Origin of the sequence: Aureimonas sp. ME7 (genome assembly GCF_903970965.1) — a bacterium.
Lineage (GTDB): Bacteria > Pseudomonadota > Alphaproteobacteria > Rhizobiales > Rhizobiaceae > Aureimonas.
The window spans coordinates 57,672-111,280 of sequence record NZ_CAJCKW010000002.1 but is presented as its reverse complement, the minus strand read 5'-3'; the positions used below and the strand labels follow the sequence as shown (position 1 = coordinate 111,280).

Below are 53,609 nucleotides of genomic sequence, written 5' to 3'. Positions count from 1 at the left end.
GATCGCCTATTCCAACGATCCGATCGCGGCACCGAAGGTGGCCAACGACTTCGCCAAGGGCAACGACAAGCTCGTGATCCTCGGCGGCGCCATGGGCACCACCGCTCTCGATGCGGAAGGGGTGAAGGCTTTGGCCGCCCTTCCGTCGCTCGACGAACTGCGCGGAAAGCTGCTGGGCATGATCCAGACCCCGGCTACCCGCATCGCAGGCGTCGTGGCGGCACCTGCGGCTCAGCTCGCACGTGTGTTCGCGGCATATGCCAAGAAGGACGAAGCGGCGTGAGGCTCGTTCCTCAGCTTATTCAGAACATTCGAACCTTAAGGGAATACTACCATGGCTGATCTCGCTAAGATCGTTGATGACCTGTCGAGCCTGACCGTCCTCGAGGCGGCCGAGCTTTCGAAGCTGCTCGAAGAGAAGTGGGGCGTTTCCGCCGCTGCTCCGGTTGCCGTTGCGGCTGCCGGCGGTGCGGGTGCCGCGGCTCCGGCCGAGGAAGAGAAGACCGAGTTCGACGTGATCCTCGCCGAAGCCGGCGCGAACAAGATCAACGTCATCAAGGAAGTCCGTGCGATCACGGGCCTCGGCCTCAAGGAAGCCAAGGACCTCGTCGACGGCGCTCCGAAGCCGGTCAAGGAAGCCGTGTCGAAGGACGAGGCCGCCAAGATCAAGGACCAGCTCGAGAAGGCTGGCGCGAAGGTCGACGTCAAGTAAGACGGCCTTCGGGCGTCTTGCAGTCAAGTCTGGTGGGCGGGACGGCAGTTTGCCGTTCCGCCTTCCGTGCTCGGATCGAAGGCCGCATATCATGCGGTGCCGATCCGGGGTCCTTGTCTCCCGATATCCCGTGCGTGTGGGGACATCGGGAGACGTGGGCAGGCCGCTCCGGCGGCCCCCTGGCGGACCCGCCTCCGTTCGCGGCGGACGCGGATTGTCCTCGCCCGAGGACATGAAATTCGAGCCCTCCGGTCAAGGGCAGTACGAGAGCAAGGAGCGACGATGTCTCAGACGACGACGTTTAGCGGTCGCAGGCGGGTGCGCAAGTTCTTCGGGTCGATTCCCGAAGTCGCCGAAATGCCGAACCTCATCGAGGTTCAGAAGGCTTCCTACGATCAGTTCCTGATGGTGGACGAGCCGGAAGGCGGGCGCCCGGACGAGGGCCTCCAGTCGGTTTTCCGCTCCGTGTTCCCGATCTCCGACTTCTCCGGCCATTCCATGCTGGAGTTCGTGAAGTACGAGTTCGAACAGCCGAAGTTCGACGTGGACGAGTGCCGGCAGCGCGACATGACCTTCGCCGCGCCGCTCAAGGTCACGTTGCGCCTCATCGTGTTCGATGTCGACGAGGATACCGGCTCGAAGTCCATCAAGGACATCAAGGAGCAGGATGTCTACATGGGCGACATGCCGCTCATGACGTCCAACGGCACGTTCATCGTGAACGGCACCGAGCGCGTGATCGTCTCGCAGATGCACCGTTCGCCGGGCGTGTTCTTCGATCACGACAAGGGCAAGTCGCATTCGTCGGGCAAGCTTCTGTTCGCCGCGCGCGTGATCCCGTATCGCGGCTCGTGGCTCGACATCGAGTTCGACGCCAAGGACGTCGTCTTCGCGCGCATCGACCGCCGCCGCAAGCTGCCGGTGACCTCGCTTCTGATGGCGCTCGGCATGGACGGCGAGGAAATCCTCTCGACGTTCTACAACATCATTTCCTTCGCTAAGGACAAGAACGGCTGGCGCGTACCGTTCTCGGTGGAGCGCGTTCGCGGCCAGAAGGCCCTGACCGACCTCATCGACGCGGACTCGGGCGAAGTGCTGGTGGAAGCCGGCAAGAAGATCACGGCGCGTCAGGCTCGCCAGATCAAGGAGAAGGGCGTCGTTGCCCTTCGCGCCACCGAGGAAGATCTCTACGGCAACTACCTCGCCGAGGATATCGTCAACTACCAGACGGGCGAGGTTTATCTCGAGGCCGGTGACGAGATCGACGAGAAGACGCTGAAGGTCCTGCTCGACGCCGGGCACGAGGAGTTCTCGGTTCTCGACATCGACCACGTGACGGTCGGTGCCTATATCCGCAACACGCTGGCGGCCGACAAGAACGAGAACCGCCAGGACGCGCTGTTCGACATCTACCGCGTGATGCGGCCCGGTGAGCCGCCGACCATGGAAACCGCGGAAGCGATGTTCCAGTCGCTGTTCTTCGATGCGGAGCGCTACGATCTGTCGGCCGTCGGCCGCGTCAAGATGAATATGCGTCTCGACGTGTCCGCCGAGGACACCGTGCGCGTTCTGCGCAAGGAGGACATCCTCGCCGTCGTCAAGACGCTGGTGGATCTGCGCGACGGCAAGGGCGAGATCGACGACATCGACAATCTCGGCAACCGCCGGGTGCGCTCGGTCGGCGAACTCATGGAGAACCAGTACCGCGTCGGTCTGCTCCGCATGGAGCGGGCGATCAAGGAGCGCATGTCGTCGGTCGAGATCGACACCGTCATGCCGCAGGATCTGATCAACGCCAAGCCGGCGGCCGCCGCCGTGCGCGAGTTCTTCGGCTCCTCGCAGCTGTCGCAGTTCATGGACCAGACCAACCCGCTCTCCGAGATCACGCACAAGCGTCGCCTTTCGGCGCTCGGCCCCGGTGGTTTGACGCGTGAGCGCGCCGGCTTCGAAGTGCGCGACGTGCATCCGACGCACTACGGCCGCATCTGTCCGATCGAGACGCCGGAAGGCCCGAACATCGGTCTGATCAACTCGCTTGCGACCTTCGCGCGCGTCAACAAGTACGGGTTCATCGAGAGCCCTTACCGTCGCATCATCGACGGTAAGGTGACGAACGACGTCGTCTACCTGTCGGCCATGGAAGAGGCCAAGCACCACGTCGCGCAGGCGAACGCGGTGCTGACGGACGACGGCAGCTTCGCCGAAGACCTCGTGATCTGCCGCCACTCGGGCGACGTCATCATGACGCCGCGCGAGAACGTCGATCTCATGGACGTTTCGCCCAAGCAGCTCGTGTCGGTCGCGGCCGCGCTCATCCCTTTCCTCGAGAACGACGACGCGAACCGCGCTCTCATGGGCTCGAACATGCAGCGTCAGGCCGTGCCGCTGGTGCGCGCCGAGGCTCCGTTCGTCGGCACCGGCATGGAACCGGTGGTAGCGCGCGACTCGGGCGCGGCGATCGGCGCCCGCCGCACGGGCATCGTCGACCAAGTGGACGCGACGCGTATCGTCATCCGCGCGACCGAGGATCTGGAAACGGGTCGTTCGGGCGTCGACATCTACCGCCTGATGAAGTTCCAGCGCTCCAACCAGAACACCTGCATCAACCAGCGCCCGCTGGTCGCCGTGGGTGACCGGGTGCGCAAGGGGGACATCATCGCTGATGGTCCGTCGACGGACTTGGGCGATCTGGCTCTCGGCCGCAACGTTCTCGTCGCGTTCATGCCGTGGAACGGCTACAACTACGAGGACTCTATCCTCCTGTCCGAGCGCATCGTCGCCGATGATGTCTTCACCTCGATCCACATCGAGGAGTTCGAGGTCATGGCGCGCGATACCAAGCTCGGTCCCGAGGAAATCACGCGCGACATTCCGAACGTTTCGGAAGAAGCGCTGAAGAACCTCGACGAAGCCGGCATCGTCTATATCGGCGCGGAAGTGCAGCCGGGCGACATCCTGGTCGGCAAGATCACGCCGAAGGGCGAGTCGCCGATGACGCCGGAGGAGAAACTCCTTCGCGCCATCTTCGGCGAAAAGGCTTCGGACGTTCGCGATACGTCGAACCGTATGCCTCCGGGCACCTACGGTACGGTCGTCGAAGTGCGCGTGTTCAATCGACATGGCGTCGAGAAGGACGAGCGCGCGATGGCGATCGAGCGCGAGGAGATCGAGCGCCTCGCCAAGGACCGAGACGACGAGCAGGCGATCCTCGATCGCAACGTTTACGGACGTCTGGTCGAACTCCTGTCCGGCAAGCCGGCGATAGCGGGGCCGAAGGGCTTCCGCAAGGGCTCCGAGCTTTCGGCCGAAGCGATGAACGAGTATCCCCGCTCGCAGTGGTGGATGTTCGCCGTCGAGGACGAGAAGCTGCAGGGCGAGCTCGAAGGGCTGCGTCAGGTCTACGACGACTCCAAGAAGCTCTTGGAAGCGCGCTTCATGGACAAGGTCGAGAAGGTCCAGCGCGGCGACGAACTGCCTCCGGGCGTCATGAAGCAGGTCAAGGTCTTCGTCGCCGTCAAGCGCAAGATCCAGCCGGGCGATAAGATGGCCGGTCGTCACGGCAATAAGGGCGTCGTTTCGCGCATCGTGCCCGTCGAGGACATGCCGTTCAACGAGGACGGCACGCACGTCGACATCGTGCTCAATCCGCTCGGCGTGCCTTCGCGCATGAATGTCGGGCAGATCCTCGAGACGCATCTTGGCTGGGCCTGCGCCGGCATGGGCCGAAAGATCGGCGACATGCTGGAAGCCTATCAGCAGAGCCGCGACGTGCAGCCGCTGCGCCAGGAGATCGCAGGTCTCTTGGGAGACAGCGACCGGAACGAGCGCGTCGCGAATTATGACGACGATTCGGTTCTGACGCTGGCCAAGCAGATGAAGCGCGGTGTCTCGATCGCGACGCCGGTCTTCGACGGCGCAGTCGAGCATGACATCGTCGAGATGCTGGAGAAGGCCGGTCTCAACGGTTCGGGTCAGGTGACGCTCTACGACGGGCGCACCGGTGAGGCGTTCGATCGTCAGGTGACCGTCGGCTACATCTACATGTTGAAGCTGCACCATCTGGTGGACGACAAGATCCACGCCCGTTCGATCGGCCCCTACTCGCTGGTCACCCAGCAGCCGCTCGGCGGCAAGGCGCAGTTCGGCGGACAGCGCTTCGGCGAGATGGAGGTCTGGGCGCTGGAAGCGTACGGTGCCGCCTACACGTTGCAGGAAATGCTGACGGTGAAGTCGGACGACGTCGCGGGCCGCACCAAGGTCTACGAGTCGATCGTTCGCGGCGACGACGCGTTCGAGTCGGGCATCCCGGAGAGCTTCAATGTTCTCGTCAAGGAAATGCGCTCGCTCGGCCTCGACGTCGATCTGTCGCAGTCCGTGCCCGACCAGCTTCCCTCGAGCGCCGGCCCGCTGCAGGGTCTGCCCGACGCGGCCGAATAGGCCGCCACGCAAACGCCGCCTTGCGCGGCCATGGTAGGCGCTCCATCTGAGGGCGCCGATCGGACTTTGCGGATGATCTTGGCACCGGCTCCGCCCGGCGCGTTGAGGGGCATGCGGCCCCAAAAGGAGACAGCACCATGAATCAAGAGGTCATGAATCTCTTCAATCCTCAGGTGCAGGCACAGACGTTCGATTCGATCCGGATCTCGTTGGCGAGCCCGGAGAAGATTCTTTCGTGGTCGTTCGGCGAGATCAAGAAGCCGGAGACGATCAACTATCGTACCTTCAAGCCGGAGCGCGACGGCCTGTTCTGCGCGCGGATCTTCGGCCCGATCAAGGACTACGAATGCTTGTGCGGCAAGTACAAGCGCATGAAGTACAAGGGCATCATCTGCGAGAAGTGCGGCGTCGAGGTTACGCTTTCACGCGTTCGGCGCGAGCGCATGGGCCATATCGAGCTGGCAGCGCCTGTCGCTCACATCTGGTTCCTGAAGTCGCTGCCGAGCCGCATCGGCACGCTGCTCGACATGACGCTGAAGGATATCGAGCGCGTCCTCTACTTCGAGAACTACATCGTCACCGAGCCCGGCCTCACCGCGCTGAAGGAGCACCAGCTCCTGTCGGAAGAGGAGTACATGATCGCCATCGACGAGTATGGCGAGGACAGCTTCACGGCGCTGATCGGCGCCGAGGCGATCCAGGAGCTCCTCGGTTCGATGGAGCTTGAGCGGATCGCGGGCGACCTGCGCGAGGAACTGGCGACCACGACGTCGGATCTGAAGCAGAAGAAGCTGATGAAGCGGCTTAAGATCGTCGAGAACTTCCTTGAGTCGGGCAACCGACCCGAGTGGATGATCATGAGCGTCATCCCGGTCATCCCGCCGGACCTGCGCCCGCTCGTCCCGCTGGACGGCGGCCGCTTCGCGACGTCGGATCTGAACGATCTGTATCGCCGCGTGATCAACCGCAACAACCGCCTGAAGCGCCTGATCGAGCTTCGCGCGCCCGGCATCATCATCCGCAACGAGAAGCGCATGCTTCAGGAAGCGGTGGATGCGCTGTTCGACAACGGCCGTCGCGGCCGCGTCATCACGGGCGCCAATAAGCGCCCGCTGAAGTCGCTGTCCGATATGCTGAAGGGCAAGCAGGGCCGCTTCCGGCAGAACCTCTTGGGCAAGCGCGTCGACTATTCCGGTCGTTCGGTGATCGTGACGGGGCCCGAGCTGAAGCTGCACCAGTGCGGCTTGCCGAAGAAGATGGCGCTCGAACTCTTCAAGCCGTTCATCTACGCGCGCCTCGACGCCAAGGGCTTCTCCTCCACGGTGAAGCAGGCGAAGAAGCTCGTCGAGAAGGAGCGTCCGGAGGTTTGGGACATCCTCGACGAGGTGATCCGCGAGCATCCGGTGCTCTTGAACCGCGCGCCGACGCTGCACCGCCTGGGCATCCAGGCGTTCGAGCCGACGCTGATCGAAGGCAAGGCGATCCAGCTTCATCCGCTGGTCTGCACGGCCTTCAACGCGGACTTCGACGGCGATCAGATGGCGGTGCACGTGCCGCTGTCGATCGAGGCGCAGCTCGAAGCACGCGTCCTGATGATGTCGACCAACAACATCCTGCATCCCGCGAACGGCCAGCCGATCATCGTGCCGTCGCAGGATATGGTGCTCGGGCTCTACTACCTCTCGATCATGAACGAGAACGAGCCGGGGCAGGGGATGGCGTTCTCCGACATAGGCGAGATGGAGCAGGCGCTGTTCACCAAGGCGGTGACGCTGCATACGAAGATCAAGGGCCGCTTCAAGACGGTGGACGCCGACGGCAACCCCGTGTCGAAGATCTACGAGACGACGCCGGGACGCATGCTGATCGCGCAGCTTCTGCCGAAGACGCACAAGATCCCGTTCGACATCGCCAACGACCTGATGACGAAGAAGAATATCTCGCGTCTGATCGACCAAGTGTATCGTCACTGCGGCCAGAAGGACACGGTGATCTTCTGCGACCGCATCATGCAGCTGGGCTTCAAGCACGCTTGCATCGCCGGCATTTCCTTCGGCAAGGATGACATGGTCATCCCGGAGACGAAGCCGAAGATGATCGGCGAGACGCAGGCGCTCGCGAAGGAATACGAGCAGCAGTACAACGACGGCCTCATCACGCAGGGCGAGAAGTACAACAAGGTGGTCGACGCCTGGGCCAAGTGCACGGACAAGATCGCCGAAGAGATGATGGGCCGCATCAAGGCGGTCGAGTTCAATCCGGAAACGGGTCGGCAGAAGCCGATGAACTCGATCTACATGATGTCGCACTCCGGTGCGCGCGGCTCGCCCACGCAGATGCGTCAGCTTGGCGCCATGCGCGGCCTGATGACCAAGCCGTCCGGCGAGATCATCGAGACGCCGATCATCTCGAACTTCAAGGAAGGCCTGACGGTTCTTGAGTACTTCAACTCGACCCACGGCGCCCGGAAGGGCCTCGCGGACACGGCGCTGAAGACCGCGAACTCGGGCTACCTGACGCGTCGTCTCGTCGACGTGGCGCAGGACTGCATCATCACGCAGCCCGATTGCGGCACCGAGAACGGCCTGACGATGCAGCCCATCGTCGATGCTGGTCAGATCGTGGCGACGCTCGGACAGCGCATTCTCGGCCGTACGGCACTGGAGGACATTCTCCACCCGGCGACCGGCGACGTCCTGGTGAAGGGCGGCGTAACGGTCGAGGAGAAGGACGTCGAGGTGATCGAGAAGGCGGGCGTCCAGTCCGTCAAGATCCGCTCGGCCCTGACCTGCGAGATCCGCACCGGTATCTGCGCCGTCTGCTACGGCCGGGATCTGGCGCGCGGCACGCCCGTCAACATGGGCGAAGCCGTCGGCGTCATCGCGGCTCAGTCGATCGGCGAGCCGGGCACGCAGCTCACCATGCGCACGTTCCACATGGGCGGCACGGCGCAGGTGGTCGATCAGTCGTTCCTGGAAGCGTCCTATGAGGGCACGGTCCAGATCCGCAACCGCAACGTGGTGCGCGATTCCGAAGGGCGTCTCGTCGCGATGGGTCGCAACATGGCGGTGCTGATCCTCGACCCGTCCGGCAAGGAGCGCGCGTCGCACCGCGTCACCTACGGCAGCCGCATCTTCGTGGACGACGGCGATCAGGTTCGTCGTGGCCAGCGTATCGCGGAATGGGATCCGTACACCCGTCCGGTTCTCACCGAGCTCGACGGCACGATCGAGTTCGAGGATCTGGTCGAGGGTCTTTCGGTCTCCGAGCAGGCCGACGAGTCGACCGGCATCACCAAGCGGCAGGTCATCGACTGGCGTGCGAACCCGCGTGGTTCCGACCTGAAGCCCGCGATCGTCATTCGTGCGGCGGACGGCTCGGTGGCCAAGCTGGCTCGCGGTACGGACGCTCGCTACTTCCTGTCGGTAGACGCGATCCTTTCGGTCGAGCCGGGCGCGAAGATCCGGGCTGGCGACGTCCTTTCGCGTATTCCGATGGAGTCCGCGAAGACCAAGGACATCACGGGCGGTCTGCCGCGCGTGGCCGAACTGTTCGAGGCTCGCAAGCCGAAGGACAATGCGGTCATCGCGGAGATCGACGGCACGGTGAAGTTCGGCCGCGACTACAAGAACAAGCGCCGCATCATCATCGAGCCGCATGAGGATGGCGTCGAGGCCGTGGAATACCTGATCCCGAAGGGCAAGCCGTTCCATCTCCAGGAAGGCGACGTCATCGAGAAGGGCGACCACATCCTCGACGGCAATCCGGCACCGCACGACATCCTGGCCATCCGGGGCGTCGAGGCGCTGGCGAGCTACCTCGTGAACGAGATCCAGGAAGTCTATCGTCTCCAGGGCGTTCTCATCAACGACAAGCACATCGAGGTGATCGTTCGCCAGATGCTGCAGAAGGTCGAGATCGTCGAGTCGGGTGATAGCGGCTACATTCCCGGCGACCATGTCGATCGGATCGAGCTGGCCGAGATCAACGAGCGTCTGGAAGAAGAGGGCAAGAAGCCGGCCTCCGGCAACCCGGTCCTCCTCGGCATCACCAAGGCCTCGCTGCAGACGCCGAGCTTCATCTCGGCGGCGTCCTTCCAGGAAACCACGCGCGTCCTCACCGAGGCGGCGGTGGCCGGCAAGATGGATACGCTGCAGGGCCTCAAGGAAAACGTCATCGTCGGTCGCCTCATCCCGGCCGGTACGGGCGGCATGATGACCCAGGTTCGCCGTATCGCGACCTCGCGCGACGACCTGATCCTCGATGATCGCCGCAAGACGTCCAACGTCGCCGCGGCCGATCGGATGCTGACGGATCTGTCCAGCGCCGCCGAGTAAGCGCTGGATACGAAATAGGGGAGGGCCGCTTTCGGGCGGCCCTTTTCATTTGCGCATACTGCTCCATAGCCGACAGGCTGGGGTTGACCTGCGAGGACAGAATCGTTAAACACCCGCCAACAGAGCCGATGTGAGGCATCGCTTTTTCGTCGCCACGATGAGAACCAGCGCTTCAAACAAGGCTTCGTTCAACGAGACGTACATCGCTAGTCGCATGATCGCGGTTTTGCCCGTGATCCTCTGCCTCGTCCCGGCCAGATCTCTCACAGAATGAGATCGATGGCCGGTTTCTTGTATGAGCCGATGGCTTGTCGGGTCGATGTGCCGAGCGTTTCGAACCGAGATTTGAAGAGAAGGAAGGTTGGAATGCCGACCATCAACCAGTTGATCCGGAAGCCCCGCGTCCGCCCGAGCGAACGCAACACCGTTCCGGCGCTCCAGGCCAATCCGCAGAAGCGCGGCGTTTGCACCCGTGTCTACACCACGACCCCGAAGAAGCCGAACTCGGCTCTTCGTAAGGTCGCCAAGGTGCGCCTCGTCAATGGCTTCGAGGTCATCGGCTACATTCCGGGCGAGGGGCATAACCTTCAGGAACACTCCGTGGTGATGATCCGCGGCGGCCGCGTGAAGGATCTTCCGGGCGTTCGCTACCACATCATCCGCGGCGTTCTCGATACGCAGGGCGTGAAGGATCGTCGCCAGCGTCGTTCGAAGTACGGCGCGAAGCGTCCGAAGTAATTCGCAGACCGTTCGAGATTGAGAGACTAAAAAATGTCCCGTCGTCACTCTGCAGAAAAGCGCGAGATCAACCCGGATCCGAAGTTCGGTGATCTTGTCGTCACGAAGTTCATGAACGCCGTCATGTACGACGGCAAGAAGTCCGTCGCCGAGCGCATCGTTTACGGCGCCTTCGACGTCATGAACGAGAAGACCCGTCAGGACGCGATCGCGATCTTCCATCAGGCGCTCGACAACGTCGCGCCGCATGTCGAAGTCCGTTCGCGCCGCGTCGGCGGCGCCACCTATCAGGTGCCGGTCGACGTCCGCCCCGAGCGCCGTCAGGCTCTCGCCATCCGTTGGCTCATCACGGCCGCCCGCAACCGCAACGAGACCACCATGGTGGACCGTCTGTCGGGCGAGCTTATGGATGCCGCCAACAACCGCGGCACCGCGGTGAAGAAGCGCGAAGACACGCACCGCATGGCGGAAGCGAACCGCGCGTTCTCGCACTACCGCTGGTAAGCCCACTCGTTCGAAAGGCGACGCCCCATGGCCCGCGAATATAAGATCGAAGACTACCGCAATTTCGGCATCATGGCCCACATCGATGCCGGCAAGACCACCACGACCGAGCGTATCCTCTACTACACCGGCAAGTCCCACAAGATCGGCGAAGTCCACGACGGCGCCGCGACCATGGACTGGATGGAGCAGGAGCAGGAGCGCGGCATTACGATCACGTCCGCTGCGACCACCACCTTCTGGGAAGGTCGCGACGGTAAGAAGCGTCGTTTCAATATCATCGACACCCCGGGACACGTCGACTTCACGATCGAGGTCGAGCGCAGCTTGCGCGTGCTCGACGGTGCGATCGCGCTTCTCGACGCGAATGCTGGCGTGGAGCCGCAGACGGAGACCGTCTGGCGCCAGGCCGACAAGTATCACGTGCCGCGCATGATGTTCGTCAACAAGATGGACAAGACCGGCGCCGACTTCTACCGCTGTGTCGAGATGGTGAAGACGCGTCTCGGTGCGAAGCCGATCGTCGTCCAGCTGCCGATCGGCGCCGAGAACGAGTTCAAGGGCGTCGTCGATCTCATCGAGATGAACGCGCTCGTGTGGCGTGACGAAAGCCTCGGCGCGAAGTGGGACGTGGTCGAGATCCCCGCCGATCTCGTGGACCGCGCCAACGAATACCGCGAGCAAATGATCGAGACGGCCGTCGAGGTCGACGAGGCGGCGATGGAAGCCTACCTCGAGGGCAACATGCCCGACAACGATCAGCTTCGTGCGCTGATCCGCAAGGGCACCTGCGAGGTGACCTTCACGCCGATCTTCTGCGGCTCGGCCTTCAAGAACAAGGGCGTGCAGCCACTTCTTGACGGCGTCGTCGAGTTCCTGCCGTCGCCCGTCGATGTCCCCGCCATCAAGGGTATCGATCCGAAGACCGAGGGTGAGACCACCCGCGTGTCGTCGGACGAAGAGCCTCTGTCGATGCTCGCGTTCAAGATCATGAACGATCCGTTCGTCGGTTCGCTCACCTTCTGCCGCATCTACTCCGGCAAGCTCTCCAAGGGTACCGGCGTCCAGAACACGGTAAAGGAGAAGAAGGAGCGCATCGGGCGTATGCTGCAGATGCACTCCAACTCGCGCGAGGACATCGAAGAGGCCTATGCCGGCGACATCGTCGCTCTGGCTGGCCTCAAGGAAGTCACCACGGGTGACACGCTCTGCGATCCGCTGAAGCCGGTCATCCTCGAGCGCATGGAATTCCCCGATCCGGTCATCGAGATCGCGATCGAGCCGAAGACCAAGGGCGACCAGGAAAAGATGGGCCTCGCGCTCAATCGCCTCGCTGCCGAAGATCCTTCGTTTCGCGTTAAGACGGACGAGGAGTCGGGGCAGACGATCATCGCCGGCATGGGCGAGCTTCACCTCGACATTCTTGTCGATCGCATGAAGCGCGAGTTCAAGGTCGAGGCGAACATCGGCGCTCCGCAGGTGGCCTACCGCGAGACGATCACGCGTGGTGCCGACGTCGACTACACGCACAAGAAGCAGACCGGTGGTACGGGCCAGTTCGCCCGCATCAAGATCCATATCGAGCCGGGCGAGGCCACGACGGGCTTCGTGTTCGAGTCGAAGATCATCGGCGGCGCGGTTCCGAAGGAATACATCCCGGGTGTCCAGAAGGGCATCCAGTCGGTGATGACTTCTGGTCCTCTGGCGGGCTTCCCGATGGTGGACATCAAGGCCGAGCTCCTCGACGGCGCCTACCACGATGTCGACTCGTCGGTTCTTGCCTTCGAAATCGCCTCGCGCGCCGGTTTCCGCGAAGCCATCCAGAAGGCCGGTCCGAAGCTCCTCGAGCCGATCATGAAGGTCGAGGTCGTGACACCGGAAGATTACGTCGGTGACGTGATCGGCGATCTGAACTCGCGTCGCGGTCAGATCCAGGGCACGGAAGCTCGCGGTATCGCGACGGTCGTGAACGCGATGGTGCCTCTGGCGAACATGTTCGGCTACGTGAACACGCTTCGCTCGATGAGCCAGGGCCGCGCGCAGTACACGATGCAGTTCGACCACTACGAGCAGGTTCCGAACCAGGTCGCGGAAGAAATCCAGAAGAAGTACGCCTGAGGCCTTCCGGCCTCGGCACACCCCTCTGAAGCCCGTTTGGGCGAATTGAATTGGAGAGCCTATCATGGCGAAATCGAAATTCGAGCGTACGAAGCCGCATGTGAACATCGGGACGATTGGTCACGTTGATCACGGGAAGACGTCGCTGACGGCGGCGATCACGAAGTACTTCGGCGAGTTCCGTGCGTACGACCAGATCGACGCGGCGCCGGAGGAGAAGGCGCGCGGCATCACGATCTCGACGGCGCATGTGGAGTACGAGACGGAAGCGCGTCACTACGCCCACGTCGACTGCCCCGGGCACGCCGACTACGTGAAGAACATGATCACGGGCGCAGCGCAGATGGACGGGGCGATTCTCGTTTGTTCGGCGGCCGACGGCCCGATGCCGCAGACGCGCGAGCACATCCTTCTGGCCCGTCAGGTCGGCGTTCCCGCGATCGTGGTGTTCCTGAACAAGGTGGACCAGGTCGACGACGCCGAGCTTCTGGAGCTCGTCGAGCTCGAGGTTCGCGAGCTTCTGTCCTCCTACGACTTCCCGGGCGACGACATTCCGATCGTCAAGGGTTCGGCGCTGGCCGCGCTCGAGGATTCGGACAAGACGATCGGCGAGGACGCGGTGCGTCAGCTGATGAAGGAAGTGGACGCCTACATCCCGACGCCGGAGCGTCCGATCGACCAGCCGTTCCTGATGCCGATCGAGGACGTGTTCTCGATCTCGGGCCGCGGCACGGTGGTGACGGGCCGTGTGGAGCGCGGCATCGTGAAGGTGGGCGAGGAAGTCGAGATCGTCGGCATCCGCGACAACAAGAAGACGACGGTGACGGGCGTCGAGATGTTCCGCAAGCTTCTGGACCAGGGCCAGGCGGGCGACAACATCGGGGCTCTCGTTCGCGGCGTGGACCGTGAAGGCGTGGAGCGCGGTCAGGTTCTGTGCAAGCCGGGTTCGGTGAAGCCGCACACGCGCTTCATGGCGGAAGCCTACATCCTGACGAAGGAAGAGGGTGGCCGTCATACGCCGTTCTTCACGAACTACCGTCCGCAGTTCTACTTCCGCACGACGGACGTGACGGGCGTGGTCACGCTTCCCGAGGGCACCGAGATGGTGATGCCGGGCGACAACGTGACGATGGACGTCAAGCTGATCGTTCCGATCGCGATGGAAGAGAAGCTGCGCTTCGCCATCCGCGAGGGCGGCCGCACCGTCGGCGCCGGCATCGTGGCGTCCATCGTCGAGTAAATATCGACTTCGGAGCGCGACGGGACTAGCCGTCGCGCTCCGATGGCCTTATAGGCCGGTTCAAGCGCCCTTCCATGGGCGTTTTGTTTCAAGTGGATGAAGACTGTTTAGCGCTCGGAAAGCGCCGGATCTCCGGCATGGCTCCGACGAGAGGACGAATGCAATGAACGGCCAGAATATCCGCATCCGCCTGAAGGCGTTCGACCACCGAGTCCTCGATGCCTCCACCCGCGAGATCGTATCGACGGCAAAGCGTACTGGCGCGAATGTGCGCGGGCCGATCCCGCTGCCGACGCGCATCGAGAAGTTTACGGTGAACCGCTCGCCGCACGTGGACAAGAAGTCCCGGGAGCAGTTCGAGATGCGCACCCACAAGCGCCTCCTGGATATCGTGGATCCCACCCCGCAGACGGTGGATGCACTGATGAAGCTCGACCTCGCCGCAGGCGTCGACGTCGAGATCAAGCTCTAACGAGCGACCATGAGCCGACCGGGTGGATAAGCCCCTAAGGCTCCTCTGAAGGAAGAACGACATATGCGTTCAGGTGTCATTGCACAGAAAGTCGGCATGACCCGCATCTACAACGATGCCGGGGAACATGTGCCGGTGACGGTTTTGAAGATCGAGAACCTCCAGGTCGTCGGTCAGCGGACCCAGGAAAAGAACGGCTACACAGCCGTGCAGCTCGGCGTCGGGCTTGCCAAGGTGAAGAACACGTCGAAGGCCCTTCGCGGTGTCTTCGCACAGGCCTCCGTCGAGCCCAAGCGCAAGGTCGCCGAGTTCCGTGTTTCCGAGGACAACCTCGTGGACGTCGGCGCCGAGATCACCGCCGAGCACTTCGTCGCCGGTCAGCTGGTGGACGTCACCGGCACCTCGATTGGTAAGGGCTTCGCGGGCGTCATGAAGCGCCATAACTTCGGCGGTCTTCGCGCCACGCACGGTGTTTCGGTTTCGCACCGCTCGCACGGTTCGACCGGTCAGCGCCAGGATCCGGGCAAGGTCTTCAAGAACAAGAAGATGGCTGGCCACATGGGTCAGACCCGCGTGACCACGCAGAATCTCGAAGTCGTCCGCACGGACGCCGAGAAGGGTCTCCTCCTGATCCGCGGCGCGGTTCCGGGTTCCAAGGGCGGCTGGATCTACGTGCGCGACGCCGTGAAGGCGAAGCTGCCCGAGAACGCGCCCAAGCCGGCGGCACTTCGCCAGGCTGCCAACAACGGCGCTTCGGCCGCTTCCGAGGGAGCTGAGTAATGGATATCGCAATCAAGACCCTTGCCGGCGGCGACGCCGGGTCGGTCACCCTCGCCGACGAGATCTTCGGCCTCGAGCCGCGCGAAGACATTCTGCAGCGCATGGTTCGCTACCAGCTTGCCAAGCGTCAGCAGGGCACGCACCAGACACTTGGCCGCGCCGAGATCGCTCGCACGGGTGCCAAGCTCTACAAGCAGAAGGGCACCGGTCGCGCCCGTCACGGTTCGGCTCGCGCTCCGCAGTTCCGCGGCGGTGGCAAGGCCCACGGCCCGGTGTCGCGTAGCCATGCTCACGATCTGCCGAAGAAGCTCCGCGCGCTGGCTCTGCGTCACGCTCTTTCGTCCAAGGCGAAGTCCGGCGGCCTGATCGTCGTCGACGACCTGGTGTCGGAAGGCAAGACCAAGGCTGTGGTGGCACAGTTCGCGGGCCTCGGCCTGACGAACGCGCTGATCATCGGCGGTGCGCAGCTCAACGAGAACTTCGCTCGTTCGGCTCGCAACATTCCGAACATCGACGTTCTGCCCATTCAGGGCATCAACGTTTACGACATCCTGCGCCGTCAGACGCTTGTCCTGTCGAAGGCTGCCGTCGAGGCTCTCGAGGAGCGCTTCAAATGAGCGACCTGCGCCATTACGACGTCATCACCAGCCCGGTCATCACCGAGAAGTCGACGCTGGTTTCCGAGTTCAATCAAGTGATCTTCAACGTAGCGAAGACCGCCACAAAGCCGCAGATCAAGGCGGCCGTGGAGTCCTTGTTCGGCGTCAAGGTCACGGCCGTCAACACCCTCGTCCGCAAGGGCAAGGTGCGGCGGTTCCGCGGTCGTCCGGGCCGTCAAAGCGATCAGAAGAAGGCGATCGTGACGCTGGCCGAAGGCCAGTCCATCGACGTCTCGACCGGTCTCTGACGGCTGGCTGCGAGGATAGAAGATCATGGCACTGAAAAACTTCAAGCCGGTCACCCCAAGCACCCGTCAGCTGGTGCTCGTCGACCGCTCCGCACTCTGGAAGGGCAAGCCGGTCAAGCAGTTGACCGAAGGCCTGACGCAGAAGGGCGGCCGCAACAACACCGGTCGCATCACAGCCCGCTACCAGGGCGGTGGTCACAAGCGCACCTACCGCATCATCGACTTCAAGCGTCGCAAGCTGGACGTCGTCGGAACGGTTGAGCGTCTCGAGTACGATCCGAACCGTACCGCCTTCATCGCGCTGATCCGCTACGAGGACGGCGAGGTTGCCTACATCCTGGCGCCGCAGCGTCTGGCCGCCGGCGACAAGATCGTCGCGGGCCTCAGCGGCGTCGATGTCAAGCCGGGCAACGCGATGCCGCTTTCGGCGATGCCGGTCGGCACCATCATCCACAATGTGGAGATGAAGCCGATGAAGGGCGGCCAGATCGCTCGTTCGGCTGGCGCCTACGCGCAGCTCGTCGGTCGCGATCAGGGCATGGCGATCCTTCGCCTGAACTCGGGCGAGCAGCGCCTCGTTTCGGGTTCGTGCTTTGCGACGGTCGGTGCCGTGTCCAACCCGGACCACGGCAACATCAACCTCGGCAAGGCCGGTCGCTCGGTCTGGCTCGGGCGTCGCCCGCACGTTCGCGGCGTCGCGATGAACCCGGTCGATCACCCGCACGGTGGTGGTGAAGGTCGCACCTCGGGTGGCCGTCATCCGGTCACGCCCTGGGGCAAGCCGACGAAGGGCAAGCGCACGCGCCAGAACAAGGCGACCGACAAGTTCATTGCGCGCTCGCGCCATCAGCGCAAGAAGTAAGGGAAACACTCCATGACACGTTCAGTCTGGAAAGGTCCGTTCGTTGATGGCTACCTGCTGAAGAAGGCCGAAAAGGTCCGCTCCGGCGGTCGCAACGAAGTCATCAAGATCTGGAGCCGTCGTTCCACGATCCTGCCGCAGTTCGTCGGTCTGACGTTCGGCGTCTACAACGGCAACAAGCACATCCCGGTCTCGGTCAACGAGGACATGGTCGGACATAAGTTCGGCGAATTCTCCCCGACCCGCACCTATTACGGCCACGGCGCCGACAAGAAGGCGAAGAGGAAGTAACAATGGGCAAGGCCAAGGCCGAGCGCGCGCTGAAGGACAACGAGGCGAAAGCAGTCGCCCGTACGATCCGCGTCAGCCCGCAGAAACTGAACCTCGTCGCTCAGCTGATCCGCGGCAAGAAGGTCGATCGCGCGCTTGCCGATCTGACGTTCTCGCGCAAGCGGATCGCCGAGACGGTGAAGAAGACGCTGGAAAGTGCCATCGCGAACGCCGAGAACAATCACGATCTCGACGTCGACGCCCTGGTCGTCGCCGAGGCGTTCGTCGGCAAGTCGATCACCATGAAGCGTTTCCACGCTCGTGGTCGTGGTCGTGCAAGCCGCGTGGAGAAGCCGTTCTCGCACCTCACGATCATCGTGCGCGAGAAGGCCGAAGAGGAGGCTGCATAATGGGTCAGAAAGTCAATCCGATCGGTTTGCGCCTCGGCATCAACCGCACCTGGGATTCGCGTTGGTTCGCGAATACCGGTGAGTACGGTCAGCTGCTCCACGAGGATCTTGCGATCCGCAAGTACCTCCTGAACGAGCTGAAGCAGGCGGCGGTCTCCAAGATCGTCATCGAGCGTCCGCACAAGAAGTGCCGGATCTCGATCCACTCGGCGCGCCCGGGTATCGTGATCGGCAAGAAGGGTGCGGACATCGAGAAGCTTCGCAAGAAGCTCTCCGCGATGACCAACGCCGAGACGCACATCAACATCGTCGAGGTCCGCAAGCCCGAGACGGACGCCACGCTGGTCGCTCAGTCGATCGCGCAGCAGCTGGAGCGTCGTATCGCGTTCCGTCGCGCCATGAAGCGTGCCGTTCAGTCGGCGATGCGCCTCGGCGCGGAAGGCATCCGCATCAATTGCGGCGGTCGTCTGGGCGGTGCGGAAATTGCCCGTATGGAATGGTACCGCGAGGGCCGCGTTCCCCTGCATACGCTGCGTGCGGATGTTGACTATGGAACGGCGGAAGCCCATACGGCGTACGGCGTTTGCGGCGTGAAGGTCTGGATCTTCAAGGGCGAGATCCTTGAGCACGATCCGATGGCTTCGGAGCGTCGTGCGGTCGAGGGTGACGCGTCGGGCAGCGGTAGCGGCAATCGGCGTCGCGAGCGCGATCGCGAGCACGCCTGATAGGCGAAGTTCTGGAGTAGATTGAGATGTTGCAACCAAAGCGAACCAAATTCCGGAAGGCGTTCAAGGGACGCATTCACGGAAACGCTAAGGGCGGCTCGTTGCTCAGCTTCGGGACCTTCGGCCTCAAGGCCCTGGAACCCGAGCGGGTGACGGCTCGCCAGATCGAGGCGGCTCGCCGCGCGATCACGCGTCAGATGAAGCGCCAGGGGCGTGTCTGGATCCGGATCTTCCCGGATCTTCCGGTCACGGCCAAGCCGACCGAAGTGCGTATGGGTAAGGGTAAGGGCGCGATCGAGTACTGGGCGGCCCGCGTCGCTCCGGGCCGCATCATGTTCGAGATCGACGGTGTGGCCGAGGACGTCGCCCGCGAGGCGCTTCGTCTGGGTGCTGCCAAGCTGCCGATCCGTACCCGTTTCATCCAGCGCATCGCTGAGTAAGGGGAAGTTTCCATGAAAGCCTCCGATCTCACCACGAAGACGCAGGACGAGCTCACGAGCGAGCTTGGCAAGCTGAAGAAGGAGCAGTTCAACCTGCGCTTCCAGCGCGCCACCGGCCAGCTCGAGAACACGTCGCGCGTCAAGGAAGTCCGCCGCGACATCGCCCGGATCAAGACCATTGCCCGCCAGAAGGCCGGCACGGCCAAGGCCTGAAGGTAGTCAACTATGCCGAAACGCGTTTTGCAGGGGACCGTGGTCTCCGATAAGAATGACAAGACGGTCGTCGTGCTCGTGGAGCGTCGCTTCACGCATCCGCTCTTCAAGAAGACCGTTCGTCGGTCCAAGAAGTACAAGGCGCACGACGAGTCCAACCAGTACAAGGTCGGCGACACCGTCTCCATCGAGGAGACCAAGCCGATCTCGAAGGACAAGACTTGGATCGTCGTCGCCTCCACGGCTTCGGCTCAGTGAATAACAGGTCGGGTGCAGCGCATGATCCTGCGCTCCCCGACTGCTCGTGATTTGAAGGCGGCCTGACATGATTCAGATGCAAACAAACCTCGACGTGGCGGACAATTCCGGCGCACGTCGTGTCATGTGCATCAAGGTGCTGGGCGGCTCGAAGCGGAAGTATGCCTCGGTGGGCGACATCATCGTCGTTTCCATCAAGGAGGCCATTCCGCGCGGCCGCGTGAAGAAGGGTGACGTGATGAAGGCGGTCGTGGTTCGCACGGCCAAGGACATTCGTCGCGCGGACGGCTCCGTGATCCGCTTCGACCGCAACGCTGCGGTCCTGATCGACAACAAGAAGGAGCCGGTGGGTACGCGTATCTTCGGTCCCGTGCCGCGCGAGCTGCGTGGTCGGAACCACATGAAGATCATTTCCCTGGCGCCGGAAGTTCTGTAAGGAGCCGGATCGATGCAGAAGATCAAGAAAGGCGACAACGTCGTCGTGTTGGCCGGCAAGGACAAGGGGCGTACCGGCAAGGTGCTCCAGGTCATCCCGAAGGAAGAGCGCGCGCTCGTCCAGGGCGTCAATCTGGTGAAGCGTCACCAGAAGCAGACGGCCAGCCAGGAAGCCGGAATCGTTTCGAAGGAAGCGACCATCCACCTCTCGAACCTCTCGGTCGCCGACCCGAAGGATGGCAAGCCGACCCGCGTCGGTTTCAAGGTTGTCGGCGAAGGCGAGAGCGCGAAGAAGGTGCGTTTCGCCAAGCGTTCCGGAGAACAGATCGATGGCTGAGACCAGCTATACGCCTCGGCTGAAAGGCGTCTACAACAGTGAGATCCGCAAGGCGCTCCTCGAGCAGTTCAACTACTCGAACGAGATGCAGGTCCCGCGCCTCGATAAGATCGTGATCAACATGGGCGTTGGTGAAGCCACCGGCGACTCGAAGAAGCCCACGGTTGCGGCGGAAGATCTGGCGAAGATCGCCGGTCAGAAGCCTGTCATCACCCGCGCCCGCAACTCGATCGCCGGGTTCAAGGTGCGCGAGAACATGCCGATCGGCGCGAAGGTCACCCTTCGCAAGGACCGGATGTACGAGTTCGTGGATCGCCTGGTGCAGATCGCTCTGCCCCGCGTGCGCGACTTCCGCGGCCTCAACCCCAAGAGCTTCGACGGCCGTGGCAATTTCGCCATGGGTCTGAAGGAGCACATCGTGTTCCCCGAAATCAACTACGACAAGGTTGATCAGATGTGGGGCATGGACATCATCGTGTGTACGACGGCGAAGACCGACGACGAAGCTCGGGCCCTTTTGAAGGCGCTCAACTTCCCGTTCCGCCAGTAACGGCAGGCGAAAGGATAGATTATGGCCAAGAAGAGCGCCATCGAGAAGAACAAGCGCCGGCAGAAGCTGGTTGCGAAGTATGCGGCCAAGCGCGAAGCGCTGAAGGCTGTGACGACCAATCAGGAAGCCACGATGGAGGAGCGCTTCCGCGCTCAGCTCCAGCTCGCCGAGCTTCCCCGCAACTCCGCGAAGGTGCGCGTGCGCAACCGTTGCGAGGTGACCGGTCGTCCGCGCGCCTACTATCGCAAGCTCAAGATGAGCCGTATCGCGCTTCGTGACCTCGGCAACTCGGGGCAGGTCCCCGGCGTCGTCAAGTCGAGCTGGTAAGGAGGCTGAATCATGGCACTTTCCGATCCCCTCGGCGATATGCTGACCCGCATCCGCAACGCTACGATGCGGAGCAAGTCCACCGTCGCGACTCCGGCCTCCAAGCTGCGTGCCCGCGTGCTCGACGTCCTGAAGGACGAGGGCTACATCCGCGGGTACACGGAGACAAAGTTCGAGAACGGCACGGCCGAGTTCAACATCGAGCTCAAGTACTACGAGGGCGCTCCGGTCATCCGCGAGATCGCCCGCGTTTCCAAGCCGGGCCGCCGCGTCTACGTGTCGGCGAAGACCATTCCTCATGTCGCCAACGGGCTGGGCATCTCGGTGCTCTCCACTCCTAAGGGTGTCATGGCGGATCACGCCGCTCGCGAACAGAACGTCGGTGGCGAGATTCTCTGCCGCGTCTTCTGACGCGGCATCGAGAAGTCTCGAACGACAAACGGACAGGGTCTACGATGTCACGTATTGGCAAGAAGCCCGTCGCCGTTCCGAGCGGTGTCACCGCCTCGGTCGACGGTCAGACGGTCCGGGCTAAGGGCCCGAAGGGCGAGCTTTCCTTCGTCGTCAACGACGAAGTGCTGGTCAAGCTGGAAGACGGATCGATCAAGGTCGATCCGCGAGACGAATCGAAGGCTGCGCGCTCGAAGTGGGGCATGTCCCGCACGATGATCGTGAACATCCTTTCAGGCGTGAAGGACGGTTTCGAGAAGCGTCTCGAAATCAGCGGCGTCGGCTACCGTGCGGCCATGCAGGGGAAGAACCTCCAGCTGGCTCTCGGTTTCAGCCACGACGTCGTTTATCAGGTGCCGGAAGGTATCCAGATTGCAGTCCCGCGTCCGACGGAAATCGTGGTGACCGGGATCGACAAGCAGCAGGTCGGCCAGGTTGCGGCGGAGATCCGCGAGTATCGCGGTCCCGAGCCCTACAAGGGCAAGGGCGTGAAGTACGCGGGCGAGAAGATCGTCCGTAAGGAAGGCAAGAAGAAGTAAGGTCCGGGATATGGCTACGCAGAAGGAACTCCTCCGGCGCCGCGCATCCCGCGTTCGCCGCACTCTCAAGGCGGTTGCGAACGGGCGTCCGCGCCTGTCCGTTCACCGCTCTTCCAAGAACATCTACGCTCAGGTCATCGACGACGTCGCAGGCCGCACGCTGGCCGCCGCTTCGACGCTTGAGGCCGATCTGCGCGACAGCCTGAAGACGGGCGCCGACACGGCGGCCGCCGCTGCCGTCGGCAAGCTCGTTGCCGAGCGCGCCAAGGAAGCGGGTGTGACCGATGTCGTGTTCGATCGCGGCTCGTTCATCTACCACGGCCGCGTCAAGGCGCTCGCCGACTCCGCCCGCGAGGGTGGCCTGAACTTCTGATCGATCTGGCTTCGAGCCCGTCGGTCTCCAGCACGTTTCGCGGTCCGGCGGGTTTTCTCGCCGGCCGTGTCGTGCTTTAAGCCGCGTGCGCTCAGCGCACGCATTCTCAGACGCCTCCGGAAAAAAACAAGGAACAGGATATGGCGCCTCGTAACGAACGGAACGACCGCGAAGAGCGGGATGACGGTTTCGTCGACAAGCTGGTTCACATCAATCGTGTCGCCAAGGTGGTGAAGGGTGGTCGTCGCTTCGGCTTCGCCGCTCTCGTCGTCGTCGGTGATCTGAAGGGCCGCGTCGGCTTCGGCCACGGCAAGGCGCGCGAAGTGCCGGAGGCAATCCGCAAGGCGACGGAAGCCGCCAAGCGCGACCTGATCTTCGTGCCGCTGCGCGACGGCCGTACGCTTCACCACGACGTGCATGGTCGCCACGGCGCCGGCAAGGTTATCCTTCGCACGGCGGAAGCTGGTACCGGCATCATCGCCGGCGGTCCGATGCGCGCCGTGTTCGAAGCGGTCGGCATGCATGACGTCGTCGCCAAGTCGCTGGGTTCCTCGAACCCGTACAACATGGTCCGCGCGACGTTCGACGCGCTGAAGGGTCAGATGCATCCCAAGGACGTGGCAGCGCGTCGTGGGCTGAAGTATTCGACGCTTCAGGCTCGCCGTCGCGACCTGGTGGGTGCGGAGGACTGATCGGATCGGCGAACTTGCTTCTCGAGCGAGCTTGCAGTCCATCGTCCCAGATCGAAGGAGCCGACATATGGCTGAGAACAACCAGGGCAAGACGGTCACCGTCGAGCAGATCGGAAGCCCTATCCGCCGTCCGGGCGATCAGCGCGCGACGCTGATCGGGCTGGGCCTCAACAAGTTGCACCGCGTACGGACGCTGGAGGATACGCCTTCGGTTCGTGGCATGATCGCCAAGGTCAGCCACCTCGTCCGCGTCGTCGACGGCCAGTAAGCCGGGAGTCATCGAGATGAAACTCAACGAGATCGCCGACAAGGACGGCGCCACGCATTCGCGCAAGCGTCTGGGTCGCGGCATCGGCTCGGGCTCCGGCAAGACCGGCGGGCGAGGCGTCAAAGGTCAGAAGGCCCGTTCGGGCGTCGCCATCAACGGCTTCGAGGGCGGTCAGATGCCGCTCTACCGGCGCCTGCCGAAGCGCGGCTTCGTCAACATCTTCGCCAAGGACTACAACGTCGTCTCGCTGGATCGCATCAGCAAGGCGATTGAGGCCGGCAAGCTGGACGGCTCCGCCACGATCGACGTGACGGCGCTGAAGTCGGCTGGGCTCGTCCGCCGCGTTCTGGACGGTGTTCGTGTTCTTGGTGACGGCGAAGTCTCCGCCAAGCTGACCATCGTTGCCGCCGGTGCTTCGCGCTCGGCTATCGAGAAGGTCGAAAAGGCCGGTGGAACGCTGAGCGTGCCGCAGAAGGCCGAAGCGGAAGCCTGATTCGAACAGGCCTTCGTCGAAACGAACGAAAGCCGCTCCCTTACAGGGGCGGCTTTTTCCGTATCCGGGGCATGCCTTGATGCCGATTTGTCTTGTATTTCGTCGCCATAGGTCGTTCTAGATAATCATTCGTGCGGAACGGAATCGTCGACGCGACCCTCGCGGCCGTCGGATTGCGCCGCAACGGTTCACCCGAAGAGAGTGCAGATATGGCATCGGCCGCGGAACAACTTGCCGCAAATCTGAACTTCGCCGCCTTTTCCAAGGCCGAAGATCTGAAGAAGCGGATCTGGTTCACGCTGGGCGCGCTTCTCGTGTATCGGCTGGGCACGTACATTCCCATGCCCGGTATCGATCCAGACGCGCTAGCGCAGGCGTTTCATCAGCAGTCCACCGGCATCCTCGGACTGTTCAACATGTTCGCCGGCGGTGCCGTGGGACGTATGGCGATCTTCGCGCTCGGGATCATGCCGTATATCTCCGCATCCATCATCATTCAGCTGATGACGTCGGTGATCCCTTCGCTCGAGACCTTGAAGAAGGAAGGCGAGGCGGGCCGGAAGGTCATCAACCAGTACACCCGCTACGGCACGGTGCTGCTGGCGACCGTGCAGGCCTACGGTATCGCGGCGGGCCTTCAGTCCACGAGCAACATCGTCACCAATCCCGGCACGTTCTTCATCCTGTCGAGCGTCATCACGCTGGTGGGCGGGACGATGTTCATGATGTGGCTCGGTGAGCAGATCACCGCCCGTGGCATCGGCAACGGCATTTCGCTGATCATCTTCGCCGGTATCGCCGCCAACCTGCCCTCGGCGCTCGCCAACCTTCTGGAGCTCGGACGGACGGGCGCGCTTTCCACGACGATCATTGCGCTCGTTGCGATCGTCGTCGCGCTTTGCATCGCCGGCGTCGTGTTCTTCGAGCGGGCGCAGCGGAGGCTGCTCATCCAGTATCCCAAGCGTCAGGTCGGGAACCGGATGTTCCAGGGCGACACGTCGCATCTGCCGCTGAAGCTCAACACGGCGGGCGTCATTCCGCCGATCTTTGCCTCGTCGCTCCTGCTGCTGCCCGTGACGATCGCGAACTTCGCCGACACGAGCACACTGCCGTCCTGGGCGACGACCATCATCGCGTCGCTGGGGCACGGCCGTCCGCTCTACATGGCGCTGTACGCCGGTATGATCGCGTTCTTCGCTTTCTTCTATACGGCGATCGTCTTCAATCCGAAGGACACCGCCGACAATTTGAAGAAGCATGGCGGCTTCATTCCGGGCATTCGCCCGGGCGAGCGGACCGCGGACTATATCGACTACGTTCTGACCCGGATCACGGTTGTCGGAGCGATCTATCTCGTGTTGATCTGCCTGCTTCCCGAAATTCTGATTTCGGCGGCCGGCATTCCGTTCTACCTCGGCGGCACCTCGCTGCTGATCGTGGTCTCGGTCACGATGGATACGGTTGCGCAAGTGCAGGGGCATCTGCTGGCACATCAATACGAAGGGCTCGTCAAGAAGGCGAAGCTGCGCGGAGGAAGGCGAGGAACTCGATGAGGGTCATTCTGCTGGGACCCCCGGGGGCGGGGAAGGGGACTCAGGCGCAACGTCTGGTCGAGCATCACGGAATTCCGCAGCTGTCCACCGGCGACATGTTGCGGGAGGCGGTGGCCAACAGGACGGAGATCGGGTTGAAGGCCCAAGCCGTCATGGACGCCGGTCAGCTCGTTTCGGACGAGATCGTGATCGGCATCGTCGCCGATCGCATCGACCGGGACGACGCTCGCAAGGGATTCATTCTGGACGGCTTCCCGAGGACCGTGGCCCAAGCGGCCGCGCTGGACACGATGCTGGCCGAGCGCTCGCTGCGGATCGACGCGGTTCTCGAATTCCAGGTCGATGAGGGGCGTCTGGTCGAACGTATCGAAAAGCGGGCGCGAGAAACGGCGGAAGCCGGCCTTCCGGTTCGCAAGGACGATACGCCGGAAGTCTTCAAGCGTCGGCTCGGCGAGTTCCGGCAGCTGACCGCAGCGGTGTCCCCGTTCTACCGCGCCAAAGGCCTGCTTCGCGAGATCGACGGTATGGCCTCCGTGGAAGCCGTCACCGCGCAGATCGAGAGTGTGCTCGGCGAACGCGTCGGTGCCTGATCCTCGATCGGGTGGTTGACGTGCCGGACCGGAATCTTATAAGGACCGGTCCAAATCGACAATGATCATGCGATCGACACCGCTCCGCTTGGAGGGCACGGTGGTCGGTCGCTCCATGTTTCGGTTTTGCCTTTCCATAAGGCTACCGTTTTCATCGTGGCGGATCCACGATCTAAGGAGGCTTATCTTGGCCCGTATTGCTGGCGTCAACATTCCCACCAACAAGCGCGTCGTCGTTGCGCTTCAGTACATCCACGGCATCGGCCCGCGTTTCGCGCAGGAGATCATGGAGAAGGTCAACCTTGCGGCCGAGCGCCGCGTGAACGATCTCTCCGACGCTGAAGTCCTGCAGATCCGCGAGATCATCGACCGCGACTACCGCGTCGAGGGCGACCTTCGCCGCGAGACGTCGATGAACATCAAGCGTCTGATGGACCTCGGCTGCTACCGCGGCCTGCGTCATCGTCGCGGTCTGCCTGTCCGTGGCCAGCGCACGCACACCAACGCCCGCACCCGCAAGGGTCCGGCGAAGGCGATCGCCGGCAAGAAGAAGTAAGCGAGCGGCTTCCGAGGGTTCGGAAGCGTTCGATCGGTTTTCGACGGTAGCTGATGCTGCCGTCGGGTGGAGCCGCCGGAACTACGGCGGTGTCGAGATCCAAGGAAGAAGAGAATGGCCAAGGAAGCACAGCGCGTTCGTCGCCGCGAGCGCAAGAACATCACCTCGGGCGTCGCCCACGTGAACTCGTCCTTCAACAACACGCTGATCACCATCACCGACGCGCAGGGCAACACGATCGCCTGGTCGTCGGCCGGTGCTCAAGGGTTCAAGGGTTCGCGCAAGTCGACGCCGTTCGCCGCGCAGATCGCCGCCGAGGACGCCGCCAAGAAGGCGCAGGAGCACGGCATGCGGACCCTCGAGGTCGAAGTGTCGGGCCCCGGTTCCGGCCGCGAGTCTGCCCTTCGCGCTCTCCAGGCTGCGGGCTTCACGATCACGTCGATCCGCGACGTGACGCCGATCCCGCACAACGGCGTTCGCCCGCGCAAGAAGCGCCGCGTCTGAGCCTCAGGCCGCTCCAGAACTTGCCGCGCAGCCCCTCCGGGTTGCGCGGCTTTCGCCGTATTCGGGAAGCCGATCCTTCCCTTGCAGACCTATCGCCACGATTGGATGGTGGCGAGGTAGCTGAAAGGCAAACGACATGATCGCCAGCAACTGGCAGAACCTGACGAAGCCCAATCAGGTCGTCTTCAAGAGCGGCGGCAGCCGCACGAAGGCGTCGCTGGTGGCAGAACCGTTGGAGCGCGGCTTCGGCCTGACGCTCGGTAACGCGCTGCGCCGCGTGCTTCTTTCCTCGCTGCAGGGCGCGGCCGTCACCGCGATGCAGATCGACGGCGTGCTGCACGAGTTCTCCTCGATCGCAGGCGTGCGCGAAGACGTGACGGACATCGTCCTGAACGTGAAGGAAATCTCGATCGGCATGCAGGGCGACGGCCCGAAGCGCATGGTGCTTCGCAAGTCCGGCCCGGGTGTCGTGACGGCCGGCGATATCCAGACGGTCGGCGATATCGAGATCCTGAACCCCGAGCACGAAATCTGCACCCTCGATGAGGGCGCGGAGATTCGCATCGAGTTCACGGTCGATACCGGCAAGGGTTACGTCCCCGCCGATCAGAACCGCGCCGAAGACGCGCCGATCGGCTTGATTCCGATCGACGCGCTGTTCTCGCCGGTGAAGAAGGTGTCCTACAAGGTCGAGAACACCCGCGAGGGGCAGGACCTGAACAAGGACAAGCTGACCATGGACATCGTCACCGACGGGTCCATCAGCGGCGAGGACGCCGTGGCTTATGCCGCGCGTATCCTGCAGGATCAGCTTTCGGTGTTCGTCAACTTCGAGGAGCCGCAGCGCGAAGTGCGCGGCGCCGAAGAGCAGATCGCCGAGCTCGCGTTCAACCCGGCGCTTCTCAAGAAGGTCGACGAGCTCGAGCTATCGGTGCGTTCGGCGAACTGCCTGAAGAACGACAACATCGTCTATATCGGCGACCTGATCCAGAAGACGGAAGCGGAGATGCTTCGCACGCCGAACTTTGGGCGCAAGTCGCTGAACGAGATCAAGGAAGTGCTGGCCTCGATGGGCCTACACCTTGGTATGGAAGTCAGCGCCTGGCCGCCAGAGAACATCGACGATCTGGCCAAGCGTTACGAGGATCAGTACTGATCTCCGCGTGAATTTCGCCCGCCGTTCCGACGGCGGGCGATCTGGACCACCCCAACGATTCAAAGGCACATGCACCGGGCTTCGTCCGGGATGCGAGGATGCCGACCCCAGGCCTTGAGGCCGGAACTGACTGAGGACAAGAACGATGCGTCACGGAAACAGCGGCCGTAAGCTCAACCGCACCCACGAGCACCGCAAGGCGATGTTCGCGAACATGTCGGCCTCGCTCATCGAGCATGAGCAGATCGTCACCACCCTGCCGAAGGCCAAGGACTTGCGTCCGATCGTCGAGAAGCTGATCACGCTCGGCAAGCGCGGCGATCTGCACGCTCGCCGGCAGGCCATCAGCCAGATCCGCGACGAGGCGGCTGTTCGCAAGCTCTTCGACACGCTGGCTTCGCGCTACGCCGATCGCAACGGCGGCTATTGCCGCGTGCTGAAGGCCGGTTTCCGCCGCGGCGACAACGCGCCGTTGGCCGTCATCGAGTTCGTCGATCGCGATCCTGAAGCCCGCGGCGCGGCCGATCGCGCTCGCGTCGAGGCGGAAGGCGCGGACGAGGCGGCCTGATCGCTCTTCGATGGATTGAAAAGGGGCCCTCCGGGGCCCTTTTTTATTGGCTTGATGTGTGAAGCGGAGGGTTCGGCGATGGATGATCTCGTTCTGGTGACCGGAGCCTCGGGCTTTATCGCCAAACACATCGTACTGCGTCTCCTGCAGGAGGGCTGGCGGGTTCGTGGCACGGTGCGCGGCCAGGAACGGGCCGACGAGGTGCGGAGCGTCGTCGAAGTTCACGGAGGCGATTCGTCCCGTCTCGAATTCGCCTTTGCCGATCTGTCTTCGGGCGAGGGCTGGTTCCAGGCCGCAGGCGGGTGCCGCTACCTCGTTCACACCGCCTCGCCCTTTCCCTTGATTCCGCCGTGCGATGCGGACGGGTTGGTCAGCCTCGCCAAGCGGGGAACGGAGTATGTCCTGCGAGCAGCGGCAAGGGCGGGAACGGAGAGGGCAGTGGTCACGTCGTCGGTCGCCGCAGTTCTTTACGGGCACCCCGCCGGTCGCGCCTCCTCGTTCGCGGAAGCGGACTGGACGAACACTAAAGCGCGCGCCGTGTCGAGCTATGCGCGGTCGAAAACCTTGGCGGAAAAAGCTGCCTGGGATGTCGCGCGGGAGACGGGGCTTTCGTTATCGACGATCAACCCGGGGCTCGTGTTCGGACCGGTCCTCGACAAACGCTTGGGGACCTCGGCAGAGCTGGTGGCCCTATTGTTGCGGGGTAGGGTTCCGGCCTTGCCGGACATCGCGTTTCCAACGGTCGACGTCCGCGACGTGGCGACGGCGCATGTTCGGGCGTTGACCGTGCCGGTAACAGGACGTCGTTTCCTGCTTGCGGCGCCGGACGAACTGACCCTGCCGGGTGTGGCGGCTGCCTTGTCGGAAGCATATCCCGATCGCCGCGCGAAGCTCCCTCGCCATCGCATCCCCGCGTCGTTGCTGCGGATGGTCGGCCGGTTTTCACCGGGCGTCGCCATGCTGGCGGACGATATCGGTCGGGCAAAAACCGTCGACACGACCCCCGCCCGCGAGCTTCTCGGTCTCGATTTCATTCCGGCCCGAACCGCCGCGCTCGACCTCGCCGAAAGTTTGTTGCGGAACGGTTGCGTTTGACGACATCGATGCGAAACGCCCCGCTTCTACACAGTCCTTCATATCCTGTGGGATGTTGCAGCGAAGCGATAGCGGACGCTCGGACCCCATGCGATAGGTGGTGCAACGGCAGCTCCGCACAAGCTTGAAAGATCGACCGCAACCTTTTTCGGTTCGTGGCATTTTCTTGTCAAATGGGGCTTTCGCCGGACGGGGCAGCGCGGCGAGTTTAGACGGATTAAACGGATATCATGGAAAATCGAACCGCTTTCACTCCTACGAGCGAGTTCTCGATGCGTCGTACTGTGCTGACACTTCTGGGTGCGGTGTTCGCCTTCGGAATTCTGACCGCGAGCTACGCCACCGCCGAACTTCCCGCTACGGCCGCAGTCGTCAGCGAAGAAACGACTGTCGCTCGCTGAGCGTCGAAAAGCTTGAATATGGAGAAAAGGGCCGCAAGGCCCTTTTTTCGTTGCAGAGCGCCAGCATATCAGACGGCGCACAAGTCCAACGTCCGAAAGATGAAGCTGATGATCGCATCGCGCCGCGTGCTGGGTCTCGGGTTGCTCGCGTCCATTCAGATCGCCTCGCCGGGTTTCGCCCAAGGGACACCGGCTCCGGCACCCATCGCGCCGGCCGCGCCAGCCGAGCAGGTTCCCGGATCGAAAGCGGAGGTGCGGCTGACCTTTGCACCACTGGTGCGAAAGACGGCGCCGGCGGTGGTGAACGTGTATGCGGCACGACGCGTGCCCGTGCGCAGCCCGTTCGCGGGTGATCCCTTCTTCGAGCAATTTTTTGGGCGTGGCGAGAACCGGGTCCGACGCGAATCGTCGCTCGGCTCAGGCGTGATCGTGGATTCGTCCGGTTTGGTGGTGACGAACCAGCATGTGATCGCGGACGCCGACGAAGTCCGTGTCGCGCTCGCCGATGGGCGGGAGTTCGACGCGCAAATTCTTCTGAAGGACGAGCAGGCCGATCTGGCGGTTCTGAAGATCGAGAGTGACGAAGCGTTCCCGAGCGTTGTGATCGCGGATTCGGATACGGCAGAGATCGGCGATCTCGTTCTGGCGATCGGCAATCCGTTCGGCATCGGCCAGACCGTGACCAACGGCATCGTGTCGGCGCTGGCGAGAACGCATGTCGGCGTCAACGACGTCGGCTATTTCATTCAGACGGATGCCGCGATCAATCCCGGCAACTCGGGCGGCGCGCTGATCGACATGCGCGGCGAACTGGTCGGGGTCAACACCGCGATCTTTTCCCGCTCCGGCGGCTCGAACGGGATCGGGTTCGCGATCCCCGCCAACATGGTTCGCGCCTTTGCGGCCGCGGCCAAGGAAGGGCGCGCGTTCGAGCGGCCCTATATCGGCGCGAGCTTCGTGCCGGTGACGGCGGATATCGCGGAAGCGCTGGGGCTCGAGCGCCCGACCGGCGCTCTGGTTCAGGCGGTGCGGTCCGACACACCGGCCGACGCCGCGGGGCTGCGGGAGGGCGACGTGATTCTCTCGATGAACGGCTTCCCGGTCGAAAACCCCGATACACTGGGATACCGACTGGCGACGGCTGGGCTCGGCGGCGAGGCGGACCTCGAAGTCCTGGCCAGTGGCGGGAAGAGGGAGGATGTTCGGATCGCGCTGGCGTCCGCACCGGAGAAGCCGGCACGCGACGAACGCACTCTGGATGGCGAAACGCCTTTCGCGGGTGCCACTATCGCCAACCTGTCGCCGCGGCTCGCGGGCGAACTCGACATGGCGCAGACGGCGACGGGCGTCGTGGTCACCGGTGTGGTGCGCAATTCGCCGGCGGCCCGGCTGGGGCTTCGTCCCAAGGATATCATCGTGTCCTTGAACGGGCAGGACCTCGCTTCGACGCAGGAACTCGAAGACGATGCGGCGAGCAGCCGTCGCGGCTGGCGGATCGAGGTCGATCGCGCTGGGCAGCGGCTGGTTCAATCGGTGCGCTGAGCGGGCGAAGGACCATGTCGGACCTGTTCGGCTCCCCGCCGCCTCCCCAAAGGGAGACGTCGCGCCCGCGCGCGAAAGACGCGACCGGTCCGTTGGCGGAGCGCCTACGGCCGACGAGCCTCGGTGAGGTCGTCGGGCAGGAGCATCTGACGGGGGCGGACGGCGTGCTGACGCGCATGCTCGGCAGCGGAAGCCTCGGCTCGGTGATCTTCTGGGGGCCGCCGGGAACAGGAAAGACGACCGTTGCGCGGCTTCTGGCCGACGACGTCGGCTATGCGTTCGAGCAGATTTCGGCGATCTTTTCCGGGGTCGCCGATCTCAAGAAGGTGTTCGAGGCGGCGCGTTTGCGTCGCTCCAATGGCCGACAGACACTTCTCTTCGTGGACGAGATCCACCGCTTCAACCGGGCACAACAGGACTCGTTCCTTCCTGTCATGGAGGATGGGACGATCGTCCTGGTCGGAGCGACGACGGAAAATCCGTCCTTCGAACTGAACGCCGCGCTCCTGTCTCGCGCCCGCGTGCTGACCTTTCGATCGCACGATGCGGAAAGCCTCGCGCGCCTTCTGGAGCGGGCCGAGGCGGCGATGGCTCGCCCGCTACCGCTGGAGCCCGGCGCAAGGGACGCGCTGATCCGCATGGCGGACGGGGACGGGCGCGCCGTGCTGACGCTGGCGGAAGAGGTCTGGCGTGCGACGCGCGAAGGCGAGACGCTGGACGGCGAGGGGCTGCAGCGCGTGGTGCAGCGCCGCGCTCCGATCTACGACAAGGGGCAGGACGGGCACTACAACCTGATCTCGGCCCTGCACAAATCGGTGCGCGGCTCCGATCCGGACGCGGCGCTCTACTACCTCTGCCGCATGCTGGATGCCGGCGAGGACCCGCTTTATCTCGGCCGGCGGCTGGTTCGCATGGCGTCCGAGAATATCGGTCTGGCCGATCCGCGCGCGCTTCTCGTGGCGAGCGCGGCGAAGGATGCGTTCGACTACCTCGGCTCGCCGGAGGGCGAGCTCGCGCTCGCGCAGGCGACGGTCTATCTGGCGACGGCGCCCAAATCCAACGCCGTCTATACGGCCTACAAGGCGGCGATGCGGGCGGCCAAGGAGCATGGTTCGCTTCTGCCACCGCGCCACATCCTCAACGCTCCGACCAAGCTGATGAAGGAGGATGGGTACGGCGATGGATATGCCTACGACCACGACACGCCGGACGCCTTTTCCGGCCAAGACTACTTTCCCGAAGCGATGGGTCGCTTGAGTTTCTACCAGCCGACGGGTCGTGGCGAGGAGGCTCGGATCGCAGACCGGATGGAGCGTTGGGCGCACCTTCGAAAGGATCGCTCGCGGTGATCTGCTTCGACGATGAGGAGAAGAAGGGGGACTTCCATGCTGAATCTGGCGCTCGTGGCGCTCGGCGGAGCCTTGGGTTCGACGGCCCGATATGCGGTGGGCTTGGGTGCCACACGATGGTTCGGGTTGGCGGTTCCCTACGGGACGATGTTCGTCAACATCACCGGATCGGCGATGATGGGGTTTCTCGTGGCTCTCTTCGCCCGCAAGATCGACGCCTCGCCGGAATTGAGGGTGTTTTTGATGGTCGGGATTCTTGGCGGCTACACCACGTTCTCGTCCTTCACGCTGGATGCGATGGCGCTTTGGACGAAGGGGGCGGAGGTTTCGTCCGTGCTCTACACGCTGCTTTCGGTCAGCGGTGGGCTTCTGGCTTTCTTCCTCGGTGCTTCGCTCGCGCGGCAGATCGTCTAGCTGCGAAGGCTTCGAGGTTTCCGCTTCGGCCGCGATGCTGTATCGCCTGACAGGAACGGCGCGAGGTGAGTGGTGATGTCGGCAGTCGAGCAGATCAGGGTCGATCCGGACGAGACGGGACTGCGTCTCGATCGCTGGTTCAAGCTGCATTATCCCGGCCTCGGCTTCGGCCACCTGCAGAAGCTTTTGCGCTCGGGTCAGGTCCGTGTCGATGGCGGGCGAGCGAAGACGGATACGCGCATCGAAGCCGGGCAACTCATTCGCGTGCCGCCGATGGGCGCGGACGCCGCGCGGCTGAAGACGCCGGTGCTGACGGCCAACACGATCCGCGACAAGCACGACGGCGACGTTCTCGGGCAGATGCTGATCTACGAAGACGAGAAGGTCTTCGTCTTCAACAAGCCCGCCGGGCTCGCGGTGCAGGGCGGCTCGGGCGTTTCGCGCCACGTCGACGGCATGCTGGAAGCCTGGCGCAGCAAGAAGGGTGAGAAGCCTCGGCTCGTCCACCGTATCGACCGCGACACGTCCGGCATCCTCGTCGTCGCTCGCACGCGCGGAGCGGCCGTGTCGCTCACCAAGGCGTTTCGTGAGCGCGACACGACGAAAAAGTACTGGGCCTTGGTGAAGGGTGCGCCAAGCCCACGCGAAGGGCGGATCTCGACTTACCTCGTCAGGGAACCGACGCTCGATGGTGACCGGATGCGCGTGGCCAAGCACGGGGAGGACGGCGCCGATCATGCGCTGTCGCACTATCGCATCATCGACCAGGTGGCGCAGCAGTTCGCCTGGATCGAGATGGAGCCTTGGACCGGGCGCACGCACCAGCTCCGCGTCCATGCCGCCCATATCGGCCACCCGATTCTTGGGGATCCGAAATATTTCGAGCACGACACCAACTGGGAGTTTCCCGGCGGCGTGCAGAACCGGCTGCACCTGCATGCCCGGCGCATCATCATTCCCCACCCGAACGGCGGGCGCATGATCGACCAGATCGCCCCGCTGCCGCCGCATATGGTCCAGACCTGGAACCTCTTCGGCTTCGACGAGACGGCCGAGAACGACTGAACGATGAAGGCCATCCTCTTCGACTGCGATGGAACGCTGGCTGACAGCTTCGGTCTGATCATCGGCACGATGCGGCAATGTTTTGCCGCTGCCGGTCTACCGGTGCCGGACGACGCCGCGACGAGCGGCGTGATCGGCCTTTCGCTGGATCTCGCCATCCACCAATTGGCACCGACCCTGCAGGCGGAAGAGCTTCCCCGAATGGTGGCGCTCTACAAGTCGGAATTCCAACGAGTTCGTGCGGCAGGAACGTTTCCGGAAGCCTTGTTTCCCGGTGCTGAAGACCTCCTACGCCGCCTAGCGCGCCGAGAGGACGTGCTTCTCGGCATGGTCACCGGCAAGTCGCGACGCGGCGTACGGTCCGTGATCGAGACGCATGCGCTGGACGGCGTCTTCGCCGCCATCCGCACGGCGGACGATTGCCAGTCGAAGCCGCATCCCGCCATGGTTCTCGAATGCTGCGCCGAGCTTGGTATCGAGCCCGCCGATTGCGTCGTCGTCGGGGACGCGATCTTCGACATGCAGATGGCCGTCTCAGCCAAGGCATCGGCGATCGGCGTATCCTGGGGCGCCCAGCCGGTCGGGGCGCTGACGGCCGCTGGCGCAGGTCGCGTGGCGGCCACGATGGGCGAGCTTTCCGAACTGCTGGAGGAATGGCTCGAGCTCCGGCCGGCGTTCACGCTGGAAACGCAGGTTTGAAACCGAACCCCACGAACACGTAGACCGAGCCCATGTCCGACACGATCCAGAAGCCTGAACTGCCGAAGCGATTCTACAAGGAGGTCGCCGTCGAAGAGACGGAGGCTGGCTTCGAGATCAGGCTGGACGGGCGCGGGGTGCGTACACCCGCGCGCGCGCTTCTCGCCGTGCGCAAGCGCGAGGCGGCAGAGGCGATCGCGGCCGAGTGGCAGGCGCAGGGAACGCATATCGACCCCGCCACGATGCCTGTGACCCGCTTGGTCAACACGGTTCTCGACGGCGTTTCCCAAAACCTCGACCTGACGCGGCAGGACCTGGGACGCTACGCCGAGACAGATCTCCTGGCCTACCGGGCCGATGGCCCGGACCGGCTGGTCGCGCGTCAGCGGGAAATCTGGGACCCGGTCCTGCGTTGGGCGGAAGAGCGGTTCGGAATCAAGGTCGCGGTCGCCAGCGGCGTGATGCACGTCGCACAGTCGCCTGAAATGCTGGATGCGCTTCGCGCCTGGCTCCGTTCCGAAGCGGACCCGTTCCGCCTCGCCGCCATCCATCAGATCACGACGCTGACCGGATCGCTTCTCCTTGCCCTGGCTGTGTCGGAAGGTCATCTCGGCGAAGCGGAGGCTTGGCACGCCGCCCATGTCGACGAAGACTGGAACATCGAGCTTTGGGGCGACGACGAGGAGGCCAAGGCTCGGCGGACATCGCGCTTCGAAGACATGCGGGCCGCCGCGCTTCTGCTACGAAGCTAGTCAGATCCCTGCAAACCAGTCGTAGCCGCGATCTTCCCAAAAGCCGCCGCCGCCTTCGCCATAGGGAGCGAGATTGTCGGTGACGACGATGGCGCGGATGTATTTGGCCATCTTGTAGCCGAGCTGCCGCTCGACGCGAACGCGCAGCGGCGCGCCGTTGGAGACGGGCAGGGCGGTGCCGTTCATGCCGTAGGCAAGGATCGTCTGCGGATGGCGCGCGTCCTGCAGGTCGATCGATTCGTAGTAGCGGACAGGGCCGGTGAAGCTGTTGGCCAGCGTATCGAAGCACAGGAACACGACATAGCGCGCGGACGGAAGGACTTCCGCACGATCCAGGACGGCACCGAGCGGCGTGCCGGTCCATTCCGCGATGCAACTCCATCCTTCGACGCAGTCGTGGCGCGTGATCTGCGTTCGCGCGGGCATGGCGTGGATATCGTCGAGGCTGAGTGAGAGCGTGCGCTTGACGGCACCCGAAACCGAAAGGCGGTAGCCGGAAAACGCATTTCGCGCGAGCGCGAGATAGGGCTCGTCCTGAGGATTGGTGGAGCCGTTCGGCCGCATCGGCTGGCGGATGTCCGACTTCGCGAACTCCGGCGCGAGCGTGTCGCTGCCCAACAGCAGGCGCTGCGCCCGGTAGGTCAGATCGTTCGCCTTCGCCAGAACGTCGCGTACCTGCGAATCGCCGCCGACGAGCGGATCGAAGCATCCCGATATAGGAAGGGTAGAGGCGGCGGCCGCAGCGCCCATGAGAAAGCGACGACGATCGGTTCGAAGGGTCATCGTTCGCTCTCCACCTCGTCCACGCGCATCCAGCCGGTGATCATCGATCGAAGCTCGTTGAACGGGCCGGCGAGCACGACCATGGCGATATGAACGACGAAGAAGGCGAGGAGCAGCAGCATCACGCCGAAATGGATCGTGCGCGCCGTCTGTCGTCCGCCGAAGAGATCCAGCATCCAAGGGGCGAAGGCGTTGACGCCGGGAGACATGGTCAGGCCCGTGGCGACCATCAACGGCAGCAGGACGACGAGGACGGCAAAGTAGGAAAGCTTCTGCAGCGGGCCGTAGCGCCGCTCATGGCGAAGGCGAAGCCGGGCGTGGTCCGTCACATCCTGCGGAAGCGCTCGAAGGTCGCCGGGCCTTGGCACGATATCGCGCGTCAGGTGTCGGTTGAGAAGGCTGGAGACGAGCCAGACGAGGAGCGTTCCGGTAAGCGCCCAAGCGAAGAAGAAATGCACCACGCGACCGGTCGCAAGATCGCGGTAGGAGGGGACGGTGGCCCAACCGGGGAAGGTCTGCTGCTGGAGGTTGCCGTTCGCGTCCTCGATGGCGCCCAGATGCCCCGTCGTGTCGAAGGTGCGACCAAGGATCGTCGTGTAGCCGCGAAGCCGCGACCCCTCGAAACCCGCACCGATGCTGAGGACGGAATTGTCGAAGGCGAAGCCGGACTGGCGACCGACATAAAGATCGGGCCTCGCGGTGAAGATCTGCAGGCCGGACAGGAGGAGAAAGAAAAGGCAGATCGCCCAGGCCCAATGCGTTATCCGCGTCATGAAGGCCTGACGATGGACCAGGGGGCCGTCGCGCCGTGCGAAGAGTTTCATCGACGATGATCCCGGGAGTTGTCGTCCTGGAGATACGGTCTCTACGTCGGTTCAGACGCAGCCGGCTCGGAGGTCAGTCGGCGCAGCAAGCGATCCAATTCCTGCCGGAACCGCGATCGATCGGCCGGACCGAAGGGCTTGTTGTACCCGGAGGAGGCGCCGGTTTCCCGCAGATGCTGGTTGAAGGACCGGAAGGACAGGGCTGCCCCGATGTTTTCCGGCGAGAACGGCCGGCCGTCGGGACCCAGAACGCTCGCCCCTTTCTCCAGCGCGCGGGAAGCCAGCGGAATATCGGCTGATATCACGACGTCGCGACGTGTGGCGTCCTCGACGATCCAGTCGTCCGCCGCATCGGCGCCGCTCGGCACATTGACGATGCGCGCGCCGGGATAGCGCGAGGGGCGCATTCCGCCGTTCGATACGAGGACCACCGCCGCACCGAACCGGCCGGCGACGTCCAGCACCTCGTCCTTCACCGGACAGGCGTCGGCGTCCACAAGAACACGGATCGGGGCGGACACGGCATCAGCCATTGAGGACGTCCGCCGCTGGTCCTGAAAGCTGTCCGGTCACGGGAACCGTCGCGCCGAACACTTCCTCGAAGCGCGCGCGCAGAAAACTATCGACTTCCAGCATCGTGACCGGAATGCCAAGATCGGTCAGGCTGGTGACGCCATGTCCGCGAATGCCGCAGGGCACGATGCCGTCGAAATGGTCGAGATCAGGATCGACGTTCAAGCTGATTCCATGGAACGAGACCCAGCGCCGGATGCGGATGCCGATCGCGGCGATCTTGTCCTCGGCCGTTTCGCCCTCGATCGTGGGCGGACGCTCCGGCCGGCGCACCCACACGCCGACGCGGCCCTCGCGTCGCTCGCCCTTGATATGGAAGTCGCCCAGCGTCGAAATGACCCAGCGCTCCAGCGCAGCTACGAAAGCGCGCACATCTTGGCGGCGACGCTTCAGATCGAGGATGACGTAGGCGACCCGCTGACCGGGCCCGTGATAGGTGTATTCGCCACCGCGACCGGAGGCGAACACGGGAAACCGGGCGCCGTCGAGAAGGTCGGATGCCTGCGCGCTCGTGCCTGCCGTATAAAGAGGCGGGTGCTCGACGAGGAAGACCGCCTCGGGAGCCTGTCCGCCTGCCACGAGCGCCGCGCGTTGTTCCATCAAGGCGACGGCTGCAGGGTATTCCATGGCACCGTCGAACACCGTCCATTCGACAGGCGGGGTGTCGGCGCGCGGAAGGAAGAGGTCTCCGGCCAGGGCATCGCGGGGAATGGGCGCATCCATTTCCGGGAGATAGCGCTCCCTTGAGCGCGGTGCAAACACGAGGAACCACGCCCCACATCGACTGGCGGAAAAGATATCGCGAAGCCCTCGCGAAAAAGGCTTGTGCGGTCGGGAGTCGTTTGTTACATCGCCGCCACCGGTCGAGACAGACCGGCCCGATCACTACCCGATCGGAACACGGCGTGCGGTCGTGGCGGAATTGGTAGACGCGCAGCGTTGAGGTCGCTGTGGGGCAACCCGTGGAAGTTCGAGTCTTCTCGACCGCACCAGCCTTTCCCGGCGACAAGGTCGCCGGATACTCACCTATCCCTATACGAAGCAACGATGTTCATGGTTGTGGACGTTTGCTTTGCGATGCGGTCATTTGACTTCTTCGGGAAACTGGTTTGTGTCCTGGTGCCGTAGAGGGGCCTGGCATGCGCGATTACTACACGATCACCGAGCTGACGCGGGAGTTCGACATCTCCACGCGCACCATCCGCTTCTATGAAGACGAGGGCCTGATCTCGCCGATTCGGCGCGGTCGCACCCGGCTGTTCCGGCATTCCGACCGGCAGCTGCTGAAGATGATCCTGCGCGGCAAGCGCCTGGGGTTCTCGATCGCCGAAATCCGGGAGATCATGGCCATGTACCGCACGCCGCCCGGCGAAGCGGGGCAACTGCGCGCAATCGCCCGGCGAATCGGCGAGCGGCGCGCCGAACTGGAACAGAAGCGTCGCGATATCGAGGACCTGCTGGCCGAACTCGATCAGGCGGAAGAGGCCTGCCTGACCCGCATGGCCGAGCTCGGCATTCCGCCGAGTTCCTGATTCGTCAGGGCTCGGACGCGAACGAACACTGATCCACCGTCCGGCGAACGGACTGGTGCTGGTCCTCGTTCAAGCGCCCGGCGAGAAGATCGGCGAGAAGCTGGTCCTTCTCGAGCGTCGTGCGAACGCAGCCGCAATAGCGATCGCAGAACCCTCCGTCGCGCGTTTCGAGGCAGCTCTGCCGGCAGCTGCGATCGAAGGCGGCGGTCTGGTCCGGCGGCGCGATGTAGGCCGCCAGGGCGATCAGCCCGATCGAGACCGGTTGGTGGATGAGGTAGAACGCCAGGGAATGGTGGCCGAGGCGGCCGAGCCAGTGCGCAGGGCCGAAGCGCCCGTTTATGCGCCGCAGCGTGGCCCACCCGCCGAAACGCTCCAACAACTGGCTTGTCGCGATACCGGTCAGCACCGGTGCCAGCCAGGGGACGAGCGGCACGAAATCGTTCGAGATCGGCGGATCGGCCGAGAGACCGATCCAGGCGAGCCAGCGAGGGTCCGTCCAGGGCGTCGAGACATAGGCTGGGAGAAGGACGAGGACGACCGTCAGTCCTAAGTTGACGATGGCCGGCAGTCGGATGGCGACGAGACCGAGGACGCTGGCGAGCGCGATCAAGTGCAGGATGCCGAAAAAGACGAAGGTCGCAGGGGTGAATAGATAGGTGGCGACGCTGATGGCCGCCGCGCCCGCCACGATCTGAACGAGGCGTTTGCGAAACGAGGGCCAGCGCACGTTCCGACCGTGAGCGAGATGCAGGCCGATGCCGACCATGACGAGAAAGCTCGTCGCGATGGCGCGTGCGTAAAGGCGCCAGCCCCCGACCTGGGCGAAGCCGGGATCGAGGTATCCGAAGAACTCGAGGTCCCAGGTGAAGTGGTAGCTGGCCATCGCGAGAAGGGCGACGCCGCGTGCCACGTCGAGCGCCTCGATTCGCGAGCCGAATGTCGGAGCGGGCTGTTCACGCATCGGAGCGTCCTCTGGTCCTCATCCGCAACCGCCTATCTGAATGGCGAATGCGGCGCGACTGAATTTCGTGTGCCGGAAACGGAGCTTGGGGCGGAATGAAGATCATCGAGGCGAACGGCGCGAGGATCCCGGCGATCGGGCTGGGGACGTACAAGCTGAACGGCAGCCAATGCGTCGACATGGTCGAGCGCGCGATCGGTGCCGGGTATCGTCATATCGATACGGCCCGAATGTATGGAAACGAGCGCGAGGTCGGCGAGGGAATACGGGCAAGCGGCATCGCACGGGGCGACCTCTTCGTCACCACCAAGATCTGGTGGGAGGATATCGGCTCGGACAAGCTGTTCCGCACGGCGGAGGACGCGCTGGCGGCACTCGACGTCGGGCCCGTCGATCTCCTGCTGATCCATTGGCCGAACGCCGACGTTCCTTTGGAGCAGTCGATCGCGGCGTTGAACCAGGTCAAGGATCGCGGGCTGACGCATCATATCGGCGTCGCGAACTTTCCGAGCCGCATGCTGGAGCAGGCAGCGGCGGCCTCCGCAAGTCCGCTCGTGTGCAATCAGGTCGAGTATCATCCGCGCCTGTCGCAGGAAGAGGTCTTGCGCTCCTGCGAGCGGCTCGGCATGGCGCTGATCGCCTATTCGCCGATCGGGCAGGGCAAGGATCTGCTCACCGACCCGGACGTCGTCGAGATTGCGGAGCGGCTCGGCCGTACGCCGGCGCAGGTCGTGCTGCGCTGGGAGATCGAGCAACCGAACGTCGGGGCGATCCCGCGCACCTCCAACCCGGATCGGCTGGCCGAGAACCTCTCCGTCTTCGACTTCGAGCTGACGGAGAGCGATCGCGCAACGCTTCGTGAGATGTCCAGGAATCGTCGCCGGTTGGTCGATCCGTCCTTTGCCCCGCATTGGGACGAGCGATAGGAAACGGCTTTGTCCGCGTGCTTCGGCATTCCACCAGCATAGGCCTTCATGTTCTTCGCTCTGTCTAAAATCGCCTGGTATCTCGTCCAGCCGCTCGTGATCATTCTGCTCGTGGGGCTGGCCGGCGTCGTGGCCTACCTGTTCCGGTCTCCCAGGCTCGGGATGGGGTTGGTGTCGACCTCGTTGCTGATCCTGGCAGTCGTCAGCCTCACGCCGCTCGGCCTCCTGATGCTGAGCGTTTTGGAGAACCGTTTCCCCAAGCCGGATCTGCCGGAGAACGTTGCCGGCATCGTGGTTCTCGGCGGCTCGTTCGATACGCGGATCGGGCGTACGCGGGGCGTGGCGGAACTAAACGAGGCCGCCGATCGCATCACCACGACGCTGGCGCTGGCGCGGCGCTACCCGAACGCGCGCGTCGTCTTCTCTGGAGGTGCTGCGGCGATGTTCGAGGAGGACGTGACGGAAAGTTCGCTGGCCCGGAAGATGTTCGACGAACTCGGTCTGCCGCCCGAGCGGCTGGAACTCGAGGACCGATCTCGCAACACGACCGAAAATGCGCTCTTTACGCGCGAGATCGCGCAGCCGAAGCCGGGAGAGACCTGGGTTCTCGTGACCTCGGCGGCGCATATGCCGCGTTCGATCGGATGCTTCCGCATCGCCGGGTTCGACGTCGTGCCTTACCCGACGGACTACCAGACCCCGTCGGGAAGCGCCCTCTACCGCCCTTCCAGCGCAACGGTGCGCAACCTCGAGAAGGTTCACTTCGCGATCCGCGAGTATCTCGGACTGGTCGTGTACCGGCTGACGGGAAAGACCGACGCGCTGTTTCCCGCGCCCTGACGCTCACGCCTTCGGGGCGAGCCGGTAGATCCCTTTCAGATCTGCCGGCGCCAGGGGCTTGCCCTTGCGCTTGATCACCAGATTGCCGGCTTCGGCCAGCCGAACGGCTTCCTGCCGGATCGGCTGCATGAGAAGCCGCCATTCCTTCTCGTTGGACCCAGCAAGCGCGCGTGCGACTTCGGATGGACACACCGTCTTGTCGGGCCCTCGCTCCTCCACCATGCGCAACATGGTCTGACGAAGGGTCTCGGCGGAAAACTTCGGCTTCATCGCACTCACGAAAGGCAGCGGTTGGCGTCGGAATAGAACTGTCGGTGGCCGAGGATCAGGATCACGAGGCTCGTGGTCCCGACCAGCACCCAAGGCCCGATGAACCAGCCGAGATAGCCGAGACCGAAGAAGATGCCACGCAGGCCCGAGTTAAAGTGGCGGGCGGCGATGCGGTTCATCGTCAGAGCGCGCTGCAAGGCCGCTTCGGCGACGTCCGGTTCGGCATCGGCCTCCTGGCGCATCGGGATCGCGCCGATCAGGATGGTGCAGTAGTTAAAGAGGCGATAGGCCCAGCCGAACTTGAAGAAGGCGTAGGCGAAGATCGTCACGAGCCCCAGGAGCTTCGCTTCCACCAGCGAACGCTCGAAGCTGCCCTGCAACGGCAGATCGGTGACGATCGCGGCGATCTGTTGCGCCGAGCCGAGAAGCGCGAAGCAGCCACCGATCGCGAAGATGCAGGCGGACGCGAAGAAGCCGGTTCCCTGCTGGAGTCCGGCCATGATCGCCGTGTCGATCATGCGGAGGTCGCGGCGCAGGAGCGTGCGCATCCAGACCTCGCGTTGACGGTTCATCAATTGGCTCATGCCCCGATGCGCGAGCGCTGGCATTTCCACGACGAAGGAATAAGCGATCCAACCGCCCACGAACGCGATGAAAGCCAGAAGGTTGGGAAGATCGAAGATCTGATCGATGCGCATGGGCCGGATCGCAAGCCTCGAAACGGTCGGAAGTTCGCGTCCTTGTCCTATGCCGCCCGACCGTTCGCAAGGGCGGACGCGCGCCGTCCTTGACGGATCGCATGCGCGGACGCAAAACCTGCCCCATGCCCCTGCATATGATCAAGCTCTGCGTCGGTGTCGAAAGCGTCGAAGACCTGCAGGCGCACGTTCAGGCACGATTGGCCGGCGTTCCCGGCGCCGAACAGGGGCATATTACCCGTGTGACGCCCAAGAGGGCGTCCGAGATCCTCGATGGCGGCTCTCTCTACTGGGTGATCAAGGGGCAGGTGCAAGTGCGCCAGCCGATCCTGCGGTTCGATCCGATCCGGACGGAGGACGGCATCGAGCGCTGCCGGATCGTCCTGCGTTCGGAGTTCTACCGGACGCGGCCGCTGTTGAGGCGGCCTTTCCAGGGATGGCGGTATCTTCTCGGGGACGATGCCCCCTCCGATGCGAGCGAGGCGGATCTCGCAGATCTGCCCCCCGCGCTACAGCGCGAACTCGTGGAACTCGGGCTCCTCTAAAATCGGGGCTGTCGTTCAGGCGTCGAAGGCGATCCGAACCGCCGGCCGACCGCTTGAGGACTGGACGCTGAGACGAAGCTCGGCGCGGGGCTGAGACGAACGCCAAGCGCGGGCGCCGTGGCAGAGCAGGAGACCCACGAGGTCCTTGGCGCGCAGGCGCGTCCGGCCGTCGCGATAGTCGGAAAGGCGCGATGCCGCTTGGTTCAGTGGGTGCAGCCCGACCACCGACGCCTTGGCTTCCAAATGGACGAGATTGGTGCTTTCCGTTTCGAAGGTCATGGGTCGCCTCGGGTCATGCTGACGGCTGCAGGGCGTGCGGGTTCGTTCGCGAAGGCACGCGCTGAGGACATGGAAGATGGATGGAGCCCGGCCGGTGCCGGGCCTGATGAAGATCAGTTCGCCGCGATCGCGTAGCAGGCGTAGGATCGGCTTTTCAGCGCTTCGCAGGCGGCATTGGCGGCGGCCTTGTCGGCAAAGCCGGAGAACCGCGCGCGGTAGAGGGTCTGCGATCCGCTCGAAACGGCCTCGGTGAAGGGGCTGGCGCTGGCGAGCGCGCTGCCCGTGCGCTGGCGGGCTTCGGCCAGGATATCGTAGGCGGTGGCTTCCACCGGGGTCGCCGCGATCTGCACCACCCAACCGGACGAGGGCTGGATGGCCGCCGTGCGGGTCGAGGGTACGGGCGAGGACGTGCGCGTCACCACGTTCGGGATCGATGCGCGCGGCACGGGGCCGGGCGAAGCGAGCGCGGTGGCGACGGTGCCGAGCGAGCCGCCGTCGTTGGCTTCGAGCGCTTCGCGGATCGCGTCGCGTCCGACTACGGGGCGCCGGCTCGGCGCGGTGATGGCGTTCATCGCGCCGGTCGCGTTCGACCCATAGGCTTCCGCGACGCGCTCGTTGATCGCCGAGGAAGCGATGCGACGGGTTGGCACGGGAACGCTGGCGGGCAGGGCGGCGACGTGGCTGGCGACGGACGGGCCGCGCGCGCTCGGGCTGTAGGACGCGATCAGCGCCGAGCCGTTGCCGGAGCTGAGGCTCGGCAGATACTTGGTGACGAGCTCGGCCATGTGGTCGTCGCGCGAGCGAGCGGTGCGCCCGCCCATCACCACGGCGACCAGCTTCTTGTTGCCGCGCACCACCGAGGTGACGAGGTTGAAGCCGGAGGCGTTGATGTAGCCCGTCTTGATCCCGTCAACGCCGTCGATGCGGCCGAGCAGGCGGTTGTGGTTGCCGATCGTCTGGCCGCGGAACTTGAAGCTCCGGGTGCTGAAGTACTTGTAATATTGCGGGAAATGCTCGCGCAGCGCGATGCCGAGCGTCGCCATGTCGCGCGCCGTCGTCATCTGTGCGTTGTTCGGCAGGCCGTTGGCGTTCTGGAACGTGGTGCGCGACATGCCGAGCTTGCGAGCCTTGGCCGTCATCATCTCGGCGAAGCGCGTCTCGGTGCCGCCGAGATATTCCCCGATGACCACGGCCGCGTCGTTGGCAGAACGCGTCACCAGGCCGAAGATGGCTTCCTCGGCCGAGATCGTCGATCCCACCTTCATGCCCAGCTTGGACGGGGGGCGAGCCGCGGCGTAGGCCGAGACCTTCATCGGGGTAGAGAGCGTCGCGCGCCCGCTCTCGAGCGCGTCGAACAGCATGTAGAGCGTCATCATCTTGGTGAGCGAGGCGGGATAGCGCCGCTCGTCGGCGCTGCGGTCGAACAGGACCTTGCCGTTGCTCGCATCGATGACGATGGCCGAGTACCGCTCGTCGGCTGCCTGCGAATGCGCGATCGAGGCGTTGAGTAGCACGCTGCTGCCGAGCGCCGCCGCCATCAGGGACCGAGACATGCGTTTTGCGGCAGCTCGGATCGACGTAAACGCTTGCGGCATTTGCGGCACTCTCGGTTCGTGTGTTCGAGATGCTGCCGCCGATTCGCGCCGTGGCGCACGAACGGGACCCAAGACTGTGTCTTCGCGATCTCTTCTTGAGGGAAAGATACGCAGGGCGGTCTTACCAATCCGTTTATGGTTGCCGGAACCTTGTGATCGAGTTGCGGCGGTTGAGTCGAATTGTTGTGAACTCCGGCATCCAAGTTGCGGTGCAGCAAGGTACAATCAGGGCTTGCATAAATTTGTGCAGTGCAATATGAAAGGGACATGGCGGATTGAGTTGGTTTGGGTGCCGCCACGTTTTCGCGAAGGGAGAGACTGCGATGAACGCATATGCCGATGCCAACAAGTTCGGGAAAGAGGGCGTGGACAATGCGCTTCGCTCCCTTTCCGCCATGACCAAGGGTTTCCAGCAGATCGCCTCGGAGACCACCGAATTCACTAAGAAATCCTACGAGCAGTCGACGCAGCTTTTCGAGCAGATGTCGCAGGTTCGCACGCTGGACAAGGCGCTCGAGGTCCAGGGCGATTACGCCCGCAGCGCCTACGAGGCTTGGATCGCGCAGGCCAGCAAGGTCGGCGAGATCTATTCGGAGATCGCCCGCGAGGCCTATCGCCCGCTGGAAGGCTCGGTGTTCTCGTTCAACCGGTTCGTGCCGGGATCGTCGCAGCAGACGCCCTGAACCGAACGGCCCATCGATTTTGGAGAAAAGGCTCGGCGCTTCGCCGGGCCTTTTTTCGTGGCGCTTGTCCATCGGTGGATTATGGTCGGGGTTGATTTGCGCGACGATTCCGTCGCGACACGAGTTGCAACCCGATTCCTAGAACGCCCGAACGAAATTTTGCCGCATGCCACAGGCGTCTTAAATTGTCGTTCCGCGCACATACATATCGAGCGATGGCGAAAGTGAACTCTTCGAACGATCGGGCCACTCGGCAACGGATCGCGGCCCATGCCCATCGCCTTCAAGGCGACGAGGGCGAGCGCGGCGGCGGGACGGATCGCGGCACGTCCGTGATCACGCGGACGAAGCCCAAGACCAAGAAGCCGAGCCTCTACAGGGTTCTCCTTCTCAATGACGACTACACCCCGATGGAGTTCGTCATCCATGTTCTCGAGCGGTTCTTTCAGAAGGATCGGGAAGCCGCCACGCGCATCATGCTGCATGTGCACCAGCACGGCGTGGGCGAGTGCGGCGTCTACACCTACGAGGTGGCCGAGACCAAGGTGACGCAGGTCATGGATTTCGCTCGCCAGCATCAACATCCGCTTCAATGCGTGATGGAAAAGAATTGAGGTGAAGCTTGCCGACATTTTCACAAAGCCTGGAAAAGTCCCTCCATCAGGCGCTCACCTTCGCCAACGAGCGTCATCAGGAATTCGCGACGCTCGAACATCTGCTGCTCGCGCTTCTCGAAGATAAGGATGCCGCCGCCGTGATGCGCGGCTGCAGCGTCGATCTCGACACGCTGCGTGCGTCCTTGATGGAGTACATCGATACCGAACTCGCCAATCTCGTAACCGGGCATGACGAGGATTCGAAGCCGACGGCGGGCTTCCACCGGGTGATCCAGCGTGCGGTGATCCATGTGCAGTCTTCGGGCCGCGAGGAGGTGACGGGCGCCAACGTGCTCGTCGCCATCTTCGCCGAGCGGGAAAGCCATGCGGCGTTCTTCCTGCAGGAACAGGAGATGACCCGTTACGACGCCGTGAATTTCATTTCTCATGGAATCTCGAAGCGTCCGGGCGCCTCCGAAGGCCGCACCGTGCGAGGTGCGGAGGACGAGCAGTCTGTCATGGGTAGCAGCGAGGAAGAAGGTCGCCGCAAGACGCCGCAGGATGCCCTCACGGCCTACTGCGTCAACTTGAACGAAAAGGCGAAGACGGGCCGGATCGATCCCCTGATCGGCCGCGCCAACGAGATCAACCGGACGATCCAGGTCCTGTGCCGCCGCTCCAAGAACAACCCGCTTTACGTGGGCGATCCCGGCGTCGGCAAGACGGCGATCGCGGAAGGGTTGGCCAAGCGGATCGTCGAGGGCGACGTGCCGGAAGTCCTGGCGGACGCCACGATCTTTTCGCTTGACATGGGCACGCTTCTTGCCGGCACGCGCTATCGGGGCGACTTCGAGGAGCGGTTGAAGCAGGTCGTCAAGGAGCTCGAGGAGTTCCCGGGCGCCGTCCTGTTCATCGACGAGATCCATACGGTGATCGGCGCCGGTGCCACGTCCGGTGGGGCGATGGATGCGTCCAACCTTCTGAAGCCTGCGTTGTCTTCGGGTGCGATCCGCTGCATCGGCTCCACGACGTACAAGGAGTATCGCCAGTTCTTCGAAAAGGACCGGGCTCTCGTCCGGCGCTTCCAGAAGATCGACGTCGCCGAGCCGACGATCGAGGACGCGATTGCGATCCTGAAGGGTCTCAAGCCCTATTTCGAGGACTTCCACCACGTGAAGTTCTCGAACGACGCGATCAAGTCGGCCGTCGAGCTATCCGCGCGCTACATCAACGACCGCAAGCTGCCGGACAAGGCGATCGATGTGATCGACGAGACCGGCGCGTCGCAGATGCTGCTGCCCGAGCCGAAGCGGAAGAAGAGCATCGGCGTGAAGGAGATCGAGGCCACCGTCGCCACGATGGCGCGCATTCCGCCGAAGTCGGTTTCGAAGGACGACGAGGAGGTTCTATCCAACCTTTCGGAGCAATTGAAGCGCGTCGTCTACGGGCAGGATGCGGCGATCGAGAACCTGACGACCGCGATCAAGCTGGCGCGCGCCGGCCTGCGCGAGCCGGAGAAGCCGATCGGTTCCTACCTGTTTTCCGGCCCGACCGGCGTCGGCAAGACGGAAGTGGCCAAGCAGCTGGCCTCGGCGCTCGGCATCGAACTCCTGCGCTTCGACATGTCGGAGTACATGGAGCGGCATACCGTGTCGCGGCTGATCGGCGCGCCTCCGGGCTATGTCGGCTTCGACCAGGGCGGTCTTCTGACCGACGGTGTCGACCAACATCCGCACTGCGTGCTTCTTCTCGACGAGATCGAGAAGGCGCATCCGGACCTGTTCAACATCCTCCTGCAGGTGATGGACCACGGTAAGCTGACGGATCACAACGGCAAACGGATCGATTTCCGTAACGTGATTCTGATCATGACGACGAACGCCGGTGCTTCGGAGGCCCAGCGCGCGGCGATCGGCTTCGGCTCGACGCGGCGTACGGGCGACGACGTGGAGGCGATCAACCGCCTGTTCACGCCGGAGTTCCGCAACCGTCTGGATGCGATCATCCCGTTCGGCGCTCTGCCGACGCCGGTGATCCACGAGGTCGTGCAGAAGTTCGTCATGCAGCTGGAAGCACAGCTGTCCGAGCGCGGCGTCACCTTCGATCTCGACGCGGCGGCGATCGCCTGGCTCGCGGACAAGGGATACGACGAGTATATGGGCGCACGCCCGCTCGGCCGCGTCATCCAGGAATACGTCAAGAAGCCGTTGGCGGACGAGGTTCTCTTCGGCAAGCTGAAGCGCGGCGGCACGGTCAAGGTGACCGTGGTCGACGATGGAAGCGGCGGAAAGAAGCTGAACCTCGAAGCCATCGCCGACGAGAGCTTCACCAAGCCGCGCAAGGCCGGAGAGGCGAGGGGCCGCGTGATGGTCGGGCCGGATGGCGAGGAACTCGACGAGGAGTCCGCCGACTACGACGAGGAGGATGCGGACGACGATGCACCTTCCGTGGCCGAACAGTCGGCCGCGCCGAAGGAGCGTTCCGAGAAACGATCGGGCACCGTGCCGAAGGTACCGCGCAAGCCCGCCGAATGATCTAGAAAGGGCCGCCGCAAGGCGGCCTTTTTCTTTCGGTTTCGATTCGCCAACGACTGGAACATCATGGACGCGAGAACCGAACCGACCGACGACAGTGCGTCGGTCTGGATCCTCCGAGGCATGCGCCAGGTGCTGAGCGCTCCCGCCCTGATCCTCATCGTGGCGCATCTGGGATTTGCCGGCCTTGCACGTGAAGCCGGAGTCACGTGGGTTCAGGCGACCTTCATGGTCGCGACCATCTGGGCGCTGCCGGCCAACCTCATTCTTCTGGGCGCGATCACGGCCGGGCTGTCGCTGGCCGCGACCGCGCTGGCCGTCGGCCTCTCGTCCCTGCGGCTGATGCCGATGGTGATCGCGCTGATGCCCGATCTTCGAGGCCCGGGCTCGCGCAAGGCAACGCTTCTCTTCCTGTCCCACTTCATCGCCGTGACCGCTTGGGTGGTCGCGCTCGCCAAGCTGCCGCATGTGCCGCCGGAGCGGCGTACCGCCTTCTTCGGAGGTTTCGCCGTCACGCTGACTGCGCTGAATACGATGGCTGTGGCCTTGGCCTTCAACTTGATGGGCCAGCTTCCGGCGCTCGCGACAGGCGCCTTCGCGTTCCTCACCCCCGTCTACTTTCTGACCTCGCTCTACGGATCGGCGCGCGAGACGGCATCTCGTCTGGCCTTGCTGACAGGGCTTCTGGCCATTCCGATCGCCAACTGGTTGGCGCCCGAGTTCGACATCCTCCTTGCTGGGCTGGCCGGCGGGGCCATCGCGCATCTCCTCGCGCGTACGAAGCTTGCGCGAGGAGGCGTTCGATGACGGGGCTGAGCTACCACTCCATCGCCGAAACCTGGTGGCCCTACGTCTTCATTCTGGTCGCGGGATGGCTGCCAACCGATGTCTGGCGTTGGCTCGGGGTTCTGTCGGCGGGCCGGCTGGACGAGCGATCGCCTGCGATCGCGCTGGCGCGCACAATCGCGACCTCGCTGGTGGCCGCGGTGATCGGACGTCTCGTTCTTCTGCCGGGAGGCTCGCTGGAGGCGATTCCGCTCGGCTTTCGCGTCGCTGCGCTGGCCGGAGGCTTCGCCGCCTATTACTGGCTGGGGCGGCAGACGCTGGTGGCGATCGTGGTCGCCGAGGTCATCCTGCTCGCCGTGCCGTGGGCGCTCGGCATCATCTGACTTTCAGCCGAGCTCGGCGCGGATCGCCTCGGCATGCTCTCGTAGGAGTTCAGGGTCGGCGAACCCTTGCGCATGGCGCTCGAGCTCGACGCCCTCGTAGCGCGGGATGACGTGGAGATGGAGGTGGAACACGGTCTGGCCGGCCGGCGCCTCGTTGAACTGCGTCACCACGACGCCGTCCGCCTGGAACGCCGCCTTGGCCGCGCGAGCTAGACGAGCAACTTCCGGGAGCGCGCGCGACAGCACGGTGTCGTCCGCGTCCAGAAGGTTACGCGATGGCGCCTTGGGCAACAGCAGGCAATGGCCCTTGGACTGCGGCATCGCGTCCATAATCGCGACGAAGTCGTCGGTCTCGAAGATCTTGGTCGAGGGGATCTCTCCGCGCAGGATCCGGGCGAAGATGTTGGTGTCGTCGTAGCCGGCCATGCGGGTGCCTTCGAATCGAGAACGTTCGGCGCGATCTTAGCGAAGGGCGAGGGAGCGTCTACTCGCGCTCCGGTCCGCCCTTGCGAAAGGGGGTCGCAGCGGCGAGTTCCGGCTGGACCTCGTCGACATGCCGTCGTTCGCGCTCGAGATAGTCCTCGATCGCGTTTCGTAGGCCGGAATGGGCGACGAAATGGGCCGAATGGGTCAGAATCGGCTCGTAGCCTCGGGCGAGCTTGTGCTCCCCTTGTGCGCCGGCTTCGACGATCTCCAGCTTGTGTGCGATCGCGTAGTCGATGGCCTGATGATAGCAGACCTCGAAATGCAGGAACGGGTGTTCTTCCGTGCATCCCCAGTAGCGCCCGAAGATCCGCCCATCGCCCACGAGGTTCAAGGCGCCGGCGATGTAGCGGCCGTTCCGCTTCGCCATGACGAGGACGAGCGCGTCGGCCATCCGCTGTCCTAGAAGCGAGAAGAAGCGACGGTTCAGATAGGGCCGACCCCACTTGCGGCTGCCGGTGTCCATGTAGAACGCGAAGAACGCGTCCCACGCCGCTTCCGTGATGGCCGCGCCCGTCAGTTGCTCGATCTCGATACCGTTCGCCACGGCCTCGCGGCGTTCCTTGCGCAGTGCCTTGCGTTTGCGCGACGCCAGCGTGTCGAGGAAGTCCTCGTAGGTTTGATACCCGCGATTGACGAAGTGGAACTGCTGGTCGGTCCGATGAAGGAAGTCGGCGCTCAGCATCGGCGCGAGATCGGCGGCGTTCAGGAAGGTGGCGTGCGCGGAGGAAACACCGGTCTGCGCGACGTAGCCTTCGATGCCTTCCACCAGCGCGGATCGCAGGATATCGCCGCCCGCACCACGCCCGACCAGAAGGCGAGGGCCGGTGACGGGCGTGAAGGGGACGGAAATCTGCAGCTTCGGGTAGTAGCGCCCGCCCGCGCGCTCGAACGCATCGGCCCAGCCGTGGTCGAATACGTATTCCCCCTGGCTGTGACCCTTGAGATAGGCGGGCGTTGCGGCGAGCAATCGGCCGGAGGCATCTTCCAGAAGGAGATGCTGCGGCAGCCAGCCCGTTCGCCCGCCGACGCATCCCGCTTCCTCCAGCGAGCGCAGGAAGGCATGGCGAACGAAGGGATGGGGTGCTTGCGCCGAAGTGCCTGTATTGGCAAGCGCGTCCCAGCTTGCTGGATCGACGGACGCAAGGTCCTCGACCACCCGTATAGTCAGGCCGGGTGAAGCGGATTGCTCACTCGTGTCATCACCCGTTTCGCGATCGTGCATTGGAAACTCTCCGTCCTGCGGCCATCACGACGCGGGAGGACGAAAGCCTTCGAACGTCATCTGATCGGCATGCGAGGCGCTTCGTGCCACGTCGTCCGGCGTGCGCACCGTCCAACTGATCACCGGCGCTCCGCGATTGCCCCGCACCCAATCCACGAAGGAATTGGGCAGATGATGGACATTGTAGGACACGAAGGAACAGTTTCGCGAGAAAGCGTCACGATGCCGCTCCAGAGCGTCGGCGCGCGTTCCTTCCGCCGTCAGTCCGAGAGGCGTGCCCGACTTCAGGTCCGCCGACTGGTCCAGGATCCAGTGATCGAAGGACATCAGCGCGATGGGGCCTTCGTAGACGGCCAGAAGGGCGTCGAGTTGCGCGAGGAAGCCTGCGTCCGTTTGCGCGTCCGTTCCCTTCACCTCCACCACGAGGGGAACGCGCCCTGCGACCAGATCGAGAAGCTCGCGCAACGTCGGCACGCCGTCCTGCGACCCGGCAAGGCGCAGCCCCGCAAGCTCGGCAGCCGTGCGACTGCGCAAGGGGGTGTCCTCGCCCGTCAGCCGAAGGAGATCGTGATCGTGGAACACGACCGAAACGCCGTCGGCCGAGCGCTGGATGTCGCATTCGATCGCGTATCCCGCCTCGACCGCGAGCCGAAAGGCGCTCAGCGAGTTTTCGGGCACGGAGCGGTTCCCGTCGTGCAGCCCGCGATGGGCGATCGGACGGGCGGTCAGCCATTCAAGGGATGTTGCAGAAGCGGCCATCGGCGTCACGCGACCTCGAAAACGGCCTCGATCTCGACCGCGGCATCCAGCGGAAGCGCGGGAACGCCGACGGCGGAGCGGGAATGCTTGCCCTTTTCGCCGAGGATCTGAACGAGGAAGTCCGACGCTCCGTTGGCCACCTTGTGCTGTTCGGTGAAGCTGGGGGCGCTGGCGACGAAGACGGTCAGCTTCAGGAGGCGGCC

General features: G+C 63.8%; 65 protein-coding genes and 1 tRNA gene (2 of these 66 cut by a window edge). 53 read left to right on the top strand and 13 right to left on the bottom strand.

Annotated elements, in window-relative coordinates:
• The 43 genes from rplJ to H7A85_RS03745 form a co-directional block, all read left to right on the top strand.
• Positions 1 to 283: the 3' portion of a 50S ribosomal protein L10 gene (rplJ, locus tag H7A85_RS03950; RefSeq protein WP_182084607.1), read on the top strand. 236 nt of this gene lie to the left of the window's left edge; only the last 283 of its 519 coding nucleotides appear in the window; its start codon lies beyond the left edge, outside the window; the stop codon is at positions 281 to 283.
• Between the two features lie 51 nt (positions 284 to 334).
• On the top strand, positions 335 to 712 hold the full coding sequence (gene rplL / locus H7A85_RS03945) for a 50S ribosomal protein L7/L12 (protein WP_182084606.1): 378 nt from the start codon (positions 335 to 337) through the stop codon (positions 710 to 712).
• 282 nt (positions 713 to 994) lie between these two features.
• On the top strand, positions 995 to 5,149 hold the full coding sequence (gene rpoB, locus H7A85_RS03940) for a DNA-directed RNA polymerase subunit beta (RefSeq protein WP_182084605.1): 4,155 nt from the start codon (positions 995 to 997) through the stop codon (positions 5,147 to 5,149).
• Positions 5,150 to 5,286: 137 nt separating this feature from the next.
• Positions 5,287 to 9,486 (top strand): DNA-directed RNA polymerase subunit beta', encoded by a 4,200-nt coding sequence (gene rpoC, locus H7A85_RS03935; RefSeq protein WP_182084604.1) that lies wholly within the window; start codon positions 5,287 to 5,289, stop codon positions 9,484 to 9,486.
• A gap of 366 nt (positions 9,487 to 9,852) precedes the next feature.
• Positions 9,853 to 10,224 carry a 30S ribosomal protein S12 gene (gene rpsL, locus H7A85_RS03930; RefSeq protein ID WP_019998957.1) on the top strand — a complete coding sequence of 124 codons (372 nt, stop codon included), beginning with the start codon at positions 9,853 to 9,855 and terminating at the stop codon, positions 10,222 to 10,224.
• Positions 10,225 to 10,257: 33 nt separating this feature from the next.
• Positions 10,258 to 10,728, top strand: coding sequence for a 30S ribosomal protein S7 (rpsG, locus tag H7A85_RS03925; RefSeq protein WP_182084603.1), 471 nt, complete (start codon positions 10,258 to 10,260; stop codon positions 10,726 to 10,728).
• Positions 10,729 to 10,755: 27 nt separating this feature from the next.
• On the top strand, positions 10,756 to 12,846 hold the full coding sequence (gene fusA / locus H7A85_RS03920; protein ID WP_182084602.1) for an elongation factor G: 2,091 nt from the start codon (positions 10,756 to 10,758) through the stop codon (positions 12,844 to 12,846).
• Positions 12,847 to 12,910: 64 nt separating this feature from the next.
• The gene (gene tuf / locus H7A85_RS03915; protein WP_182084601.1) at positions 12,911 to 14,086 is read left to right on the top strand and encodes an elongation factor Tu; all 1,176 of its coding nucleotides are present in this window, start codon (positions 12,911 to 12,913) and stop codon (positions 14,084 to 14,086) included.
• A gap of 163 nt (positions 14,087 to 14,249) precedes the next feature.
• Positions 14,250 to 14,558, top strand: a complete 309-nt coding sequence (rpsJ, locus tag H7A85_RS03910) for a 30S ribosomal protein S10 (RefSeq protein ID WP_006205468.1) — start codon at positions 14,250 to 14,252, stop codon at positions 14,556 to 14,558.
• 63 nt (positions 14,559 to 14,621) lie between these two features.
• Entirely contained in the window at positions 14,622 to 15,338 is a 717-nt protein-coding gene (rplC, locus tag H7A85_RS03905) for a 50S ribosomal protein L3 (RefSeq protein WP_182084600.1), read from the top strand.
• Positions 15,338 to 15,955 carry a 50S ribosomal protein L4 gene (gene rplD, locus H7A85_RS03900; protein WP_182084599.1) on the top strand — a complete coding sequence of 206 codons (618 nt, stop codon included), beginning with the start codon at positions 15,338 to 15,340 and terminating at the stop codon, positions 15,953 to 15,955. The genes rplC and rplD overlap by 1 nt, the downstream gene beginning before the upstream one ends.
• Positions 15,952 to 16,245, top strand: coding sequence for a 50S ribosomal protein L23 (locus H7A85_RS03895; RefSeq protein WP_182084598.1), 294 nt, complete (start codon positions 15,952 to 15,954; stop codon positions 16,243 to 16,245). The genes rplD and H7A85_RS03895 overlap by 4 nt, the downstream gene beginning before the upstream one ends.
• 25 nt (positions 16,246 to 16,270) lie before the next feature.
• On the top strand, positions 16,271 to 17,107 hold the full coding sequence (rplB, locus tag H7A85_RS03890; protein WP_182084597.1) for a 50S ribosomal protein L2: 837 nt from the start codon (positions 16,271 to 16,273) through the stop codon (positions 17,105 to 17,107).
• Positions 17,108 to 17,119: 12 nt separating this feature from the next.
• Positions 17,120 to 17,398 (top strand): 30S ribosomal protein S19, encoded by a 279-nt coding sequence (gene rpsS, locus H7A85_RS03885; protein ID WP_061936381.1) that lies wholly within the window; start codon positions 17,120 to 17,122, stop codon positions 17,396 to 17,398.
• 2 nt (positions 17,399 to 17,400) lie between these two features.
• The gene (gene rplV / locus H7A85_RS03880; protein ID WP_182084596.1) at positions 17,401 to 17,787 is read left to right on the top strand and encodes a 50S ribosomal protein L22; all 387 of its coding nucleotides are present in this window, start codon (positions 17,401 to 17,403) and stop codon (positions 17,785 to 17,787) included.
• Positions 17,787 to 18,512 carry a 30S ribosomal protein S3 gene (gene rpsC / locus H7A85_RS03875; RefSeq protein ID WP_182084595.1) on the top strand — a complete coding sequence of 242 codons (726 nt, stop codon included), beginning with the start codon at positions 17,787 to 17,789 and terminating at the stop codon, positions 18,510 to 18,512. Before rplV ends, rpsC begins: the two co-directional genes overlap by 1 nt.
• A gap of 26 nt (positions 18,513 to 18,538) precedes the next feature.
• The gene (gene rplP / locus H7A85_RS03870; RefSeq protein ID WP_182084594.1) at positions 18,539 to 18,952 is read left to right on the top strand and encodes a 50S ribosomal protein L16; all 414 of its coding nucleotides are present in this window, start codon (positions 18,539 to 18,541) and stop codon (positions 18,950 to 18,952) included.
• A 12-nt stretch (positions 18,953 to 18,964) separates the two neighbouring features.
• Complete coding sequence (gene rpmC / locus H7A85_RS03865; RefSeq protein WP_182084593.1) at positions 18,965 to 19,165, top strand: 50S ribosomal protein L29; 201 nt, start codon at positions 18,965 to 18,967, stop codon at positions 19,163 to 19,165.
• Between the two features lie 12 nt (positions 19,166 to 19,177).
• Positions 19,178 to 19,423, top strand: a complete 246-nt coding sequence (gene rpsQ, locus H7A85_RS03860; RefSeq protein WP_182084592.1) for a 30S ribosomal protein S17 — start codon at positions 19,178 to 19,180, stop codon at positions 19,421 to 19,423.
• Positions 19,424 to 19,490: 67 nt separating this feature from the next.
• A complete protein-coding gene (rplN, locus tag H7A85_RS03855; RefSeq protein WP_056504767.1) occupies positions 19,491 to 19,859 on the top strand; it encodes a 50S ribosomal protein L14 in 369 nt (122 codons plus the stop codon).
• Positions 19,860 to 19,871: 12 nt separating this feature from the next.
• The gene (rplX, locus tag H7A85_RS03850) at positions 19,872 to 20,195 is read left to right on the top strand and encodes a 50S ribosomal protein L24 (RefSeq protein WP_182084591.1); all 324 of its coding nucleotides are present in this window, start codon (positions 19,872 to 19,874) and stop codon (positions 20,193 to 20,195) included.
• The gene (gene rplE / locus H7A85_RS03845) at positions 20,188 to 20,745 is read left to right on the top strand and encodes a 50S ribosomal protein L5 (protein ID WP_182084590.1); all 558 of its coding nucleotides are present in this window, start codon (positions 20,188 to 20,190) and stop codon (positions 20,743 to 20,745) included. Before rplX ends, rplE begins: the two co-directional genes overlap by 8 nt.
• Before the next feature lie 21 nt (positions 20,746 to 20,766).
• On the top strand, positions 20,767 to 21,072 hold the full coding sequence (rpsN, locus tag H7A85_RS03840) for a 30S ribosomal protein S14 (protein ID WP_182084589.1): 306 nt from the start codon (positions 20,767 to 20,769) through the stop codon (positions 21,070 to 21,072).
• A 12-nt stretch (positions 21,073 to 21,084) separates the two neighbouring features.
• Entirely contained in the window at positions 21,085 to 21,483 is a 399-nt protein-coding gene (gene rpsH, locus H7A85_RS03835; protein ID WP_182084588.1) for a 30S ribosomal protein S8, read from the top strand.
• A 44-nt stretch (positions 21,484 to 21,527) separates the two neighbouring features.
• Positions 21,528 to 22,061: a 50S ribosomal protein L6 gene (rplF, locus tag H7A85_RS03830; protein ID WP_182084587.1), complete on the top strand. Its 534-nt coding sequence runs from the start codon at positions 21,528 to 21,530 to the stop codon at positions 22,059 to 22,061.
• 10 nt (positions 22,062 to 22,071) lie between these two features.
• Positions 22,072 to 22,434: a 50S ribosomal protein L18 gene (gene rplR, locus H7A85_RS03825; protein ID WP_182084586.1), complete on the top strand. Its 363-nt coding sequence runs from the start codon at positions 22,072 to 22,074 to the stop codon at positions 22,432 to 22,434.
• 140 nt (positions 22,435 to 22,574) lie between these two features.
• On the top strand, positions 22,575 to 23,126 hold the full coding sequence (gene rpsE / locus H7A85_RS03820; protein WP_182084585.1) for a 30S ribosomal protein S5: 552 nt from the start codon (positions 22,575 to 22,577) through the stop codon (positions 23,124 to 23,126).
• A gap of 67 nt (positions 23,127 to 23,193) precedes the next feature.
• Complete coding sequence (gene rpmD / locus H7A85_RS03815) at positions 23,194 to 23,394, top strand: 50S ribosomal protein L30 (protein WP_182084584.1); 201 nt, start codon at positions 23,194 to 23,196, stop codon at positions 23,392 to 23,394.
• Between the two features lie 16 nt (positions 23,395 to 23,410).
• Positions 23,411 to 23,887 carry a 50S ribosomal protein L15 gene (gene rplO, locus H7A85_RS03810; RefSeq protein WP_182084583.1) on the top strand — a complete coding sequence of 159 codons (477 nt, stop codon included), beginning with the start codon at positions 23,411 to 23,413 and terminating at the stop codon, positions 23,885 to 23,887.
• Positions 23,888 to 24,096: 209 nt separating this feature from the next.
• Positions 24,097 to 25,440 carry a preprotein translocase subunit SecY gene (gene secY, locus H7A85_RS03805; RefSeq protein ID WP_182084582.1) on the top strand — a complete coding sequence of 448 codons (1,344 nt, stop codon included), beginning with the start codon at positions 24,097 to 24,099 and terminating at the stop codon, positions 25,438 to 25,440.
• A complete protein-coding gene (locus H7A85_RS03800; RefSeq protein WP_182084581.1) occupies positions 25,437 to 26,030 on the top strand; it encodes an adenylate kinase in 594 nt (197 codons plus the stop codon). The genes secY and H7A85_RS03800 overlap by 4 nt, the downstream gene beginning before the upstream one ends.
• A 187-nt stretch (positions 26,031 to 26,217) precedes the next feature.
• Positions 26,218 to 26,586, top strand: a complete 369-nt coding sequence (rpsM, locus tag H7A85_RS03795; protein WP_182084580.1) for a 30S ribosomal protein S13 — start codon at positions 26,218 to 26,220, stop codon at positions 26,584 to 26,586.
• Positions 26,587 to 26,700: 114 nt separating this feature from the next.
• Complete coding sequence (gene rpsK, locus H7A85_RS03790; RefSeq protein WP_039192607.1) at positions 26,701 to 27,090, top strand: 30S ribosomal protein S11; 390 nt, start codon at positions 26,701 to 26,703, stop codon at positions 27,088 to 27,090.
• A 136-nt stretch (positions 27,091 to 27,226) separates the two neighbouring features.
• On the top strand, positions 27,227 to 28,246 hold the full coding sequence (locus tag H7A85_RS03785; protein WP_182084579.1) for a DNA-directed RNA polymerase subunit alpha: 1,020 nt from the start codon (positions 27,227 to 27,229) through the stop codon (positions 28,244 to 28,246).
• A gap of 145 nt (positions 28,247 to 28,391) precedes the next feature.
• Entirely contained in the window at positions 28,392 to 28,814 is a 423-nt protein-coding gene (gene rplQ, locus H7A85_RS03780) for a 50S ribosomal protein L17 (protein ID WP_182084578.1), read from the top strand.
• Between the two features lie 78 nt (positions 28,815 to 28,892).
• Positions 28,893 to 29,909 carry an NAD-dependent epimerase/dehydratase family protein gene (locus H7A85_RS03775; RefSeq protein WP_182084577.1) on the top strand — a complete coding sequence of 339 codons (1,017 nt, stop codon included), beginning with the start codon at positions 28,893 to 28,895 and terminating at the stop codon, positions 29,907 to 29,909.
• A 272-nt stretch (positions 29,910 to 30,181) separates the two neighbouring features.
• A complete protein-coding gene (locus H7A85_RS20985) occupies positions 30,182 to 30,310 on the top strand; it encodes a hypothetical protein (protein ID WP_280514902.1) in 129 nt (42 codons plus the stop codon).
• A gap of 111 nt (positions 30,311 to 30,421) precedes the next feature.
• Complete coding sequence (locus H7A85_RS03770) at positions 30,422 to 31,852, top strand: Do family serine endopeptidase (RefSeq protein ID WP_244630986.1); 1,431 nt, start codon at positions 30,422 to 30,424, stop codon at positions 31,850 to 31,852.
• A gap of 14 nt (positions 31,853 to 31,866) precedes the next feature.
• Entirely contained in the window at positions 31,867 to 33,201 is a 1,335-nt protein-coding gene (locus H7A85_RS03765; RefSeq protein WP_182084575.1) for a replication-associated recombination protein A, read from the top strand.
• Between the two features lie 36 nt (positions 33,202 to 33,237).
• Complete coding sequence (gene crcB, locus H7A85_RS03760; protein ID WP_182084574.1) at positions 33,238 to 33,615, top strand: fluoride efflux transporter CrcB; 378 nt, start codon at positions 33,238 to 33,240, stop codon at positions 33,613 to 33,615.
• Positions 33,616 to 33,690: 75 nt separating this feature from the next.
• Complete coding sequence (locus H7A85_RS03755; RefSeq protein ID WP_182084573.1) at positions 33,691 to 34,680, top strand: RluA family pseudouridine synthase; 990 nt, start codon at positions 33,691 to 33,693, stop codon at positions 34,678 to 34,680.
• Between the two features lie 3 nt (positions 34,681 to 34,683).
• Positions 34,684 to 35,379 (top strand): HAD-IA family hydrolase, encoded by a 696-nt coding sequence (locus H7A85_RS03750; RefSeq protein WP_182084572.1) that lies wholly within the window; start codon positions 34,684 to 34,686, stop codon positions 35,377 to 35,379.
• Positions 35,380 to 35,411: 32 nt separating this feature from the next.
• Positions 35,412 to 36,131, top strand: coding sequence for an ATP12 family protein (locus tag H7A85_RS03745; protein ID WP_182084571.1), 720 nt, complete (start codon positions 35,412 to 35,414; stop codon positions 36,129 to 36,131).
• Here the strand turns inward: H7A85_RS03745 and H7A85_RS03740 are convergent, their stop codons facing one another.
• The 4 genes from H7A85_RS03740 to lipB are packed head-to-tail and all read right to left on the bottom strand — an operon-like array spanning position 36,132 to position 39,034.
• Entirely contained in the window at positions 36,132 to 36,914 is a 783-nt protein-coding gene (locus tag H7A85_RS03740) for a molybdopterin-dependent oxidoreductase (RefSeq protein ID WP_182084570.1), read from the bottom strand.
• Positions 36,911 to 37,738, bottom strand: a complete 828-nt coding sequence (locus H7A85_RS03735; RefSeq protein ID WP_182084569.1) for a cytochrome b/b6 domain-containing protein — start codon at positions 37,736 to 37,738, stop codon at positions 36,911 to 36,913. The genes H7A85_RS03740 and H7A85_RS03735 overlap by 4 nt, the downstream gene beginning before the upstream one ends.
• Before the next feature lie 41 nt (positions 37,739 to 37,779).
• Positions 37,780 to 38,259, bottom strand: a complete 480-nt coding sequence (locus H7A85_RS03730; RefSeq protein WP_182085051.1) for a YaiI/YqxD family protein — start codon at positions 38,257 to 38,259, stop codon at positions 37,780 to 37,782.
• Positions 38,260 to 38,263: 4 nt separating this feature from the next.
• The gene (lipB, locus tag H7A85_RS03725; RefSeq protein WP_182084568.1) at positions 38,264 to 39,034 is read right to left on the bottom strand and encodes a lipoyl(octanoyl) transferase LipB; all 771 of its coding nucleotides are present in this window, start codon (positions 39,032 to 39,034) and stop codon (positions 38,264 to 38,266) included.
• Between the two features lie 184 nt (positions 39,035 to 39,218).
• On the opposite strand from lipB, the gene H7A85_RS03720 reads away from it, so the two are divergent.
• Together H7A85_RS03720 and H7A85_RS03715 are read left to right on the top strand one after the other, a co-directional pair.
• A tRNA-Leu gene (locus H7A85_RS03720) sits at positions 39,219 to 39,303 on the top strand.
• Positions 39,304 to 39,450: 147 nt separating this feature from the next.
• Entirely contained in the window at positions 39,451 to 39,843 is a 393-nt protein-coding gene (locus H7A85_RS03715; protein ID WP_182084567.1) for a MerR family DNA-binding transcriptional regulator, read from the top strand.
• Positions 39,844 to 39,847: 4 nt separating this feature from the next.
• On the opposite strand, the gene H7A85_RS03710 is transcribed toward H7A85_RS03715, so the two are convergent.
• A complete protein-coding gene (locus H7A85_RS03710; RefSeq protein ID WP_182084566.1) occupies positions 39,848 to 40,804 on the bottom strand; it encodes a heparan-alpha-glucosaminide N-acetyltransferase in 957 nt (318 codons plus the stop codon).
• Positions 40,805 to 40,899: 95 nt separating this feature from the next.
• On the opposite strand from H7A85_RS03710, the gene H7A85_RS03705 reads away from it, so the two are divergent.
• Together H7A85_RS03705 and H7A85_RS03700 are read left to right on the top strand one after the other, a co-directional pair.
• Complete coding sequence (locus tag H7A85_RS03705; protein ID WP_182084565.1) at positions 40,900 to 41,730, top strand: aldo/keto reductase; 831 nt, start codon at positions 40,900 to 40,902, stop codon at positions 41,728 to 41,730.
• A gap of 48 nt (positions 41,731 to 41,778) precedes the next feature.
• Complete coding sequence (locus H7A85_RS03700; protein ID WP_182084564.1) at positions 41,779 to 42,570, top strand: ElyC/SanA/YdcF family protein; 792 nt, start codon at positions 41,779 to 41,781, stop codon at positions 42,568 to 42,570.
• Between the two features lie 3 nt (positions 42,571 to 42,573).
• Here the strand turns inward: H7A85_RS03700 and H7A85_RS03695 are convergent, their stop codons facing one another.
• Positions 42,574 to 42,840, bottom strand: a complete 267-nt coding sequence (locus H7A85_RS03695) for a DUF3253 domain-containing protein (RefSeq protein WP_182084563.1) — start codon at positions 42,838 to 42,840, stop codon at positions 42,574 to 42,576.
• 5 nt (positions 42,841 to 42,845) lie between these two features.
• On the bottom strand, positions 42,846 to 43,538 hold the full coding sequence (locus tag H7A85_RS03690) for a DUF599 family protein (RefSeq protein ID WP_182084562.1): 693 nt from the start codon (positions 43,536 to 43,538) through the stop codon (positions 42,846 to 42,848).
• 125 nt (positions 43,539 to 43,663) lie between these two features.
• On the opposite strand from H7A85_RS03690, the gene H7A85_RS03685 reads away from it, so the two are divergent.
• Positions 43,664 to 44,083: a DUF1489 domain-containing protein gene (locus H7A85_RS03685; protein WP_182084561.1), complete on the top strand. Its 420-nt coding sequence runs from the start codon at positions 43,664 to 43,666 to the stop codon at positions 44,081 to 44,083.
• Between the two features lie 15 nt (positions 44,084 to 44,098).
• On the opposite strand, the gene H7A85_RS03680 is transcribed toward H7A85_RS03685, so the two are convergent.
• Positions 44,099 to 44,362: a hypothetical protein gene (locus H7A85_RS03680; RefSeq protein WP_182084560.1), complete on the bottom strand. Its 264-nt coding sequence runs from the start codon at positions 44,360 to 44,362 to the stop codon at positions 44,099 to 44,101.
• A gap of 113 nt (positions 44,363 to 44,475) precedes the next feature.
• The gene (locus H7A85_RS03675; RefSeq protein ID WP_182084559.1) at positions 44,476 to 45,957 is read right to left on the bottom strand and encodes a D-alanyl-D-alanine carboxypeptidase family protein; all 1,482 of its coding nucleotides are present in this window, start codon (positions 45,955 to 45,957) and stop codon (positions 44,476 to 44,478) included.
• A gap of 323 nt (positions 45,958 to 46,280) precedes the next feature.
• On the opposite strand from H7A85_RS03675, the gene H7A85_RS03670 reads away from it, so the two are divergent.
• From H7A85_RS03670 to H7A85_RS03650, 5 genes are all read left to right on the top strand, one after another.
• Positions 46,281 to 46,640 (top strand): phasin family protein, encoded by a 360-nt coding sequence (locus tag H7A85_RS03670; protein WP_182084558.1) that lies wholly within the window; start codon positions 46,281 to 46,283, stop codon positions 46,638 to 46,640.
• A gap of 215 nt (positions 46,641 to 46,855) precedes the next feature.
• Positions 46,856 to 47,254 carry an ATP-dependent Clp protease adapter ClpS gene (gene clpS / locus H7A85_RS03665; protein WP_244630921.1) on the top strand — a complete coding sequence of 133 codons (399 nt, stop codon included), beginning with the start codon at positions 46,856 to 46,858 and terminating at the stop codon, positions 47,252 to 47,254.
• Between the two features lie 8 nt (positions 47,255 to 47,262).
• Positions 47,263 to 49,770 (top strand): ATP-dependent Clp protease ATP-binding subunit ClpA, encoded by a 2,508-nt coding sequence (clpA, locus tag H7A85_RS03660; RefSeq protein ID WP_182084557.1) that lies wholly within the window; start codon positions 47,263 to 47,265, stop codon positions 49,768 to 49,770.
• A 123-nt stretch (positions 49,771 to 49,893) separates the two neighbouring features.
• On the top strand, positions 49,894 to 50,577 hold the full coding sequence (locus H7A85_RS03655; protein WP_244630919.1) for an AzlC family ABC transporter permease: 684 nt from the start codon (positions 49,894 to 49,896) through the stop codon (positions 50,575 to 50,577).
• Positions 50,574 to 50,939, top strand: a complete 366-nt coding sequence (locus H7A85_RS03650) for an AzlD domain-containing protein (RefSeq protein WP_182084555.1) — start codon at positions 50,574 to 50,576, stop codon at positions 50,937 to 50,939. The genes H7A85_RS03655 and H7A85_RS03650 overlap by 4 nt, the downstream gene beginning before the upstream one ends.
• A gap of 3 nt (positions 50,940 to 50,942) precedes the next feature.
• Here H7A85_RS03650 and H7A85_RS03645 read toward each other — a convergent pair whose 3' ends face one another.
• The 4 genes in view from H7A85_RS03645 to H7A85_RS03630 are tightly spaced (at most 58 nt apart) and all read right to left on the bottom strand, a layout consistent with a single transcriptional unit that may run on beyond the window.
• Positions 50,943 to 51,365 (bottom strand): HIT domain-containing protein, encoded by a 423-nt coding sequence (locus H7A85_RS03645; protein ID WP_182084554.1) that lies wholly within the window; start codon positions 51,363 to 51,365, stop codon positions 50,943 to 50,945.
• Between the two features lie 58 nt (positions 51,366 to 51,423).
• Complete coding sequence (locus H7A85_RS03640) at positions 51,424 to 52,647, bottom strand: GNAT family N-acetyltransferase (protein WP_182084553.1); 1,224 nt, start codon at positions 52,645 to 52,647, stop codon at positions 51,424 to 51,426.
• A 24-nt stretch (positions 52,648 to 52,671) separates the two neighbouring features.
• A complete protein-coding gene (locus H7A85_RS03635; protein ID WP_182084552.1) occupies positions 52,672 to 53,406 on the bottom strand; it encodes a glycerophosphodiester phosphodiesterase family protein in 735 nt (244 codons plus the stop codon).
• 5 nt (positions 53,407 to 53,411) lie between these two features.
• Positions 53,412 to 53,609, bottom strand: the end of a protein-coding gene (locus tag H7A85_RS03630) for a RidA family protein (RefSeq protein WP_182084551.1). 267 nt of this gene lie beyond the right edge of the window; 198 of the gene's 465 nt are visible here — the last part of the coding sequence; its start codon lies off the right edge, out of view; its stop codon occupies positions 53,412 to 53,414.

Coding starts and splice junctions, on each gene's coding strand:
- H7A85_RS03895 (WP_182084598.1), top strand. CDS start 15,952: ATGAGCGACCTGCGCCATTACGACGTCATCACCAGCCCGGTCATCACC.
- rpsH (WP_182084588.1), top strand. CDS start 21,085: ATGGCACTTTCCGATCCCCTCGGCGATATGCTGACCCGCATCCGCAAC.
- rplX (WP_182084591.1), top strand. CDS start 19,872: ATGCAGAAGATCAAGAAAGGCGACAACGTCGTCGTGTTGGCCGGCAAG.
- rpsC (WP_182084595.1), top strand. CDS start 17,787: ATGGGTCAGAAAGTCAATCCGATCGGTTTGCGCCTCGGCATCAACCGC.
- H7A85_RS03705 (WP_182084565.1), top strand. CDS start 40,900: ATGAAGATCATCGAGGCGAACGGCGCGAGGATCCCGGCGATCGGGCTG.
- H7A85_RS03800 (WP_182084581.1), top strand. CDS start 25,437: ATGAGGGTCATTCTGCTGGGACCCCCGGGGGCGGGGAAGGGGACTCAG.
- rpsK (WP_039192607.1), top strand. CDS start 26,701: ATGGCCAAGGAAGCACAGCGCGTTCGTCGCCGCGAGCGCAAGAACATC.
- H7A85_RS03745 (WP_182084571.1), top strand. CDS start 35,412: ATGTCCGACACGATCCAGAAGCCTGAACTGCCGAAGCGATTCTACAAG.
- rpsQ (WP_182084592.1), top strand. CDS start 19,178: ATGCCGAAACGCGTTTTGCAGGGGACCGTGGTCTCCGATAAGAATGAC.
- rplP (WP_182084594.1), top strand. CDS start 18,539: ATGTTGCAACCAAAGCGAACCAAATTCCGGAAGGCGTTCAAGGGACGC.
- rpoC (WP_182084604.1), top strand. CDS start 5,287: ATGAATCAAGAGGTCATGAATCTCTTCAATCCTCAGGTGCAGGCACAG.
- H7A85_RS03755 (WP_182084573.1), top strand. CDS start 33,691: ATGTCGGCAGTCGAGCAGATCAGGGTCGATCCGGACGAGACGGGACTG.
- H7A85_RS03685 (WP_182084561.1), top strand. CDS start 43,664: ATGCCCCTGCATATGATCAAGCTCTGCGTCGGTGTCGAAAGCGTCGAA.
- rpsE (WP_182084585.1), top strand. CDS start 22,575: ATGGCGCCTCGTAACGAACGGAACGACCGCGAAGAGCGGGATGACGGT.
- rpsS (WP_061936381.1), top strand. CDS start 17,120: ATGACACGTTCAGTCTGGAAAGGTCCGTTCGTTGATGGCTACCTGCTG.
- rpsG (WP_182084603.1), top strand. CDS start 10,258: ATGTCCCGTCGTCACTCTGCAGAAAAGCGCGAGATCAACCCGGATCCG.
- H7A85_RS03775 (WP_182084577.1), top strand. CDS start 28,893: ATGGATGATCTCGTTCTGGTGACCGGAGCCTCGGGCTTTATCGCCAAA.
- H7A85_RS03695 (WP_182084563.1), bottom strand. CDS start 42,840: ATGAAGCCGAAGTTTTCCGCCGAGACCCTTCGTCAGACCATGTTGCGC.
- rplC (WP_182084600.1), top strand. CDS start 14,622: ATGCGTTCAGGTGTCATTGCACAGAAAGTCGGCATGACCCGCATCTAC.
- H7A85_RS03680 (WP_182084560.1), bottom strand. CDS start 44,362: ATGACCTTCGAAACGGAAAGCACCAATCTCGTCCATTTGGAAGCCAAG.
- H7A85_RS03690 (WP_182084562.1), bottom strand. CDS start 43,538: ATGCGCATCGATCAGATCTTCGATCTTCCCAACCTTCTGGCTTTCATC.
- rplR (WP_182084586.1), top strand. CDS start 22,072: ATGGCTACGCAGAAGGAACTCCTCCGGCGCCGCGCATCCCGCGTTCGC.
- rplQ (WP_182084578.1), top strand. CDS start 28,392: ATGCGTCACGGAAACAGCGGCCGTAAGCTCAACCGCACCCACGAGCAC.
- fusA (WP_182084602.1), top strand. CDS start 10,756: ATGGCCCGCGAATATAAGATCGAAGACTACCGCAATTTCGGCATCATG.
- rpmC (WP_182084593.1), top strand. CDS start 18,965: ATGAAAGCCTCCGATCTCACCACGAAGACGCAGGACGAGCTCACGAGC.
- H7A85_RS03740 (WP_182084570.1), bottom strand. CDS start 36,914: ATGACCCTTCGAACCGATCGTCGTCGCTTTCTCATGGGCGCTGCGGCC.
- rpsN (WP_182084589.1), top strand. CDS start 20,767: ATGGCCAAGAAGAGCGCCATCGAGAAGAACAAGCGCCGGCAGAAGCTG.
- rplD (WP_182084599.1), top strand. CDS start 15,338: ATGGATATCGCAATCAAGACCCTTGCCGGCGGCGACGCCGGGTCGGTC.
- H7A85_RS03650 (WP_182084555.1), top strand. CDS start 50,574: ATGACGGGGCTGAGCTACCACTCCATCGCCGAAACCTGGTGGCCCTAC.
- rplL (WP_182084606.1), top strand. CDS start 335: ATGGCTGATCTCGCTAAGATCGTTGATGACCTGTCGAGCCTGACCGTC.
- H7A85_RS03700 (WP_182084564.1), top strand. CDS start 41,779: ATGTTCTTCGCTCTGTCTAAAATCGCCTGGTATCTCGTCCAGCCGCTC.
- H7A85_RS03675 (WP_182084559.1), bottom strand. CDS start 45,957: ATGCCGCAAGCGTTTACGTCGATCCGAGCTGCCGCAAAACGCATGTCT.
- secY (WP_182084582.1), top strand. CDS start 24,097: ATGGCATCGGCCGCGGAACAACTTGCCGCAAATCTGAACTTCGCCGCC.
- H7A85_RS03735 (WP_182084569.1), bottom strand. CDS start 37,738: ATGAAACTCTTCGCACGGCGCGACGGCCCCCTGGTCCATCGTCAGGCC.
- rplE (WP_182084590.1), top strand. CDS start 20,188: ATGGCTGAGACCAGCTATACGCCTCGGCTGAAAGGCGTCTACAACAGT.
- H7A85_RS03765 (WP_182084575.1), top strand. CDS start 31,867: ATGTCGGACCTGTTCGGCTCCCCGCCGCCTCCCCAAAGGGAGACGTCG.
- H7A85_RS03710 (WP_182084566.1), bottom strand. CDS start 40,804: ATGCGTGAACAGCCCGCTCCGACATTCGGCTCGCGAATCGAGGCGCTC.
- rplV (WP_182084596.1), top strand. CDS start 17,401: ATGGGCAAGGCCAAGGCCGAGCGCGCGCTGAAGGACAACGAGGCGAAA.
- rplB (WP_182084597.1), top strand. CDS start 16,271: ATGGCACTGAAAAACTTCAAGCCGGTCACCCCAAGCACCCGTCAGCTG.
- H7A85_RS03785 (WP_182084579.1), top strand. CDS start 27,227: ATGATCGCCAGCAACTGGCAGAACCTGACGAAGCCCAATCAGGTCGTC.
- rplO (WP_182084583.1), top strand. CDS start 23,411: ATGAAACTCAACGAGATCGCCGACAAGGACGGCGCCACGCATTCGCGC.
- H7A85_RS03670 (WP_182084558.1), top strand. CDS start 46,281: ATGAACGCATATGCCGATGCCAACAAGTTCGGGAAAGAGGGCGTGGAC.
- H7A85_RS03635 (WP_182084552.1), bottom strand. CDS start 53,406: ATGGCCGCTTCTGCAACATCCCTTGAATGGCTGACCGCCCGTCCGATC.
- H7A85_RS03750 (WP_182084572.1), top strand. CDS start 34,684: ATGAAGGCCATCCTCTTCGACTGCGATGGAACGCTGGCTGACAGCTTC.
- H7A85_RS03715 (WP_182084567.1), top strand. CDS start 39,451: ATGCGCGATTACTACACGATCACCGAGCTGACGCGGGAGTTCGACATC.
- clpS (WP_244630921.1), top strand. CDS start 46,856: ATGGCGAAAGTGAACTCTTCGAACGATCGGGCCACTCGGCAACGGATC.
- rpsJ (WP_006205468.1), top strand. CDS start 14,250: ATGAACGGCCAGAATATCCGCATCCGCCTGAAGGCGTTCGACCACCGA.
- rpsL (WP_019998957.1), top strand. CDS start 9,853: ATGCCGACCATCAACCAGTTGATCCGGAAGCCCCGCGTCCGCCCGAGC.
- rpmD (WP_182084584.1), top strand. CDS start 23,194: ATGGCTGAGAACAACCAGGGCAAGACGGTCACCGTCGAGCAGATCGGA.
- rplN (WP_056504767.1), top strand. CDS start 19,491: ATGATTCAGATGCAAACAAACCTCGACGTGGCGGACAATTCCGGCGCA.
- crcB (WP_182084574.1), top strand. CDS start 33,238: ATGCTGAATCTGGCGCTCGTGGCGCTCGGCGGAGCCTTGGGTTCGACG.
- H7A85_RS03645 (WP_182084554.1), bottom strand. CDS start 51,365: ATGGCCGGCTACGACGACACCAACATCTTCGCCCGGATCCTGCGCGGA.
- H7A85_RS03640 (WP_182084553.1), bottom strand. CDS start 52,647: ATGCACGATCGCGAAACGGGTGATGACACGAGTGAGCAATCCGCTTCA.
- tuf (WP_182084601.1), top strand. CDS start 12,911: ATGGCGAAATCGAAATTCGAGCGTACGAAGCCGCATGTGAACATCGGG.
- H7A85_RS03655 (WP_244630919.1), top strand. CDS start 49,894: ATGCGCCAGGTGCTGAGCGCTCCCGCCCTGATCCTCATCGTGGCGCAT.
- rpoB (WP_182084605.1), top strand. CDS start 995: ATGTCTCAGACGACGACGTTTAGCGGTCGCAGGCGGGTGCGCAAGTTC.
- rplF (WP_182084587.1), top strand. CDS start 21,528: ATGTCACGTATTGGCAAGAAGCCCGTCGCCGTTCCGAGCGGTGTCACC.
- lipB (WP_182084568.1), bottom strand. CDS start 39,034: ATGGATGCGCCCATTCCCCGCGATGCCCTGGCCGGAGACCTCTTCCTT.
- H7A85_RS20985 (WP_280514902.1), top strand. CDS start 30,182: ATGCGTCGTACTGTGCTGACACTTCTGGGTGCGGTGTTCGCCTTCGGA.